The sequence below is a fragment of the Streptoverticillium reticulum genome (assembly GCF_047456005.1).
Lineage (GTDB): Bacteria > Actinomycetota > Actinomycetes > Streptomycetales > Streptomycetaceae > Streptomyces > Streptomyces reticulum.
The window spans coordinates 4,868,858-4,926,528 of the sequence record NZ_CP179755.1 but is presented as its reverse complement, the minus strand read 5'-3'; the positions used below and the strand labels follow the sequence as shown (position 1 = coordinate 4,926,528).

Here is a 57,671-nt window from a genome sequence, read left to right as displayed (position 1 = left end):
TGCAGCAGTGCCGTCGCGATCCTGGTGCACCACGGCCCGAGCAGGGCCAGTCCGATGACGCAGCACATCACGGTCGGCCCGGCCGTGCTCGCGGCGACGGGCCCGCGCAGGACGGTCGCAGTGACCAGCGCCAGCGCGACCGTACCGGCGAGGAACAGCAGGCCGAGCACGATCCGCACGGGGTGCAGCCGCGGCGGCGGCGCGGCCGCCTCCCCCAGCGCCTGGACGGGCTTCGTCCGCACCGCCCCCGCAGCGCCGAGGAGCGTGCCGAGCACGGCGGTCAGCAGCAGCGCGCCGTACGCGGGCAGGGCGGGGATCCAGCCCTGCCGGAACACGACGGTGTCCGCGATCAGGCCGCTGTCGACCAGCGTGCCGAAGAGCCGGCGCCCGGCCACCGGTCCCGCGGGCCAGGCGGCGGCCGCCGCGAGGGCCGTCACCAGGAGGGTCTCGCCGAGCAGCATCCGGCGCAGCAGGCGCGGGGTCGCCCCGACCGCCCGGAGGAGGGCGAGTTCGCGGCTGCGCTGCCGCGCGGACAGCGACACGGTGCCGGCCACGACGAACGCCGCGACCAGGACGACGAGTCCGCCGACGGCACCGGACAGCGCGACGAGGCCCTCGCCGCCCTGCACCGTCTCGGGGTGCTCGACGGTCCCCCGGTCGTCGCCGGTGAGGAGGGTGACGGGCTGCTGCCCGGCGAGCGCCCGGGCCACGTCCTTGCGCACCGTGCCGGGGTCCGCGCCGGGGGCGAGGGTGACGGCGATGTCGGCGACGGTGTCCGGGCGCCCGGAGAGGCGTACGGCCTCGGACTCCGCGAAGAACAGGGCGGGTTGGGGCACGGCGCGGGAGGCGGCGGCGATGCCCGTCACGCGGTACGCGGCCGATCCCCCGTGCGCGGCGATGCGGACGCGGTCGCCCGGCGCCGCGCCGGTGCGGCGGGCGAGCCCGGCGTCGAGGACGACCTCGCCGGGGTGCTGCGGGGCGCGGCCGGCGGCGAGGGCGTACGGGGTGAGGGCGGCCGAATCCCAGCCGTGCGCCTGGGCCTTGGCGCCGTCCGCCATCGCGGCCTCGAAGGTGCGCTCACCGACGACGTTGCGGACGCCGGGGACGGTCCGCACCCGCTCCGCCAACTCGGCCGGGAGCTCGACCCGTTCAGGGAGGGTCGTCTTCCGCTTGTGCTTCTTGCTCGTCGGCACCTCGTGCGTGCGGTCACCCGTGACGAGGAGCTGCGCGCCCGCGAGCCGCTGCGGCGGAACCTCGTTGCGGATGCCGGTCTCCATCAGCCCGCCGCAGGCCATGACGAGGGTGGCGCCGAGGAACAGGGCGAGGAAGGTGGCGACGAAGGCGCCGGGGCGGTGCCGCAGGGAGCGCGCGGCGAGTTTGGCCATCACGGGGGACGACGCTATGGCCGGGGCAGCACCCCGGCCCATGGGAACAGCAGGCCAGGCGGGAGTGGGGGTAGCCCCACCCCGAGGACCTCAGCCGACGACCGTCGCCCCCGGCACCGGACCCGAGGCCACCCGCACCGCGCGGCACGTGCCGGACGCGCGCAGGGCGTCGGCCACCTTCTCCGCCTCCTCCGGGCTCCCCGCGAGGAACGCCGTCGTCGGGCCCGAGCCCGAGACCATCGCCGCCAGGGCGCCCGCCTCCGCGCCCGCCGCGAGGGTGGCCTCCAGGGACGGGCGCAGCGAAACGGCCGCCGGCTGGAGGTCGTTGGAGACGGCTGCGGCCAGAGCAGCCGGGTCGCCTGCGCGCAGCGCGTCCAGCAGGGCCGGGGACGCCTCGGGGGCCGGAATCTCCGCATCGCCCCGCAGGCGGTCGCACTCGCGGTAGACCGCGGGGGTCGACAGGCCGCCGTCCGCCACGGCGAAGACCCAGTCGAAGGTGCCCCCGGTCTCCAGCGGGGTCAGCAGCTCGCCGCGGCCCCGGCCCAGCGCGGCGCCGCCCACCAGGCTGAACGGGACGTCGCTGCCCAACTCAGCGCAGATCTCCAGGAGTTCCTCGCGCGAGGCGCCCGTGCCCCAGAGCGCGTCGCAGGCCAGCAGGGCGCCCGCGCCGTCCGCGCTGCCGCCAGCCATGCCGCCGGCCACCGGGATGTCCTTGGCGATGTGAATGTGCACGTCCGCGGTGCGCCCGTACCGCCCGGCCAGCGCGAGGGCCGCGCGCGCCGCGAGGTTGGAGGCGTCCAGCGGCACCTGGGCCGCGTCCGGGCCGGAGCACGTGATGCGCAGCGACTCGGCCGGGGTCACCGTGACCTCGTCGTACAGGCCGACGGCGAGGAAGACGTTGGCCAGGTCGTGGAAGCCGTCGGGGCGCGGACCGCCCACGGCGAGCTGGACGTTGACCTTGGCGGGGACGCGGACGGTGACGGACTCGGCGGTCACGGGGACGGCTCCTCGGGGCGATCGGAAGGACGGGCGGAGGGGGCGGCCGGCAGGCGGCCGGGGCCTGCGCCTGCGGCCGATCGTACGGCCGACGCCCCGAAGGGGCGCGGGGAACTGCGCGAGCAACCACGACACGCCCGCAGTCGAGCTGCTCGGGGCTTCGCCCCGGACCCCTGGGTGGTGCGGCGGCTGCAGGCCGGCGGTGGCTGGTCGCGCAGTTCCCCGCGCCCCTTAGGGGCGCCGACGAACGTACGGCGCCGTAGCCGTGCCACCCGGCCGGCGGCGACCCGCCGTCAGGCGGGCCGGTGTTCCGCGATGGCCGCGAACTCGTGCACCGTCAGCGACTCGCCGCGCGCCTGCGGCGAGATCCCGGCCGCGACCAGCGCGGTCTCGGCCGCCGCGGCCGAGCCGGCCCAGCCGGCCAGCGCGGCGCGCAGCGTCTTGCGGCGCTGGGCGAAGGCGGCGTCGACGACGGCGAAGACCTCCGCCTTGCTCGCCGTGGTCTCGATCGGCTTCGTGCGGCGCACCAGCGAGACGAGGCCCGAGTCGACGTTGGGGGCGGGCCAGAAGACGTTGCGGCCGATCGCACCGGCCCGCTTGACCTCGGCGTACCAGTTGGCCTTGACCGAGGGCACGCCGTAGACCTTGTTGCCGGGCGCGGCGGCGAGCCGGTCGGCGACCTCGGCCTGGACCATCACCAGCGTGCGCTCGATGCTGGGGAAGCGGTCCAGCATGTGCAGCAGCACCGGCACGGCGACGTTGTAGGGCAGGTTGGCGACGAGCGCGGTGGGCGGCGGGCCCGGCAGCTCCTCCACCTGCATCGCGTCGCTGTGAACGAGCGCGAAGCGGTCGGCGCGGGCGGGCAGCCGGCCCGCGATGGTCGAGGGGAGGGCGGCGGCCAGCACGTCGTCGATCTCGACCGCGGTGACCCGGTCGGCGGCCTCCAGCAGGGCCAGGGTCAGCGACCCGAGGCCGGGGCCGACCTCGACGACCACGTCGTCGGGCCGCACCTCGGCGGTCCGCACGATGCGCCGGACCGTGTTCGCGTCGATCACGAAGTTCTGGCCGCGCTGCTTCGTGGGGCGGACCCCGAGGGCGGCGGCCAGTTCTCGGATGTCGGCCGGGCCGAGGAGGGCGCCGGATTCGTCAGTGCTGGGGCTGGAGCTCACCCGTGAAGTTTACGGCCGCACACCGGCCAGGGCGTCGACCCCCGGCTGACGTAGAGCTTCTTGGCCCGCATGGTCTGTTCCTCGGAGGTGGCGTCCTGCGGCCGGCCGGAGCCGCCGAGCGACTGCCAGGTGCGCACGTCGAACTGGTACAGCCCGCCGTACGTGCCCGAGGGGTCCACCGCGTTGGGCCGCCCGCCGGCCTCGCACTGGGCGAGCCCGGACCAGTTCAGCCCCTCCGCACCCTGCACGGTCGTGGGCCGCGGCTTGGTGCCGATCTTCACGATCTCGGTGCGGGGCTGCCGGGCGATCTCGGAGGAGATCTTCTTGGGCTTCTGCTTCACGCCGTTGACCGTGCGCAGCGCGTACATCACGCGCTCGGCACCCGGCTCGCCGCGCTGCACGACGGTCTCGGTGCCCTTGTAGAGCGAGGGGTCCTCGTGCCGCTCGGTCTGATAAGGAATCGGCTCCTCGCGGACCTCCTGGCTGCCGGTGATGCGCATGACGGAGATCGTCTGCCCGTCGCGCGGGAAGCTGCCGGGGTCGACGGAGGTGGTGTCCTGGCCGTGCAGGGCGATCCCGGCCTGGTCGAGGGCCTCGCGGACGGTGGCCGCGTTGGTGCGGATCGTGCGCTCGCGCCCGTCGGCCATGAACGTCACGGACCGCTCGGTGCGCACGTCCAGGTCCAGGCCCTTGCGCCCGATGGACGTGGAGCGGGAGGCGGACAGGTACGCGCCCTCGGCGCGCACGCCGAGCTGGCGCAGGGCGCCATCGACGGTCCGGGCCGTGGTCCACACCTGGCGGCGCTCCCCGTCGAGGGTGAGGGTGACGGGACGGCCGTAGCGGACGATCACGCGGTCGCCGGAGGCGAGGTCGTGGTGCGGGCCGGGGGCGACGATGTCGTGGTCGCCGACGTGCATGCCCTGGTCGGCCAGCAGCTCGTTCACGTCGTCCGCGAAGGTGTGCAGGGTGCGCGGCCTGCCGTCGACGCTGAGCTGGACGGCCTTGTCGCTGGCGATGAACGCCGAGGTGCCGCCGGCCAGGAAGGCGACCACGAGGGCCTGCGGCAGCAGGCGGCGCAGCGGTTCGGTGCGGTCGCCCGCGGGCCGTCTGCGGCGCGCGGCCCGGCGGCCCCGGCCGTCGGCCTCCGGCTCCCCGTCCGGGCCGTCCTCGCCCGCGACACCGGGCGCCGTGGCCTGCCGGGGCAGCAGGGGCTGCCCCGAGGGCTCGTGGGCCGGGGACGGCTGGTGCGGCTCGTACGACGGCGACGACACCGGCAACGAGGCCGCCGACGGGACCTCGTAGGTCCCGAACGGCTGCTCGTACGGCTCGTACGGCTCGTACCGCGGATACGCCCCGTACGGCTCGTGGGGCACGTACGGGTCGTAGCGCGGCGCTTCCGTGGTGGCGCGGGGGCTGCCCTGGGTATGACTCACGACACTCCACTGGTACGGCTGCACACGGCCTGGGCCCGGGACTGTAGCGGAGGCGCGGTCACGGACCAAAGTCGTACCGTCACACGGTGTCGCGGATTTGAGGGTCAGTACCCGAAGGCGCGTGCGGTATTGGCCGCGACGGCCGTGGCCAGGGCGTCCTCGTCGATCCCCCTCACTTCCGCCATCGCACGCAAAGTGACCGGAATGAGGTAAGGCGCATTCGGCCGTCCGCGATACGGCATCGGTGTGAGGAAAGGTGCGTCGGTCTCCACGAGCACCCGGTCGAGGGGGGCGACGGCGAGGGCGTCGCGCAGCGGCTGGGCGTTGCGGAAGGTGACGTTCCCGGCGAAGGACAGGTAGTAGCCGGCCTCGGCGCACAGCTTCGCCATGGCGGCGTCGCCGGAGAAGCAGTGGAAGACCACCGTCTCCGGCGCGCCCTCCTCCGTCAGGACGCGCAGCACGTCGTCGTGCGCCTCGCGGTCGTGGATGACCAGGGCCTTGCCGTGGCGCTTGGCGATGTCGATGTGGCGGCGGAAGGAGTACTCCTGGGCGGCCATGCCCTCGGGGCCGGTGCGGAAGAAGTCGAGACCGGTCTCGCCGACCCCCTTGACCTGCGGCAGGCCGGCCAGGCGGTCGATCTCGGCGAGGGCGGCGTCGAGCGCGGCCCGGCCCCCTGGCTCGCGGGCCCCCTGCCGGGACCAGCCGTCGGGATCACCGAGCTCGATGCGGGGTGCCTCGTTGGGGTGCAGGGCGACGGTCGCCCAGACCGCCTCGTGCGCGGCAGCGGTGTCGGCCGCCCACCGGGATCCGGCCAGGTCGCAGCCCACCTGGACGACGGTGGTGACGCCGACGGACGCGGCTGTGGCGAGGGCGTCCTCCACCGTCGCATGTTTCTGCATGTCCAGGTGGGTGTGGGAGTCGGCCACGGGCACCGCCAGCGGCGCCGGGAGGGGCGGGGGGACGTCCTTGTCGTCGTTCTTCTTCCGCTCGCCGCCGGCCGGGCCACTGTTCGATGCCATGCACGCGATTCTAAGGAGCGGGCGAGCTCACTTCCGGTGCAGGTGGAAGGGCTTGAGCAGGTCCGAGAGGTGCCAGTGGTGCTCGGCGTGGTGGTGCGGGCGCTCCTCGTGCGAGCCGCCGTTCATCAGCGGCCCCGCCGTCGAGGGGGCGGGCACGGTCGTGCGGGTGGGCAGGTGCAGGGCGTCGGCGATCACGGACACCTGGCCGGAGCGCATGATGCGCACCACGTGGTTGCCGCAGTTGACGCAGGTCGGGCGGGTCAGCGGAGACGGGACGCGCTGCCCGTCCGCGTAGTACGTGACGAACGGCTGGCCCTTGGCGTCGACGTGGTGCCGTATTTCGTACGACTGTTCCCAGCAGTGCCCGCATCGCATGCAGGCAAAGCTGTAGGACTCATGCGCCGCCTCGAAGGCCGTCGCACCCTGCTCGGCGGCAGTGCGCGGACGGGTCACGGGGTGGACACCGCTCGAGGTCTCTGCGGTCTCGCTCATGGCAGCTCCTCTTGTCCGTAGGACAAGTCTCTCCGGGATCGGACGTCCCACATCAAGGGAACGCCCTTCCCGTCGGCGGCGCAGCAGCCCGACCCCCGAATTGGGGCAAACTTGGCGGCTTCATGCCCGAAGGCGCTCACAGCCAGGTCCAAGCTTTGCTTTTCGGGTTGGCCCTTTACCCTACGGCGAGACCTGCTGTGCGGCATTTTTTGCCGCTACGACCGCATCGAACACGGCCCTCTTGGGCAGGCCCGTTTCGGCCGCCACGGCCGCAATGGCCTCCTTGCGGCGCTCGCCCGCTTCCTCCCTGATCCGCACCCGGCGGACCAGCTCGGCCTCGTCCAGTTCCTCGGGCCCGGTCTCGGGCGCGCCCTCGACGACGATCGTGATCTCGCCGCGGACGCCCTCGGCCGCCCACGCGGCGAGCTCCTTGAGCGGGCCGCGCTTGACCTCCTCGTACGTCTTCGTCAGCTCGCGGCAGACGGCCGCCCGGCGGTCCGCACCGAGCACCTCGGCCATGGCGGCCAGGGTGTCGTCCAGGCGGTGCGGGGCCTCGAAGTAGACCAGGGTGCGCCGCTCGCCGGCCACCTCCCGCAGCCGGCCCAGGCGCTCGCCGGCCTTGCGGGGCAGGAAGCCCTCGAAGCAGAACCGGTCGACGGGGAGGCCGGACACCGCCAGCGCGGTGAGCACGGCCGACGGGCCCGGCACGGCGGTGACCTTGATGCCGCGCTCGACGGCGGCGGCCACCAGCCGGTAGCCGGGGTCGGACACGGACGGCATCCCCGCGTCCGTGACCAGCAGCACCCGCGCCCCGCCGGCCAGCGCCTCGACCAGCTCGGGGGTGCGGGCCGCCTCGTTGCCCTCGAAGTAGGACACGACGCGGCCGGTGGTGTGCACCCCCAGCGCCTGCGTCAGGCGGCGCAGCCGCCGGGTGTCCTCGGCGGCGATCACCTCGGCCGCACCGAGCTCGGCGGCCAGGCGCGGGGGCGCGTCGGCGACGTCGCCGATGGGGGTTCCTGCGAGTACGAGCGTTCCAGTCACACCACCATCCTCGCAGGGCGCCCGCGCACCGCCGTCGGCTGCGGGCCGTCCGTGGCCGGTCGCGCAGTTCCCCGCGCCCCTTCGGGGCACGAACCCGTACCGCGCCCGAAGGGGCGCGGGGAACTGCGCGAGCAGCCAAAAGCCGGCCCGCACCCGGCGAACTACCTCCTCAGGAGCGTGACATCCTGCGTGCGCGCCGCCAGGAACGTCGGCAGCGGCAGCCCCATCGCCCCGCGCCGCATCCGCATCAGGGTCGCCTCCACCTTGGCGCCGCCGGGGCGCACGGCCGGGTCCTCGGGACGGCCGGTGTTGCGCCAGTGGTGCTCCTGCCCGTCGCACTCGGCCCTGGTGCCGCCGATGGCGTGCACGTACTGGCTGCTCTGCCGGACGTTGCTGGCCACGTACACCGGCTCGCCCGCGTTGCCGCCGCTGCACTGGTACGCGCCGGACAGGGTGACGGTGCCGTCGGGGGCGACGTAACCGAGGCGGTCGATGGAGAGCCTGTAGACCGGGGTGCCGATGGCATGGGCGGTGACGGGCGGCGGGACGGCGCCCAACAGGGCGGCGCCGAGAGAGATGACGAGAGCGCGACGGGTGCGCGGCATGGACGGTTCCTCTTCCGTTTCTCTGGCTACGAGCCGCCAGGGATACCCGAATTGTCCGTTCCGGCGCCCGAGGCGCGCCGTCAGCCGGCGTGCAGCATCAGGCCGATGCCGACCACCATCAGGCCTGCGGCCGCCACGCGGGGGCCACCGAACCGCTCCTTCATGAAGAGCGCGCCGATAGCCGCGCCCACGATGATGGACGACTCGCGCAGCGCGGCGATCGGCGCCAGCTCCGCCTGCGTCTGCGCCCACAGCACCAGTCCGTAGGCGAACACCGACAGCAGGCCGCCGAGCAGGCCGCGCACGGCGAACGGGCGGATCTCCGCGAGGAACCGGCCGCGCCGGGTGGCCAGCGCCCAGGCCGGGATCACCAGCCCTTCCAGGACCATCAGCCAGGCGATGAAGCCGAGGGGCGAGTGCGCGGCGCGCACGCCGAGGCCGTCGATGACGGTGTACGCGGCGATGGCCAGCCCCGTCGCGAGGGCGGCCCCGACCGCGGGCCACTGCGGCCGTCCACCGGCGCCACGACCACGGATGCCCCACAGGGCGAGCCCGACCAGCCCGGCGGAGGCCACGACCACGCCCGCGAGCTGCCACTGCCCGGGCAGCTCGCCCGCGAAGACGGCGGCGAGCACGGTGACCACGAGGGGCGCGGTGCCGCGGGCGATCGGGTACATCTGCCCGAAGTCGCCGAGGCTGAACGACCGCATGAGCAGGACCTGGTAGACGACGTGCACGACGGCGGAGGCCACCAGGTACGGCCAGGCGGCCGCTTCCGGGGTACGGACGAAGGGGAGCAGCACCAGTCCGCAGAGGGCGCCTCCGCCGCCGACGAGGGTGAAGGCCAATAGCTGATCACGGATGTTGTGGGCTATGGCGTTCCAACTGGCGTGGGTTATCGCGGCGATGAGGACCGCGACGGCGACGGTGGCAGTCATGGACGCGATCTTTCCGTAACCGGGGCTCCGCCCCGGACCAGGGCCCCGTCAGGAGCGCGGGGAACTGCGCGACCAGCCCCCACTGGCCCGCACTCGACGCACCACCCCAGGGGTCCGGGGCGAAAGCCCCAGGACTTCGGCTGCGGACGCGTCGTGGCTGGTCGCGCAGTTCCCCGCGCCCCTGACGGGGCGCTGCCGTCACCCCGCGCCCCTTACGGGGCGCCCCTCAGCACCGCCGCCACGATCGGCCCCGCCGAATCCCCGCCGTGTCCGCCCTGCGGCACCACCGCCGCGGCAGCGACATCCCCGCGGTACGCGGTGAACCAGCCGTTCGGCGACGTCTGGCCGTCCACCTCCGCGGAGCCGGTCTTGGCCCCGATGTCCCCGCCGAGGCCGGACATCGCCCCGGCCCCGGTCCCCGCCGTGGCGGTGAGCCGCATCATCGAGCGGAGGTCCGTGGCCACCCCGGACGGCAACGAGCGCGGGGCGCGGGCGAGTTCGCGGCCGTCCACCGACGGGTCCACCAGATACGGCTGCTTGAACGACCCGTTGCGGACCGTGGCCGCCACCGAGGCCATCGTCAGCGGGTTCATCTGCACCCGGCCCTGCCCGATCATCGCCGCCGCCTTGCCGGCCCCGGAGTCCGAGGGCACCTTGCCGTCGAACGTGGAGATGCCGGCCTTCCAGTCCAGCCCGATGCCGAAGACGTCGCGCGCCTCGTCCGCGAGCGCGGTGTCGGACAGCTGGCCGGCCAGGGAGACGAACGCCGTGTTACACGAGGCGGCGAAGTCCTGCGCGAACGTCGCGCCCGGATTCTCGCTCTTCTCCACGTTGTGGAACTGCATGCCGTACGTCGCGAACTTCGGGCACGGCAGCGGCTTGCCAGGCGCCGCCTTGCCCTGCTCCAGCAGCACCGCCGACGTCACGATCTTCATCGTGGAGCCGGGCGCGGTCGTCCCGCCGATCGCCGCGTTGAAACCGTTCTTCTGCGCGTTGGCGATGGCCAGGATCTCGCCCGTGCTCGGCTTGACCGACACCACCGAGGCATCGGCGCGCCGGGCGACCGCCGCCTCGGCCGCGCGCTGCGCGCCCGCGTCGATCGTCGTGCGCAACGTGCCCGGCTTGCCCTTGGAGACCACGAAGAGCGTCTTGCCCGGCGCGCCGCCGGCGCCCTGGCTGCGCACCTCCACACCCGGCTCGCCGCCTGCCTTCTCCCCGAACTTCTTGCGCAGTTCGGGCAGGAGGGGGGCGAGCGAGGGGTAGTCCTTGGGGTCCAGCTCCTTGCCGTCCCGGTCGACGGCGGTGACCTGCGGGGCCTCCGTGGCGGCCGTCTTCAGCGACTCGCCGGCCGCCAACTGCGGGTGCAGGACGGCGGGCTGCCATGCGACCAGGGCGCGGCCGCTGCCCCGGCCCCGCACCACGGCGAGCGAGGACTCGTACGTCCAGGTCGAGCGCTGCTTGTCCAGGGCCACCTCTGCGGTGACCGTGAAGGGCACCGTGGCGCCCGTGGCAGCTGCCTGACGGAACGTCACTTTTTCGATGCGGGCGGCGTCGCGGTAGCCGGTCAGTGCCGCCGTCGCCGCCTGGGTGTTGTCGGTCAGGCCCGCGGCCTTCTCCGTGTCGCCCGCCTCCCACGCCGCGAGGAAGTCGCGGGCGGTCGACTCCACTTCGCTCGCGCTCGGCGGCCCCGTCTCCACCGGAGCCGCTTCGGTGTGTACGGATCCGCCGTCGCCGCCCATGGCGTCGGCGAAGGTCCAGACCCCCAGGCCCGCGGCCCCCACCAGCGCGGCGGCGACCCCGCCGACGGCGTACTTCGCACCCTTGTGCATGCCGATCCCCCTCCTGGCCCCCACGGTTCCCCCCATGGCTCGGACCAGCTTTTAATCAGTCGATTAAAACTCCAGAGGGAACTCTACGGGACAGGAGTGACATACGACGCGAGGGTGGCCGGAACGTTTCCCGCCGGGGACCGGATCCGGCGTCAGATCCAGGTGTCGAACCACATGCGGTTGCGCCACGCGTCGATCGGGATCGCCTGGCCCGTGTAAAGGGGCCAGAAGTAGACGAAGTTCCACACGATCAGCAGGACCAGCGTCCCCGCGACGACCGCGCCGGCCACCCGGCGCCGTTCCGAGGAGCCGCGCGGCCCGAGGATCGCGCCGGTCATCATCGCCACGGCGAGGCACAGGAACGGCGCGAACACCACGGCGTAGAAGACGAAAATCGTGCGTTCCTGCCACATGAACCAGGGCAGATAGCCCGCGGCCACCCCGCACAGCACCGCACCCGCGCGCCAGTCGCGCCGGAACGCCCAGCGGTAGAGCAGGTACAGCACCGCGAAGCAGGCCGCCCACCACAGCAGCGGCGTGCCCAGCGCGAGCACCTCGCGCGCGCACTTGTCGACCGCGTCCGTGGGGCAGCCGTCCTGGCCGGGCTTCGGGGACTCGTAGAAGTACGAGACCGGGCGCGCCTGGACCAGCCAGCTCCATGGGTTCGACTGGTACGTGTGCGGCGAGGAGAGCGTGGTGTTGAAGTCCCACACCTGCTGCTCGTAATGCCACAGGCTGCGCAGCGGGTTGAGGATCCCGGCGAGGAACCCGTCCGGGCTGTGACCGCCCTCGGTCTCGGCGTAGTGCCGGTCGTAGCCGCTGTGCTGCCAGCCCAGCGAGGGGCTGAACGTGCCGCTCTTGGCGAACCAGCCCGTCCAGGAGGCGAGATAGACGCCGAGCGCCACCGGCACCGTCGACAGGAACGCCCACGGCACGTCGCGGCGCAGCGCCGAGCGCCACGGGCGCAGCGCCCCGGCGGTGCGCCGGGAGCCGGCATCCCAGAGCACGATCATCAGGCCGAACGCGGCCAGGAACACGGCACCGTTCCACTTCGTGGCACAGGCCAGGCCCAGCAGGACGCCGGCCGCGAGCCGCCAGGGGCGCAGGCCCAGGCGCAGCCGGTCGCCGACGGCGGGATCCGGATACGCCTCGCCGTCCTCGTCCTCGGGCAGGGCCGCCGCCAGGCGCGCCCGCGCGCGGTCGCGGTCGACGAGGATGCAGCCGAAGGCCCCCAGCACGAAGAACATCAGCACCGTGTCGAGCAGCGCGGTGCGGCTCATCACGAAGTGCAGCCCGTCCACCGCGAGCAGCCCGCCGGCCAGGCAGCCGAGGAACGTGGAGCGGAACAGGCGGCGGCCGATGCGGCACAGCATCAGCACGGAGAGCGTCCCGAGCAGCGCGACCATGAAGCGCCAGCCGAAGGGGTGCAGCCCGAAGAGCTGCTCGCCGATGCCGATGACCCACTTGCCCACCGGGGGGTGGACGACGTACGCCGCGGCGTCACCGACGTACGAATGCCCGGCGATGATCTTGTCGTTGGCGTCCTTGGGCCAGTCGACCTCGTAGCCGAACTTCCACAGCGCCCAGGCGTCCTTGGCGTAGTACGTCTCGTCGAATATCACCGCGTTCGGACTGCCCAGGTTCCAGAACCGGAGCACCCCCGCGAACAGGGCGACGAGCAGCGGGCCGGCCCAGCCGGTGGACCGGGCGAGCCGGTGCGCCAGGAGGGGGCCCGCGCCGAGCGCCCCCCACACCCGCGTCCCCGGCTCGGGGTACGGGGGCACGAGCCGCTCCCGCACTCCCGTGCCCGCCCGCTGCGCGTAGCCGAACCGGCGGAGGCGGTGCTGCCACGGGTGCGGGTTCCGTTCCTGGGTCGCGGTGTCAGTACTCACCGCGCCATCGTATGGAACGGGGCTGTGAGAGGTCCCGTCCTGTCAGCGCGGGTCGGCTTCGGTTGCTCGCGCAGTTCCTCGCGCCCCTTGCGGGGCGCCCCTCAGTGCCCCGCGCAAGGCCACGTTCCCGATCAGGATCCCGCCGTCCACCGGCAGCGTCACGCCCGTGATCCATGCCGCATCCTGCGATGCCAGGAACGCCACCGCCGCCGCGATGTCCTCCGGCCGCCCCACGCGCCCCAGCGGATACAGGGGTGCGGCCCGTTCCAAGGCGGCTTCGCGCCCGGTCCAGTTGGGCGTGTCCACCGTGCCCGGCGCGACCAGGTTGACCCGGACCCCGCGCGCGGCGCTCCCCCAGGCCCGCCAGGGTGCGGGTCAGGCTCGCGAGCCCGGCCTTGGCCGCGCTGTAGGCGTGGTTGCCGAAGTCCTGTTCCCCGTTGACCGAGCCGACGTTGACCACCGCGCCGCGGCCCCCGGCGGCGGCCAGGTGCGGCATGGCCGCCCGGACGCAGCGGAAGGCGCCGTTCAGCGTGATGTCGGGGTCGCGCTGCCAGGCCTCGTCCGTCTCGTCCTCGACGAGCGCCGGATCCGGATGGCAGGCGAAGGCGTTGTTGACGAGGACGTCCAGCCCGCCGAACCGCTCGACGGCCACCGCCACCGCCGCCTCGACGGCGGCCCGGTCGCCCACGTCGCAGGGTGCCGCCTCCGCCGGCGCCCGGTACCGGTGATCAGGACCGGCCGGCCGTCGAACCGTCTCAGCACACGGGGTGACTACCCGGCGAGCGACTTCGCAACCGCCCGCACCAGCGCCTGGGCCCGCGGGTCGGCGGTGACGTTCTTCTGCATGCCGTTGGTGACGTAGCCGAAGGAGATGCCCGACTCGGGGTCGGCGAAGGCGAGCGAGCCGCCGCGGCCCGGGTGGCCGAAGGAGCCGGGGCCCAGCAGCGGGCACGCCCCGCCGTGCAGCATGTAGCCCAGCCCGAAGCGGGTGCCCACCATCAGGACCCGGTCCGGGCCCGCCGACTCCTCGGTGCGGGCGAGGGTCAGGGTGGCGGGGGCGAAGAGCCGGTGGCCGCCGTCGACGACGCCGGTCAGGGAGGCGTAGAAGCGGGCCAGCGCGTCGGAGGTGGCGATGCCCGCGGAGGCGGGGAGCTCGCCGGCCCGGTAGGCCGGGTCGTTCTCGTCCGGGTGCGGGTCGATCGCCGCGAAGGCGCGGCGGGTGAGGGACTCCGGGTCGCGGTAGGCGTCCGTGACGGACTGCTTGGCGCGCACGCGCAGCCCGGCCGAGGCGGGCGCGGGCGGGGCCTCGACGTCGGCTATCCGGCCGACGCGGTCCCGCTCGGCGTCCGGCAGGCCTATCCACAGGTCGAGGCCCAGCGGACCGGCGATCTCCTCGGCGACCCAGGTGCCGAGCGTGCGCCCGGTGACGCGCAGGACCAGCTCGCCGAGCAGCCAGCTGTAGGTCTGGGCGTGGTAGCCGTGCTCGGTGCCGGGCTCCCAGGCGGGCGCCTGCGCGGCGAGCGCGCGCGGGCCGCTGACGCCGTCGACGGCCTCGGCCGGGGTGAGCGGGGTGTCGAGCACGGGCAGCCCGGCGCGGTGCGCGAGCAGGTGCCGGACGAGGACGCGCTCCTTGCCGGCCGCCTTGAACTCGGGCCAGTACGTGCCGACGGGCGCGTCCAGATCGACCTGGCCGCGCTGGTGCAGGAGCAGCAGGACGGCGGCGGCGACGCCCTTGGTGGCGGAGCGGACGACCTGGGCGGTGCCGTGCCGCCAGGGCTCGTCGCCCGGGTCGGCGTCGCGGGTGCCCGCGTAGAGGTCGACGACCTTGGTGCCGTCGCGGTAGACGGTGACGGCGGCGCCGCGCTCGCCGCGGAGGGCGAAGTTGTCTGCGAAGGCCGCGCGGACGGGTTCGAACCCGTCCGCCGTCGTGCCGTGGACGTCCACCACTGGTACTGCTCCTGCCGTGCCGATCGTTGCCAGTCCACCATGGTGCAACGCGCCCGATTCGCACTGTTGACCGGGGGTGGGCGGCCGGGGGCGCGGGTCAGGTCTCGGTGCGGTCGGCCAGGGCGGGGGCCGGGGCGGGGCGGACGTGGGCGGTCCACTTCTCCTCGACGCGGGCGGCCTTCCAGACCACCATCGCGAGCACCCACGTGACGAAGAACATGCCGACGATGACGAAGCCGACCGTGTTCAGGTCCAGTCCGCCGATCCAGTCCCAGAACGGGCCGTGCAGGTCCAGCTTGTCGGCGATCAGGCCCAGCAGTTCGACCGTGCCGATGACGAGCGCCACGGCGACGGACAGGCCGGTGATGACGAGGTTGTAGTAGACCTTGCGGACGGGCTTGGAGAAGGCCCAGCCGTAGGCGAAGTTCATGAACGAGCCGTCGATGGTGTCCAGCAGCGACATGCCCGCCGCGAAGAGCACGGGCAGGCAAAGGATCGCGTACCAGGGCAGGCCCGAGGCCGCGCCGGAGCCGGCCAGCACCAGCAGGGCCACCTCGGTGGCGGTGTCGAAGCCCAGGCCGAAGAGCAGGCCCAGCGGGTACATCTGCCACGGCTTGGAGATCGACTTCATGACGCGGCCGAGCAGCCGGTTCATGAGCCCGCGGTTGTTCAGCTGCTCCTCCAGCGCCTCCTCGTCGAAGTGGCCGGCGCGCATCTGCCGGAAGACCTTCCAGATCCCGGCCAGGATCACCACGTTGAAGATCGCGATGAGATAGAGGAAGGCGCCGGAGACGGTGGTGCCGATCCAGCCGGTGATCTGGTGGAGGGAGGAGTTCTCGTCCTGGACGGGCCCGGCCAGGGCCTTGACGCCGAGGGCGAGCAGGAAGGTCAGGCCGAAGACGACGCTGGAGTGGCCGAGCGAGAACCAGAAGCCCACGGACAGCGGGCGCTTGCCCTCGTGCATCAGCTTGCGCGTGGTGTTGTCGATGGCCGCGATGTGGTCGGCGTCGAAGGCGTGCCGCATGCCGAGCGTGTAGGCGGTGACGCCGATGCCGACGCCGAAGGTCTTCGTGCCCACGGTGTGGTGCTCGGGGGCCACGACGGCCACGAGCGTGAACCACCCGATGACGTGCAGGGCCAGGATGAAGGCGGCCATGCCGCCCATGCGGCGCCACTCGGCGCCCGTCATCACCGCTGCTATGCGGCGCAGGCCCGACGGACGCGCGTCCGGGGCGGAGGAGACGGAGCTGGCCACGGCAGGACCTTCCTACGGGTGTGCAAATGACGGCACACCGTAGGCGCGTTCCTGCCGTAGCTGCAAGCCATGCGCATCTGCGCGCCCCGGGGGTGCGCGCTACTGCGCCGCCCGGCTCCCCGTGTCCACCGGCACCGTCGCCCTGGCCCCGCGGGCCGCGTCCGCCGCGACCTGCTCGGCGGTCAGCACATAGCCGGTCTCCGCATTGGCCGTGGAGCGGGCGAAGACCACGCCGTAGACCTTCCCGGAGGGGCTCAGCAGCGGGCCGCCGGAGTTGCCGGGACGGACCGTGGAGCGTACGGAGAAGACCTCGCGGGTGGTGATGCCGTCGCCGTAGATGTCCTGGCCCTTGGCCCGGAGCTCGTTGGCGACGGCCGCGGCGCGCAGGTCCAGGCCGCCGTTCTCCGGGTAGCCGGCGACGACCGCCGCGTCCCCGCGCTTGGCGCTCTTGTCGAAGGGCAGGACGGGCGCGTCCAGGCCCGGCACGTCCAGGACGGCGACGTCGGTCTTCGGGTCGAAGAGGACGACCTTCGCCCGGTACGTCCGCCCGACGCCGCCCACGCGGACGGTCGGGTCGCTGACCCCGGCCACCACGTGCGCGTTGGTCATCACGTGCTCGTCGGCGTAGACGAAGCCGCTGCCCTCCTGGCCGCGGCGGCCGCTGCCGACGTCCGCCACGCCCTCGATCTTGACGACGCTGTCGCGCGCCGCCTGGGTGGCGGCGGTGGTGACCGCGTCGCCCGAGGCCTTGGGCACGCTGGTGGCGGGCTCGCTCTCGAAGGGGTTGAACACCTGCGGGAAGCCGGCGCCCGCCAGGGCGTCGGTGGTGCGGCTGAACCAGGTGGGCGCCTGCTCGGGCATCGCCTTCTGCACGGCGTTGAGCAGCGAGGAGTCCTTGATCTCCTGGGTGAGCAGGGTGGAGTTCGCCGAGACCAGCACGCTGGCGGCGACCCAGGCGACCAGGAGGGCCGCCAGCGAGTTGACGGCGGCGCCGCCGGCGCCGTCCAGACCGCGGACGGGGGCCCAGGTCAGGCTGCGGCGCAGCCGCCAGGCGAGCCGGCCGGCCAGGGCGTGGCCGATGCCGGCCGGGATCAGGACGACGAGCACGGCGACGACGGCGGCCGTCGCGGTGCCGGGCTCGAAGGGGCGCAGGGCGTACGGGAGCGCCCACACGCCGAGGACGGCTCCGCCGAGGAAGCCGGCGAGCAGGACGGCGCTCGCCACCAGGCCGCGGCGGTAGCCGGAGACGGCATAGCCGATGACGACCAGCAACAGGAGCAGATCGAGCAGGTTCACACGCGGGCCCTTTCCTTGTCGCGCGCCCCCGATCGCGCCACTGGGGAAAACGTGGTTTGCCGTACCGGCGGTTCCATGGGGTGGCCTTTGCCACGTTTCCGGCGCCCCGTAAGGGGCGCGGGGAACTGCGCGATCAGCCACGACGGACCCGCAGTCGGCGTCCCGGGGCTTCGCCCCGGACCCCTGGGGTGGTGCGTCGGCTGCAGGCAGGTGGGGGCTGGTCGCGCAGTTCCCCGCGCCCCTTACGGGGCGCTACGGCCCGCCCTCGTGGGAGGACGGGCCGCCGTCGGACAGGTACCTCAGACGCGCGTCAGGCGCGGGTCCTCGTCAGGATCGGCCGAGGCCACCGGAGCCGCAGCCGCCGGCACGGCAAGGGCCTCGCCCTCGACGTCCACGTTCGGGAGCAGCTTGCCCAGCCACGCGGGGAGCCACCACGCCGCCTTGCCCAGCAGGGCCAGCACCGCCGGGACGATCGCCATGCGCACGATGAACGCGTCGAAGAAGACCGCGATCGCGAGGCCGAAGCCCATCATCTTGATCATCGATTCGGACGAGCCGATGAAGCCGGCGAAGACGCTGATCATGATGACCGCCGCGGCGGACACCACCCGCGCCCCGTGCCGGAAGCCCGTCACGATGGCCTCGCCCGGCCGCTCGCCGTGCACGAACGCCTCCCGCATGCGGGTCACGAGGAACACCTCGTAGTCCATCGCGAGGCCGAACACCACGCCGACCATGAAGATCGGCATCATGCTCATGATCGGGCCGGTCTCCTCGACCCCGAGGATCCCGCTGAGCCAGCCCCACTGGAAGACCGCGACGACGGCGCCCAGCGCGGCGACGACGGAGAGCAGGAAGCCCAGCGCCGCCTTGAGCGGCACCAGCACCGAGCGGAAGACGACCATCAGCAGCAGGAAGGCCAGGCCGACGACCAGCGCCAGGTAGGGCAGCAGCGCGTCGTTCAGCTTCTGCGAGACGTCGATGTTCATCGCCGTCTGGCCCGTGACGAGCACCTGGGCGCCCGTGTCGTCCTTGATGGACGCGCCCTTGTCGCGGATCGCGTGGACCAGGTCCTCGGTCTCCTTGCCGCTGGGCTTGGACTTGGGGATGACGGTGATCGTCGCGGTGTCGCCGTCGTGGTTGAAGCGGGCCGGCGTGACCATGGCGACGTCGTCCAGGCCCTTGACCGTCTTCTCCACGGACTGCGCGGCGGCCTTCGGGTTGTCGCTCCCGCCCGCGTCGACGACCAGCATCAGCGGCCCGTTGAAGCCCGCGCCGAAGCCGTCCGACAGCAGGTCGTACGCCTTGCGCTGGGTCGTCTTCACCGGCTGCGAGCCGTCGTCCGGCAGGCCCAGCTCCAGCGAGGCGGCCGGGACGGCGACCGCGCCGAGGCCGATCACACCGGCCAGCAGCACCATCACCGGGCGGCGCAGCACGAAGCGGGCCCAGCGCGTGCCCATGTTGGGCTTGCCGCTGTCGGCGGCAGTGCCCTTGCGGACCTTCCGCGAGAGCACCTGGCGGCCCCAGAAGCCCAGCAGCGCCGGGATCAGGGTGAGGGCGATCAGCACCGCGATGGCGACCGTGCCGGCCGCGGCGAGGCCCATCTGGGTCAGGACCGGGATGTTGACGACGGCCAGGCCGGCCAGCGCGATGACGACCGTGAGGCCGGCGAAGACCACGGCGGAACCGGCCGTGCCGACGGCCCGTCCGGCGGCCTCCTCGCGCTCGCGGCCCTCGGCGACCTCGGCCCGGTAGCGGGAGACGATGAAGAGCGCGTAGTCGATGCCGACCGCGAGGCCGATCATCATCGCGAGCGTCGAGGTGTTGCTGGAGAGGCCCAGCGTGGCGGAGAGCGCGGTGATCGAGGAGATGCCGATGCCGACGCCGATGATCGCGGTCAGCAGCGGCAGCCCCGCCGCGACCAGCGAGCCGAAGGTGACCAGCAGCACGACGGCGGAGATCGCCATGCCGAAGACCTCGGTGTTGCCGCCCTCGGGCATCGACTGCAGCGCGCTGCCGCCGGTCTCGACGGTCAGCCCGGCGTCACGCCCGTGCTCGGCCGCGTCCTTGAGGTTGGTGCGCGAGTCCTCGGTGAGCTCGTTGGACTTCACCTTGTAGGTGACGGACGCGTACGCGGTGGTCCCGTCCCGGCTGACGGCCTTGGCCTGGAACGGGTCGGCGACCGACTCGACCTGGGAGCCCCCGCCCTTCAGCTCGGTGACGACCTTCTCGACCTTGGCCGTGTTCTTCGGGTCGGTGATCTTCTGGCCCTCGGGGGCCTTGAACACCAGGCGCGCGCTCGCGCCGTCGGCACGCTGGCCGGGGAAGCGCTTCTCCAGCAGGTCGAAGGCGTGCTGCGCCTCGGTGCCGGGGATGGAGAAGCTGTCGTTGGTGGCTTTGGAGGCGGTGGCGGCGCCGGCTCCGGCGAGCGCCAGCAGCGTCACCCATATCAGGGCGACGTACCAGCGGCGCCGGAAGGCGAGCCGGCCGAGTTTGTAGAGGAACGTGGCCACGAGGCGGGTGCTCCCGTCGGGTCGGTGCGAAGGAATGCGGGCGTGGGAGTCCAGCCCGACGACGAGAGCGGCGTGTCAGGTGACTCGGTTGGGTTGTGGTTCTAGAGGCCGAGAGCGGGGAGGATCACGGCGTCGATGTAGCGGCTGAGGTACTCCGAGTCCGCGGTGCGGTCCTCGATCAGCGGACGGGCGATGAAGCCGCCGAGCACCATGTGCCCGACGAACGGCAGCGCCGGATTGCCCGCCTCGATCTCCCCCCGGTCGACGGCCCGCCGGAACATGGCGTCCAGCGCGTCCATCTCGGGTTGGATCAGCAGCTCGCGCAGTGCCTGTTTCAGGTCCGGATCCCGGTGGATCGCATGCTGGAGCCCTCGCATGAGGGCCGCGTCCTTGTCCATCCGGTCCTGGTCGGCGCTGCACACCATGAACTGGAGGTCACCGCGCACCGTACCGGTGTCGATGTCCGCCAGGCTCATCGGCTTGTCGTGCCGCAGCGCGCTCGCGACCAGTTCGGGCTTGCCCTTCCACTGGCGGTAGAGGGTGGCCTTGCTGGCGCGGGTCCGGGCGGCGACGGCGTCCATCGTGAGGGCGTCGTAACCGACCTCGCGCAGAAGTGCGAGGACCGCCTCGTAGAGCTCGGCCTCGCGTTCGGGCGTCAGCCGGGTGCGGCGCACCGCCGGCTTGGGTGTGTCCGTAGGCATTCCGCCTCCTTCCCGGCCGAAGCTGTCGTACGAAACGGTTTCGTACCGTACGAGCGTAAGCCGGGCGGAGAGCGAAACGGGACCGTTTCGATGGTGTTCTCGGTCACTGACGGACGCGGACCGAGTTGCCGGGCCGCTGCCCCGTCGAAACGATGGTGGGGTGAGAGAGGACTCTGGTTCGTATCTACGGTTCCCCCACATCCACGGCGATCTGGTCTGTTTCGTCGCCGAGGACGACCTCTGGCTCGCCTCCCTGGCCCCCGAGGGGGAGCGGCCGTGGCGGCTCACCGTCGACCGCACCCGCTGCGGGCACCCGCGGTTCTCCCCCGACGGGGAGTCGATCGCGTTCACCACCTGGCGCAGCCTCGATCCCGAGGTCCATCTGGTGCCCGTCTCCGGCGGGCCCGCCCGCCGGCTCAGCCACTGGGGCAGCAGCGACGCCCGGGTCTGCGGCTGGGCGCCGTCCGACCGCGGCAGCGGGTACGACATCCTCGCCGTCTCCTCGCACGGCCAGCCCTTCTCCTACTTCTCCTGGGCCTACCGGCTGCCCACCGACGGCAGTCCGGGCCTGCGGCTGCCCTGGGGCCCGGTGTCCGACATCGCGATGGGCGACGTCGACGGCGAGCACCGCACCCTGCTGCTCGCGGGCAAGCCGCCGCACGAGCCCGCCTCCTGGAAGCGCTACCGGGGCGGCGCCATGGGCAGGCTGTGGCTGCACGGGCAGCGGCTGGTGCCGGACCTGAACGGCCACCTGGACTCGGTGATGTTCGTGGGCGGCCGGATCGCCTTCCTCTCCGACCACGAGGGCACCGGCAACCTCTACTCCGTCCTCCCCGACGGATCCGATCTGCGCCGGCACACCGACCACGCCGACTTCTACGCCCGGCACGCCTCGACCGACGGCTCGCGCGTGGTCTACCAGTGCGCGGGCGCGCTGTGGCTGGTGGAGGACTTCGGCCCGGACGCCGTCCCGCGCCGGCTGGACGTCCGCCTCGGCGGCCCGCGCGCCGGGCGCCGCACGTACCAGGTGCAGGCCTCGAACCACGTCGACGCCCTGGCCGTCGACACCACCGGCCGGGCCAGCGCCGTCCAGGTGCGCGGCAGCCTCTACTGGCTCACCCACCGCGACGGCCCCGCCCGGGCCATCTCCGACACCCCGGGCGTACGGGTGCGGCTGCCGGAGATGCTCGGCTCGACCGGCCGGATCGCGTATGTGACGGACGCGGAGGGCGAGGACGCCATCGAGATCGCCCAACTGCCGCGCGCCGCCGGGCCGTCCGCGCCGCGCCGGGTGGCGGCCGGGCGGATCGGGCGGGTGCACGAGACGCTCGGTTCGCCGGACGGGGCGCGGCTGGCCGTCGCCGCGCACGACGGGCGGCTGCTGCTGGTGGACACCTCGGCCGAGGGCGCGGGCGAGGTCACCGAGCTGGTCCGGTCCGTCAACGGGCCCGTGCGCGACCTGTCGTTCTCCCCCGACTCGGCCTGGCTGACCTGGTCCCATCCCCGCGTCGGCCGCTCGCTGCGGCAGATCAGGATCGCCAGACTGGCGGACGGGACGGTCGTGGACGTCACCAACGGCCGCTTCGAGGACGAGCAGCCGGTGTTCACCCGCGACGGCCGCTACCTCGCCTTCCTCTCCTGGCGCGGCTTCGACCCGGTCTACGACGTGCACACCGGCGACCTGTCCTTCCCGCTGGGCTGCCGCCCCTACCTCGTCCCGCTGTCCTCGGCGACGCCCTCGCCCTTCGCCCTGACCATCGAGGGCCGCCCGGCGGGCGGCGGGCTCGACCAGGACGAGGGCGGCGGCGAGGAGGGCGCGACCCTGGTCGAGGCCGAAGGTCTGGAGAGCCGGGTGACGCCCTTCCCCGTCGCCGCCTCCAAGTACTCGCACCTCTACCCCGTCAGCGGCGGCGGGCTGGTGTGGCTGCGCTGGCCGATCTCCGGCGCGCTCGGCGAGACCTTCGCCAATCCCGCCGACACCTCCGGCCGCCCCACCCTGGAGCACTTCGACCTGGCCAAGGCCAAGCGCTCCGAACTCACCTCGTCCATCGACTGGTTCGCGGTCAGCGGCGACGGCACCCGGCTCGTCGTCAACGACGAGGGCGACCTGCGGGCCGTGCCCTCGACCGAGTCCGGCGACCCCGAGTCGACCGTCTTCATCGACATGCGCCGCATCCTGCACGAGGTCGACCCGGCCGCGGAGTGGCGGCAGGCGTACGAGGAGGCGGGCCGGATCATCCGGGCGTACTTCTGGGAGCCGGGCATGTGCGGCATCGACTGGGACGCGGTGCTGGAGCAGTACCGGCCGCTGGTCGAACGGGTCGCCTCCCCCGACGACTTCGCCGACCTGCTGCGCGAGGTCCTCGGCGAACTCGGCACCTCCCACGCCTACGTCACCCCCGCCCGCCGCAACGAGGGCCCGCCGCACTACCAGCGCGCCATCGGCCTGCTCGGCGCGAACCTGACGCACCTGAAGGACGGCAGCTGGGCGGTGCGGCGCATCCTGCCCGGCGACTCCTCCGACTCCAAGGCCCGTTCCCCGCTGGCCGGTTCGGGCATCCGCGAGGGCGCGATCCTCACCCACGTCGACGGCCGCCCGGTCGACCCGGTCGCCGGCCCGTACCCGCTGCTGGCGGCGGCCGGCGGCACCACGGTCGAGCTGGCCTTCCACCCGCCCGAGGCCGACGGGCACGCGCGCCGCGTGGCCGTCGTCCCGCTCGTCGACGAACGGCCGCTGCGCTACCAGGACTGGGTGGCCAAGCGCCGCGCGGTCGTCCGCGAGCTCAGCAACGGCAAGTGCGGCTACCTGCACATCCCCGACATGGGCGGCTCCGGCTGGGCGCAGTTCAACCGCGACCTGCGGATGGAGATGTCGCTCCCGGCCCTGATCGTCGACGTGCGCGGCAACGCGGGCGGCAACATCAGCGAGCTGGTGGTGGAGAAGCTCACCCGCACCATCATCGGCTGGGACCTCACCCGCGACGCCCAGCCCGTCTCGTACGCGAGCACCGCGCCGCGCGGCCCGATCGTCGCCATCGCCGACGAAATGACCTCCTCCGACGGCGACATGATCACCGCGGCCTTCAAACTCCAGGGCATCGGCCCGGTCGTGGGCCTGCGCACCTGGGGCGGCGTGGTCGGCATGACCGGGCGGCACCGGCTGGGCGACGGCACCTCGATCACGGTGCCGATGAACGCGGCCTGGTTCGACGCCTACCGGTGGGGCGTGGAGAACCACGGGGTCGAGCCCGACATCGAGGTCGACCGTACGCCGCTGGACTGGGCGGAGGGGCGGCACAAGCAGCTGGACGATGCGGTGGCGCTGGCGCTGGACCTTTTGGAGCGGCACGGTGCGGCTACGCCGCCGGACTATTCGGGGGTGCCGGATCTGCGGCGGCCGGTGCTGCCGCCGCGGGGCAGCGCCCCGTAACCGGGGCTTCGCCCCGGGCCCCTGGGGTGGTGCGTCGACTGCGGGCCGGCGGTGGCTGAGCGCGCAGTTCCCCGCGCCCCTTACGGGGCGCGGGGAACCGGATGGCGCCGCTCAGCTGAGGTCGTCGTCCTGGATGTCGTCCAGGGACTGCTGCCGGCCCTGCTGTTGCTGCTGGCGCTGTTGCTGCTGCTGGCGCACCTTGTCCTGGGTCTGCTGGCCCTTCTGCTGGGCCTGCTGCTTGGCCTGTTGGGCCTTTTCCTTGGCCTGCTGGGCCTTCTTCTGCATGTCGTCCTTCATGCCCATGCTGTGCTCACTCCTCAGGGGTGATGGTGGTCGGGCACGGCCAGCCTCACATGCAGGAATGAAAGCCGCATTTCGATCAGTTACGCTCCGTGCGCTCCTTGGTGTCGGCCAGGCCGCCCGCGCCCACCAGCCCGCCGGGCAGGGCCGTCAGCCGGGGCTCCGCGCGCCGCATCTCGCGCGGCCCGGCCAGGGCGATCAGCCCCGGCAGCGCCCAGCGCACCGGCTGCATGCCGCGCAGCCACCACTGGGCGTACACGTGCGACGAGCGGCGCTCGATGCCCGCCACGAGCCGGTCGACGGCGGGGCCGAGCGGGTAGGTGCGGTTGGCGGGCCACGGCAGCCGCTGCCGCAGCTCGCGCATCACGTCGTTCTCGTCGGCGCCGCGCACCATGTCGGTGTCGGTCCAGCTGAGGTACGCCACCCCGACCCGTACGCCCTTGTGCCCGACCTCGGCGCGCAGGCAGTGCGCGTACGCCTCCACGCCCGCCTTCGAGGCGCAGTACGCGGTCATCATCGGCGCGGGCGCGAGGGCGGCGAGCGAGGCGACCTGCAGCAGATAGCCACGGCTCTCGGCCAGGACGGGCAGGAAGGCCCGCCCGGTGACGGCGCTGCCGACCAGGTTGACCTCGACGACGCGGCGCCACGCCTCCGGGTCGGAGTCGGCCAGCGGACCGCCCGCGGCCACACCGGCGTTGGCGACGACGACGTCGACCTTGCCGAAGCAGGCCTTGACCTCGCGGGCCACCTGGTCCATGGCCTCGTGGTCGGTGACGTCGGCGTGCCAGTGGGCGGAGTCGGTGCGCAAGGTCTCGGCGACGCGCCGCAGTCCGTCCGGCTCCAGGCCCACCAGGGCCACGTGCGCCCCGCGCGCGGCCAGCTTGCGGGAGAGCAGCTCCCCCACGCCGCGGGCCGCCCCGGTGACGACGGCGACCTGGCCGGTCAGGCTCGTACGGGCGCTCATCGGGCCGCCTCCGCCGGGATCCGGGCCGGGCGCAGCAGTTGGTACTCGGCGAGGTCGACGCGGCGGGTGACCCGGCGGAACTCGCCCGTACTCCCGGGCCAGACCACGGTGTTGCGGCCTTCCGCGTCGAGATACCAGCTGTCGCAGCCACCGCTGTTCCACACCGTGCGCTCCAGCCGCTGCTGGAGGCTCCGGTTCCAGGCGCGGACGGCGGAGGGGCGGGCGTCGAGCGCGGCGCGCCCGCCGAGGACGTCCAACTGCCGGAGGAAATCGGCGAGATAGTTCAGCTGGGCCTCGATGATGAGGATCATCGAGCTGTTCCCGAGGCCGGTGTTGGGCCCGATGACGGTGAGGAAGTTGGGGAAGCCGGCGGCGGTGGTGCCGCGCAGGGCGGCCATGCCGTCCTTCCACTCCTCGGCGAGCGTGGTCCCGGCGGCGCCGGTGACGCGCTCGGCGATCGGCATGTCGGTCACCCGGAAGCCGGTGCCGAAGACGATGGCGTCGGCCTCGGCCTCCGTGCCGTCGGCGGCGACGAGCGTGGAGCCGCGGACCGCGGCGAGCCCGGAGGGGACGAGGTCGACGTTGGGTTGTGCCAGGGCCGGGTAGTAGTCGTTGGACAGCAGGATGCGCTTGCAGCCGATGCGGTAGTCCGGGGTGAGCAGGGCGCGCATCCCCGGATCCTTGATCGCCTTCGCCATGTGGGCCGTGGCGAGGCCTTCTATCCAGCCCAGCTGGTCCGGCCACTTGGTGAACAGGTTGACCTGCATCTCCCTGATGCCCCACAGCACTCCGCGGCGCAGGGCGCGGGTGGCGGGCACCCGAGTGTGCAGCCAGCGCTCGGCCGCGGTGATCCGCCGGTCGGCGCGCGGCAGCACCCAGGGCGGGGTGCGCTGGAAGAGCGTGAGCCGCCGGACGTCCGGCTGGACGCCGGGCACGAGCTGGATGGCGGAGGCGCCGGTGCCGATGACGGCGACGCGCTTGCCGCGCAGGTCGTAGGAGTGGTCCCAGCGGGAGGAGTGGAAGACCTTGCCGGGGAAGCCGTCGAGCCCGGGAACGTCCGGCACCTTGGGGTCGGCGAGCGGCCCGGTGGCGGAGACGACGACGTCGGCGGTGAGGGCACCGCCACCGGCGTCGATCTCCCAGAGCAGCCGCTCGGTGTCCCACCGCAGGGCTCTCACCTCGGAGTTGAAGCGGATGTGGGACCGCAGCCCGAAGACGTCGGTGACCCGCTCCAGGTAGGCGCGGATGTGCTCCTGGCCGGAGAAGTTGCGCGGCCACTCGGGGTTGGGGGCGAAGGAGAAGGAGTAGAGGTGGGAGGGGACGTCGCAGGCGCAGCCCGGATAGGTGTTGTCCCGCCAGGTGCCCCCGACGGCTCCGGCGCGCTCCAGGACCACGAAGTCGGTGACCCCTTCCCGACGCAGCCGCACGGCCGCCCCCAGCCCACCGAACCCGGCCCCGATCACCGCCACCCGTACGTGCTCGGTCATGACTGCCGCAGCCTCCCGGATCGCTCCGACTGTGCCAGCGATTGCTGGCACAGTCGGGAGCGTAAGTCAGGTGGTGGGGGCTGCGATAGGGGCCCGGAGCAAGGGAGTTACCGAGGGTCACACCTGTCGCGGCGCGCGAATAATCGCGAATCACGCCGGACAGCGGCCGCGGACGGCGCCATCCTGGATGCCACCTGCCCGGCGAGAGGGGAAACGGCGATGGCCCGACGACTGCGCTTCATCGGCACGAACTCCGGAAACAATGGCTGCCCGACGCTGTACGAGGACCTGGATACGGGAGAAGTCCTGGTCCAGGGGGAGGCAGTGACCGACCCCGAGGACGTGGCGCAACTCCGGAACGTGAAGGAGGGGGAGGGATTCGTGGTGGTCCCCCGCGTACTGCTGACCGACTTCGCTCCGCGGGATGCCGCCAGGGTCGCCACGATGATCGGCTTTGAAGAGTTCGACGACATGTTCGAAAGCTTCGAGCACACGGCATGGCGCCTCGAGTCCAGGCGCCGCTACAGGTCGGACGAGGAGACGGAGACGTACCGGCGATTCACGCGCGGCGAGGATGCGGGCTGGGATCCGGACGACCCGTGGTGCACCTCCCGCCGCGCGCAGGCCGCACTGGGCAAGCGATTCGAGCGGGTGCGGATCGTGGACAACCCGCCCACTCCCGGCCAGCGTTACCTGCTCGACAATGCACGCCGCAACGCCGCCGTCGGCGAGGACATCCGGAACCTCTGGAGGAGCGATGCCGCCCGACTGAGGCTTCCCGACGACGACTTCTGGCTCTTCGACTCCCGCGTGATCGCCCGTCTTCGCTTCGACGACGCCGACGGGATCACGGGGGTCGAGCTGATCACGAACCCGGTGGAGGTTGGGCGCGCCTGCCAGGTCCGGGACGCAGCCTGGCACTACGCCGTGCCCCATGACGTCTTCGCGGCTCGGGTACCGTCCATCGAGTGACCACGGACTTCCAGCAAGCCAGGCTCTCCCTCGGTGCGCGACTCCGCGAGCTGCGCACCGAAGGAGGGCTTACCGGAAGGGGGTTGGCGGATCGGCTGGGGTGGTCCCAGTCCAAGGTCAGCAAACTGGAGACCGGCAGGCAGACGGCCACCGCGGACGACCTGCGGGCCTGGGCGGAGGGAACCGGCCGGCCCGAGACGGCGGAGGAGCTGACGACGCGCCTCCGCAGCCTGGAGTCGCGCTCCCGGTCCTGGCGCAGACAACTCGCCGCTGGGCACAAGCCCGTGCAGGACGCTCTCACCGCCGCATACGAACGGTCCTCCGTGTTCCATGCATGGGAAGGGTCGATGGTCGTCGGCATGCTTCAGACGGCGGAGTACGCCAGGCACGTGTTCTCGCGGTACGTGGACCTCCACCGGTCGATGCGGGACGTCGAGGAGGCTGTGCGCGCACGCATCAAGCGCCAGGAGCTGCTCTATCTGCCGGGGAAGACCTACCGCATCCTCATGTGGGAAGCGGCGCTGCGCTCCCTCGTCTGCCCGCCCGCGGTACTTGCCGCGCAGCTCGACCGCCTGAACGGCGTTCTCGGTCTGGACACCGTGGTCCTGGGCATCGTCCCGTTCGAGGCTCCGCTCGCGATCCCGCCGGCCAACGGGTTCTGGGTGTACGACGAACGGCTGGTGATCGCGGAGGACTGGCACGCGGAGCTGTGGCTCGACGACTCGGAGAGCGTCGGCGTACACCTCCGGGTGTGGCAGACCTTGTCGGATGCGGCCGTCTACGGAGCGGATGCGCATCGCATCATCACACGGGCCCAACGCGCCCTCAGAGTCCCGTGAGCATCACGCAGACATGCCGCTGTCCGAACTCGAATATTCGCGAATCGAAGCCTCCAGCCCCAACACCGCTTCTCTAACGTGCCGTTCATGGAGAACACAACACAAGGCGGAAGCGGTCACCGAGGCCACCGGCCTGAAGCCCGGAACCCCCGCCCTCGACACCCGAACCGGCCGCCTCGGCATCGTCATGGGCACCGAAGGCCCGTACATCCAGCTCCGCCCGCAGGGCGGCGGCCGCGAGTGGGACTGCCCGCCCGCGAACGTCCGGCCCGTCGGGACGACGAAGCGCTGCGTGGAGTGCTCCACGATCAAAGCCGAGCACGCGGAGGCCGTTGCCGCAGGCGACGTGAGCAGGGCGACCGACTGCACCGTCCTCATGGGGCGCCATCAGCGCGCAGCGCACACCTGAGCCGGAGCCGCCACCCGTCCCGGGCAGCCTGCACCGCTATGTGGTCGCCATCGGCTTCAAGGCCGAACACGCCAAGATATTGAAGAAGCGATGAACCGGACCGTCCCGTCTCATCCCGTCCCCGGTAAAAATGCGGCTGCGGAATACGGCATTACTCTGGGAAATGACCCCCCTGTCTGGGAGCTTGGTCCTCACCCTGCACCTCCCACGCCTGGTGGACGGAGTGACGAGAATGATCCGTGTCTCAGGAAAATTCGGCAAGCTGCGCCCGCAGTTCCCGGTAGCGCTCAAGGAGTTCACCGCTTATGCTACGGCCCCGCTGCCCGCGCCACCGGCGGCGGTGGACTGGGCGAAGAACGTCGCGAACTGGCCGATGGACGGCAACGACCGCTACGGCGACTGCACCATGGCCGCCGCAGCCCACACGATCCAGTCCTGGAACGCCCAGACCGGGTCCAAGGACACGGTGCCGACCGAGCAGCAGGTGATCGACCAGTACCTGAAGCTGTCCGGAGGAAAGGACACCGGGCTCGTGGAGTCCCAGGTCCTCAAGTCCTGGCAGAACGGCGGCCTCTGGGGCAACAAGGTCATGGCCTACGCGCCCGTCAACGTCCACGACCTGACCGCGATCAAGCAGACCATCAACCTCTTCGGCGGCGTCTACGCCGGCATCCAGGTCCCGTCCAACGCCCAGGACCAGTTCCGCGCGGGCAAGCCGTGGACCCTGGACCCCGGCTGGCAGGAGCAGCAGATCGAGGGCGGCCACGCGATCCCGCTGCTCGGCTACGACGCGGACTGGCTGTACTGCATCACCTGGGGCGCGGTCCAGCCGATCGCGTGGGACTGGTGGTCCACCTACTCCGACGAGGCGTGGGCGATCCTCTCGCAGGAGTACAAGGAGGTCGGCAAGGTCAACGGCATCGACCTGGCAACGCTCCAGGCGGACTTGCAGCGGGTGTGAGGAACCCGCGCCCCGCTGGCCGCGCCCCGTAAGGGGCGCGGGGCCCCATTCGATATGCGGCTCCGCCGCGTGGGCGCGAGCAGCCGCTCACTGCCAGAAGATCTCTTCCACAACGATCTGCGGGTCCTCGGTCCGCCGTACGAACGCGTACTTCAACCAGCCGTGCCCGTTGTCGAAGTACAGGATGCGAGGGCCCTTCGGGTCGCTGGACCTGGCGGGCTCGACACGCATGGCTTCGGACAGGTCGGCATCCGCGTCGATCCCGCGAAAGTACGGGTCGTTCGCCGTGACCAGCTCTGCGCGGGCTGCGTCGGTCATCTTCCGCACGTGCTCGGGCAGCGCATCACGTGCGGCTTGGGCCTTGAGGGTCCAGTCCATCTGTCAGGGCGGGCCCATGAACCCGTTGGTCACTGACCGGGCTCCGTGCGGGCTGCCATGTGACGGATGTTGGACGCTTCTTCCAGAAGTGCCTTGGCTTCGGCGGAATCCGTGCACTCGTAGGCAGCGCGGTGCTCAAGGCCGGTGACGTGGGCGTCGAGCTGCGGGTCGCGGGCGATCGCGTACTCGCCCCACCAACGGGCCATGAAGGCGGGCACGGTGCTGATGTCGTACGCGTCGGCGACGTACCGCTTCCAGTGCGCGTCGAAGTCGGGCAGGAGCTGGGGGGCGTGCTGGGCGATGGCTTCGCGGAGGGCCTTCGGGGTTCTCTCCGGCATGGGCGGGATACCCGGCGCGCCCGCGGCAGCGGTGGTCATCGTGCCCCTCCTCCGTCCGTCCGGTACCGACTCCGTGCAGCCTATCGCCGCGCAGGGCGCACGCGAGGGCGTACAGGGCACGCAGCCGAACCGTGCCCGTACGCCCCCTCGCCGGGCTACAGCTCGTAGACGGCGGTCACGGGCGCGTGGTCCGACCACCGCTGGTCATGACTGGCCGCCCGCTCCACCAGCGCCTTCGCCGCGCGCTGCGCGAGCCCGGCCGTCGCCACCTGGTAGTCGATCCGCCACCCCGAGTCGTTGTCGAAGGCCCGCCCCCGGTACGACCACCACGAGTACGGCCCCGCCACATCCGGATGCAGAGCCCGCATCACGTCCGTGTACTGCTCGAACACCTCGGACAGCCACGCCCGCTCCTCCGGGAGGAACCCGGCGCTCCTGCGGTTGGCCTTCCAGTTCTTCAGGTCCGCCTCGGTGTGCGCGATGTTCCAGTCGCCGCACACCAGCGCCTCACGGCCGTCCGCCCCCGCCCGGGCGCGCAGCCCGGTCAGGTACGGCAGGAACTCCGCCATGAAGCGTTCCTTCTCGTCCTGGCGCTCGGTGCCGACCTCGCCCGAGGGCAGGTAGAGGCTGGCCACCGTCACGCCCGGCAGGTCGATCTCCGCGTAGCGGCCGCTGCCGTCGAACTCGGCCGAGCCGAAGCCGATGCGCACCGCGTCCGGCTCGCGCCGGGAGTAGAGGGAGACGCCGGCGCGGCCCTTGGCCGTCGCCGGGGCGTGCACCACGTGCCAGCCCTCCGGTTCGCGCACCTCGTCGGGCAGCTGGTGCGGCTCGGCGCGCACCTCCTGGAGGCAGACGACGTCCGCCTCGGTCCGTGCCAGCCACTCCACGAAGCCCTTTTTGGCCGCAGCGCGCAGGCCGTTCACGTTCACGGTCGTCACGGTGAGCATTCCGGTACGGTACCCGTTTCCGTACGATCGGCGAATGCGGATCTTGCCGAGGGCGTACGACCATCCCGACGCCGTGAAACTCCAGGACCAGGTCCAACTCGAGTACGTGGAGCGGTACGGGGACCCGGACTTCACGGCCATGGACCCCGCCCAGTTCGTCCCGCCCTGTGGGCTGTATCTCATCGCGTACGAGGACGACGGGACGCCCGTCGCCACCGGCGGCTGGCGGGCGCAGGACCGCAACGACGAGGGGTACGCGGACGGCGACGCCGAGATCAAGCGGATGTACGTCGTCCCGCAGGCGCGCGGGCGCGGGCTGGCCCGCCGGATCCTGGCCGCGCTGGAGGACGACGCCCGGGCCGCGGGACGAATACGGATGGTGCTGGAGACCGGGATCATGCAGCCGGAGGCGATCGAGCTCTACGCCTCGTCCGGCTACGCGCCGGTCCCCGCGCAGCTCAAGTTCGGCCACTACCGCGCGTACGACAGCAGCCGCTGCTTCACCAAGCCGCTCAGCGGCCCGGTTCCGCCCCGCTCGCCGAGCTCGCCTTGATCGCCGCCTCGACCTCCGCCCGCACCTGCTCAGCCGGGTAGCGCCGCGCCTCGCCGAACGGCTCCAGCAGCCGGTCCACCGGCTCCGGGCTCTCCTCCTGGACCTCGGCCATCAGCACCGTGGCGCCCGGCGGCACCTCCGCGGCCAGCATCTCCAGTGCCGCGTTCGAGGCCGTGGCCTCCCGGGCGTCGTGCAGGCCGCCGATCAGCCCGCCCGCACCAAAGCCGATCATGACGCCGAGCGGTCCGCCGAGAATGCCCAGCAGCCCGCCGAGCAGGCCGCCCATGGCGAAGGCGTGGGCGGTGCCGGTGTTGTCGACGGCGTCGGGGAAGTCCAGGGACCCCTCCGCGTCCCGGGCGATGACGGCGCCCTCGCGCAGGGTGAGGTCGCCGTCGGCGTGCGCCTGGCGCAGGGCCTCCAGCGCGCGGTGCCCGCGATCGCGGGAGGGCACGGTCATGAAGAGGACGTTGTCGTTCATGGCTCCCACTCTCGGGGCCGCCTTCCTGCTGCGCACGCCAGGGCTCGTCCGATGGGGCGCCCCGTAAGGGGCGCGGGGAACTGCGCGATCAGCCCCCACCGGCCCGCAGTCGACGCACCACCCCAGTTCCCCCCTTACGGGGCACCGCCCCGCACGGCGTCCCGCAGGTCCAGCACCGCCTCCGCGCCCCCGCCCGCGGGGTTGGCGAAGGTCAGCCGGGCGCCCAGCACCCGGGCCTGGCCCGCGGCGATGGTCAGGCCCAGGCCGAGGCCGGAGCGCGAGCCGGTGCGGAAGCGCTGGGGGCCGCGCGTGAGCAGGTGCTCGGGGAAGCCGGGCCCGCCGTCGCGGACCCTGATGACGCCGCCGTCCACCTCCGCGACGACCGGGGCCGCGCCATGCCGGAAGGCGTTGGTGACGAGGTTGGCCAGTATCCGCTCCACCCGCCGAGCGTCCGTCTCCACCAGGCACTCGCGCACCACCGTGACCGCGACGTCCTCCTGCCCGGGCGCGGCCGCCGCCCGCACCGCCCGCCGCGTCAGCTCGCCCAGCGCCCGTACGTCCGTCTCGGCCTGCTCGGCGTCGCCGTCCAGCCGGGCCACCTCCAGGACGTCCTCCATCAGCGACCGCACCCGCTGCGCCCGTTCCCGGACCAGCTCCGTGGGCCGGCCCGGCGGCAGCAGCCCGGCCGCCGCGACCAACCCGGCCACCGGGGTCCGCAGCTCGTGGGCGATGTTGGCGGTCACCTCGCGCTCGGCCTGCAGACGGGCGGCGAGGGCGTCGGCCATGGTGTTGACGGAGTGGATGAGCCGGGCGATCTCGTCCTTGCCGCCCCGCGGCTTCAGCCGGGCGGTCAGGTCGCCGTCGGCGATGCGCTCGGCGGTGCGCGCCGAGGCGTTGAGGCGGCGCCCGACGATGGTGGCCAGGGCCACGCCGACGGCGGCGGCGAGGGCGGTGCCGAGGCCGCCGGCCAGCCAGAGGTCCTCGTCGAGGGAGGCGAGGTTGCGGTCCTGGCGGGTGTAGGCGTGCTTGATGACGATGATGTCGTCGCCGAGCCGGGTCGCGGCCCACAGCGCGGACTCGGGGCCGCTGCGGTCGAGATAGGTGGCGCGCTTGCCCTGTTCGACGGCGCGGCGCAGCGGGCCGGGCATCCGGTAGGGGTTGAGGATCGTCCGCGGCCGGTCGAACCCGGCCGCGTGGTCCTCGACGGCGGTCAGCAGCCGCTGGTCGATCTCGCTGCGTGCGGTGTCCAACTGGTTGACGGCGGTGCGGTGATGGACGACGAGCCCGATGAGGACGGCGACCAGGGCGGAGACCGCCGTGATCGCCACGGCGGTCTTGATGCGCAGTCCCAACGGACGCCCCCTCTGACCCTCTAATCCTTGGGCACGAAGAGCCGCAGGTCGCGCAGCTCCTTCTGCTGCGCGGGCGGCAGCCCGGCGGCCTCGACCACGGCCCGGCTGTAGAAGCCGGAGCCGCCCTGCCGGACCAGGCCGCCCAGGGTGACGCCGACCCGGTACGGCTCGTCGCGGCAGGCCGGCGCGCACCAGCCGCCCGACACCTCGCCGGTCGCCTCGGCGGTCGCGCCGCCCCAGGACTTCCAGCGCAGCCCGGTCAGCCGGACCGAGTCACTGATCACGAAGGACGCCGGACGGCGCACCGGGGGTTGACCGGCGCCCTCGCTGATCCAGACCGGGCCCGCCACGGAGGCGGCCGGGCTCGACGCCGGGCCGGTGACCTTCAGCCCGCCGGGGTCGGCACAGCCGCACAGCGTCGCGCCGAGCAGCACGGCCGCGAGGGACACGGAGCCGACGGTCGCGATGAGTGGTCGCACGGGGTTCCTCATGCCGGACGGACGGGACGGATACGACGGGGCGGATACGACAGGACGGATACGACGGGGCGGAGACGGGTGTTCGATGGGGCCATTCGTGCCAAATGTAACCGGCGTGGCTGGTTCGACGCCCGTGCCCTTGACCCATTCCCGGCGTCGGCTCATAGGATCACCGCGCTCAAGTGGTCCGGTCCAGAGGCCGTCGCGCCACATGGAGGTCACTCATGCACATCGCCCGCCGCACTCTGCTCGGCGCCGTGGCCGGGTCGGCCGCCCTCGGAGCGGTCGCCGGAGCCTCCCCGGCCCCGGCCGACGCCGCCGAAGTGAGCGCCGCCGCGGCCGCGCTGGCCCGGCTGCTCCCCCGGCACCGGCAGCAGGTCGACTTCCGCACCGTGGCCCGAAAGGGCGGGGCGGACGCCTACCGGGTGACCGGCCGGACCGGCCGGATCACGGTGGAGGGCACCACTCCGGCCGTCCAACTCGCCGGATTCCACCGCTATCTGAGGCGGACCGCGCACGCCCACTTCTCCTGGAACGGCGAGCAGACCGCCCTCCCCGACCGCCTCCCGGCCCCCGCCGCCCCGGTCACCGGCACGGCGAACGCCGTCCACCGCTTCGTGCTCAACGACACCAGCGACGGCTACACCGGCCCGTACCGCGACTGGGCCGCCTGGGAGCGGGAGATCGACGTCCTGGCCCTGCACGGCTTCAACGAGGTGCTGGTGTACGCGGGCGCCGACGCCGTCTACCACCGCACCTTCCTCGAACACGGCTACGGCGACGCCGAGTTGCGGGACTGGATCCCGGGGCCCGCGCACCAGCCCTGGTGGCTGCTGCAGAACATGGCCTCCTTCGGCGGGCCCGTCTCCGGCGGACTCCTCGCCCGGCGCACGGCGTTGGCGCAGCGCATCGTGGACCGGCTGCGCGAACTGGGCATGACGCCCGTGCTGCCCGGCTGGTTCGGCACCGTGCCCCCGGACTTCGCCCTGCGCAACCCGGGCGCCCGCGTCGTCCCGCAGGGCGACTGGGGAGGCGGCTTCCGGCGCCCCGACTGGCTCGACCCGCGCACCCCGCACTTCGCCCGGGTCGCCCGCACCTTCTACCGGGTGCAGGAGGAGCTCCTCGGGGCCGCCCCGATGTACAAGATGGACCTGCTGCACGAGGGCGGCACCCCCGGCGACGTCCCCGTCTCCGACGCCGCGCGCGCCGTGGAGGAGGCGCTGCAGTCGGCCCGCCCGGGCGCGGTCTGGGCCATCCTCGGCTGGCAGGAGAACCCTCGGCGCGAGATCCTCGACGCCGTCGACCGCTCGAAGATGCTCGTCCTGGACGGCCTGTCCGACCGCTTCCCCAAGGTCACCGACCGCGAGGCCGACTGGGGCGGCACGCCCTACGCCTTCGGCTCCATCTGGAACTTCGGCGGCCACACCGCGATGGGCGCCAACACCCCCGACTGGGCGGCGCTGTACGACCGTTGGCGCACCAAGCCGGGCAGCGCCCTGCGCGGCATCGCCCTGATGCCCGAGGCCACCGGCAACAACCCCGCCGCCCTCACCCTCTTCTCCGACCTGGCCTGGACGGACGGCCCCACCGACCTCGCCGCCTGGTTCCGGCAGTGGTCCGTCACGCGCTACGGCGCCGCCGACCCGCACGCCGCCCGCGCCTGGGACGTCCTGCGCCGCACCGCCTACGGCACCACCCGCGCCGACAGCTGGAGCGAGGCCGCCGACGGCCTCTTCGGCGCCCGCCCGGACCTGGCCGTCACCCACGCGGGCACCTGGTCGCCGCGCCGACTGCGCTACGACGCCGCCGAGTTCGAGAAGGCCCTGCTGGCCCTGCTGGCCGTCGCCACCGGCCTGCGCGGCAGTTCCGCCTACCGCTACGACCTGATGGACGTGGCCCGCCAGTGCATCGCCAACCGCAGCCGTCTGCTGCTGCCCCGCATCAAGGCGGCGCACGACGCGGGCGACCGCGCCCGCTTCGACGGCCTCACCCGCCAGTGGCTGGACTGGATGACCCTGCTGGACCAGGTGACGGCCACCGACGCACACCACCTGCTGGGCCGCTGGGCCGCCGACGCCCGCGCCTGGGGGGCCACCCCGGCCGAGCGCGACGCCCTGGAGTACGACGCGGTCTCCCTGCTGACGATATGGGGCCCGCGCGCCGCGGCGGACGGCGGAGAGCTGCACGACTACGCCAACCGCGAGTGGGCCGGCCTGATCGGCGGCCTCTACCGGCTGCGCTGGAAGACGTACTTCACGGAACTCTCCGACGCCCTGGCGGCGGGCCGCAGCCCGAAGCCGGTCGACTGGTTCGCCCTGGAGGAACGTTGGACGCGAGAACGGCCGCCGTTCCCGTCCAGCCCGCGGGGCGACATCGTAAGAATCGCCCGCACGGTGGCGTCGAGGCTGTAGGGGCCTTAGCTGTGCGCCCCGTCAGGGGCGCGGGGAACTGCGCGACAAGCCACAACGGACCCGCACATACCCCGCACCCCAAGCGGAGCTACCGGCGCACCGCACCTTCGCCGCCGCCGAGCTTCCACTCACGGTTGAGCGGCCCGAGCGGAATGCTCCGCTCGAACACCGGCGTACCGAAGATGTCCAGGTGCGCCCGCAGCGCCCCGGACAGGTCGACGCCGCCGTACGCCGCCCACTTGCCGACGAGCGAGCCGGTGCCGTCGGAGGAGCCGCTGGCCGTGCCCTCCACCTCGGCGCGCAGGTACGGCGCCACGTTGCCGGTGACGCCGACGCTGCCGAAGAGGCCGACACTGGCCTCGGCGCCGAGCGCGGCCTTCACCTTGCCGGCGGCGGTCGCGGTCGCCGTCACCGGCGTGCCGCTCATGTTCGCCTTGGCGACCGGCGCCCAGCCCTTGGCCCTGCTGTACGAACCGCCGACCTTGAAGTCGCCCTTGACGTCCTGCTTGACGTCGACGCTCACCTTTCCGTCGGCGTCGACCTGGAGGTAGCAGGTGAGGTCGAGGTTGACCACGACCGGCACCACGCCGACGGTGATGACGGGGTCGGCGTGCAGCTTGGCGAACGGCACCCGCAGCGGCTTGCCGTCCGCCGTGGTGGCGGCCGCCTGGCCCTTGAGCTCCCACTGCGAGGCCCAGTCGCCGGACAGGCTCAGGGACGCGGTCCCCGGCGTGCCGGTGGCGGTGCCCTTGCCGTCGTAGGCGAAGTCGACCTCGGGAGAGAGCTGGACGAAGCCGTTGGCGGAGGCGTCGACGGACCCCTGGGCGGGGCCGGCCTTGCCGGTCACCGTGGGCAGCGCCGCGCTGACGTCGACCCGCAGGCTGCCCAGCGGCAACTGCGCGCCCTCGGGCCCGAAGTGCAGGCCGCCGGTCTTCGCCCAGGAGACCTTCACCTTCGGGGCGAGCGGCTCGACCTTCACCGCGGACGGGTCGACGGGCACCTGCCCCTTGGCCGTGGAGCCGCCCAGCAGGGCGCCCAGCGTGGCCGGAGCGGTCTTGACCTCGGTGCCCTGCTTGGTGGTGCCCACCACCTCGGTGACCTTCGCCAGCACGCCCTGGGGCGCGCCGGGGGCCGGGGCGCTGGCGATGACGTCGCCGACGGCAACGGGGGCCGCGGGCTTGGGCGTTCCGCCCTTGCCCTTGTCCTTGTCGCCGCCCTTGCCGCCGTCCTTCTCCTTGCCGGAGATGACGGCGCGTCCGCTGCTCTTGTCGAACTCGGCCACCTTCAGCGAGGACTTGGCCGCGGGCTTCCCGCCGGACTGCGGCGTCGCCACGGCACTGGGCGCCCCGCCACCGGCGGGCGCCGCGGCCACCGCGAGCTGCGGGTGCGCATCAGCGGCCCCGGCAGCGGCCACCGGCTCCGTGCGGTCGGTCTTCCCGGCCGCGGAGGTGCCGGACGACCCCGAACACCCGGTGACGACGAGCAGGGAGGCGGCAGTCAGTGCCGGTAAAACGGCATACCTGATGGTATTGCGCAAAGTTGGTCCCTCAAGGGCGTGATGTGGGGGCGACCGGAGGAAGTCGGCACTCCGGCCGGGCCGTTACCCACGGGTAACGATTGGCATGATCGTGCCACGGTCCACACGTCCGCAGAACCGATTCACCGGCCGGGCAGAGATGATCTAGATCACACCGGCAAGGGAGGGGAAGGGCGACAGCGAAAAGGTCCCGCCCGAGTGAACTCGGACGGGACCTTTCCCTGTGCGGTGGGGTGTTCACGAGTAGTCGTGACGTGCAGCGATGAAGTGTGATGAAGATCGCTTCCCGGCAGGCAGGTGATCGTTTCCCGACGCGGTGGCGCCAATCTCATCAGAATGTGCAGCTGCGGCGGTGATCTTCCGGTGCACGCGGCCAGCGCAGGGGCGGGCTTCGGGCTGACTGAACATGGAGGGATCGGCGCCCGAAGGAGCCGATCCCCATCACATGTCCTACTGCCTTGAGACCAGATGATGCTCTACGGCTGTCAGTGCTACAGGTTGTTGTCCCACACCTTGCCCGGGTCGTCGAAGGTGGCGCCCTTGCTGGTGAAGGTCCACAGTGCGGTCTGGTTACGGCCGTCCGGCCCCTGGCCGTAGTTGTAGGTGATGCTGATGTCGGTCTTGCCGTCGCCGTTGAAGTCGCCGGCGGTCAGCTCGCTGGAGTCCCAGTTCCAGCTTTCCTTGCCGTTGCCCCACTTGGCGCTGTCCCAGACCATGTGCGGTGCGTCGAAGCCGTTCTTGCTGCCGTCGAACACCCACAGGCCGGTCCGGTTGCGGCCATCGGAGGTCTTGTCGTAGCGGTACAGGACGGCGAGATCGGTCTTGCCGTCACCGTTGAAGTCACCGGCGACAATCTTGCTGGCACTCCAGTCCCAGCTACCCTTGCCGTTGTCCCACTTGGTGCTGTCCCACACCTTCTGCGGGTCGTTGAAACCGTCGCCGTTGGCGGTGAACCAGAGGGCCGTTTCATTGCGGCCATCGGAAGTCTTGCCGGAGCCGTACAGGACGGCGAGATCGGTCTTGCCGTCACCGTTGAAGTCACCGGCGACAATCTTGCTGGCACTCCAGTCCCAGCTACCCTTGCCGTTGTCCCACTTGGTGCTGTCCCACACCTTCTGGGGCTCATTGAAACCGTTGCCGGTGCTGGTGAGGGTGAAGAGCCCGGTCTCGTTGCGGTTGTCGGACGTCTTGCCGTAGCCGTACAGGACGGCGAGATCGGCCTTGCCGTCACCGTTGAAATCACCGGCCACCAGCTTGCTGGCGTCCCAGTTCCAGCTGGACCAGCTGCCCTTGCCGCTCTCCCAGACCTTCCGGGGCGCCTCGAAGCCGTCGTTACCCTTGCTGGCGAAGGTGAACAGGGCAGTCTCGTTGCGGCCGTCGGCGTTCTTCCCATAGCCGTACAGGACGGCGAGGTCAGTCTTGCCGTCACCGTTGAAATCACCTGCCGCCAGCTTGCTGGACTCCCAGCTCCAGCTGTCCGAGCCGCTCTCCCACACGGTGCGCGGCTCGCTGAAACCGCCCTTGCCGTCGGCGGTGTAGACCCACAGCGCGGCCTGGTTGCGGCCGTCCTGCGACTTGCCCTGATCGGCCAGCACGGCGAGGTCGGCCCTGCCGTCACCGTTGAAGTCGCCGGTGGCCGTCAAGAATCGCTTGGGCAAGGAGCGGACCTGCTGAATCCAGGGGCCGATGTCGTCGACCCGGCTGGAGACGGCCCCGGTCCGGGTCTCGTTGGCATCAGCGCCCAGACAGCCACCCTGCCAGGAGCGGGAATTGAGGCCAATCAGCTCAACGTTGCCGCCCTGCTCACGCAGGACAGGACCGCCGGTGTCGCCCTTACACACCGCAGGGACACCGGCCGCCCTACTGTCCACCGTCAGCGACGTGGAGTCCACAGCCTGTACACCAATGTCCGCACTGTGCAGGCGATCGGGCACCCATTCCGTCTGGGTACGCCCGAAACCATTCGTCCGCAGAGCTTCCCCGCGGGCCGGAGCCGTCGCGGCGAGCCTGACCGGGGCAATGCCCGTGACGGGCTGGGCAAGCTTGACCATCACTACGTCACGGTCGGCCCGCGGCACCAGACTTACCGCCTCCACTACCTCGCCGGACGTCTGCGTCAGGTCGGCACGGCCCACTGTGACCGTAGTCTTGAGCGCAGGTTTGCCGGCCTGCACCGCCTGACCGGGGGTGTTGGCAAAGCAACTGGCCGCGGTAATGACCCACTGCGCATCGACCAGCGCGCCGGTGCATGCCCGCTCGCTGTCACCGATGTTCAGTTTGGCGGTGAAGGCGTAATCGCCGTTCTTCACCTCACTGCCCGCCGCAGCGGCGGCGGGCGTGGTAGTGAGCAGGCTGGCTGCCGAGGCGGCGGTGATCAGATATGTGCTCCATGCAATGCGCGCATTCGGCCCAGACATACGTGTCCTTTGGATTTTTTGGGGAGAGTGGTGACCGTCCGCATGCGGGATGAGGGTGCGGCGTGGGAGGACGGCTTCGGCGCTCTGGGGTCTTCGGCAGGCGCCGGTGATAGCGAGATGCTCTGTGACCTTGGCCAGGCCAGCCCCGTTGCGGGCTCAGCTCTTGTGTACCAAAACAGGGACAGGGACGGCTCGTTGAACGTGGGGTTCGCACCTCATCCCTGCGGACACCGTGGGCCCTCCAGTACCGATACCGTCCTGGCAGCCTGCCCATACCAGGGCAAGCCCGGCAGTCTGCGCGGGAGTATCGCTGGCCTACTTCTTCTGTGCCATGGCCCCGAGGTCACGTCGGGGAATGATGCCCCATAGTGAGACGGACGGTCAGCCGGTGACGCGGAGTTCGACGAGAACGGAGCGCTTGCCTCCGGAGAGGATATCTCCCTCGCCCACACTCTTGAAGTCGTCCTTGGACAGGTCGACGGTCTTCTTCTGGCCGTCGGCTGAAAGGTCGGCGCTGATGGGGTGGTCTGCGGTCTGCAGGTAAAAGACTCGCGGGACTTCCAGGGTGAGATATCCGGTCTTGGCGGTGGCCTGGAAGCAGTACTGTCCCGCGCGGCCGACGGAGGCGTCCGCCTTGGTCATCACCTTGATCTGGGGCTTGTTGTCGTTGCAGTCGGCCAGCAGGAGGTGGCCGTCTCCCCTTACCAGCTTGATGCCCTTGTCCCGGAGGATCTGCGTGGCACCCGGGTAGGCGAAGTCTTCGACGGCGGAGGGCGGCCCCGAGTCCGGGGCAGCCGCTGCCGCCCCGGGCGTGGGAGGGGAAGCCAAGGCGGGCACGGCTACTGCGGTGGAGAGTGTGCCGAAGATTCCGGCAGCGATTATCAGTCTGCGGGCGCGAGCGGGCACCGGGGTCCTTCCGGGAGAGGGCTCGACGGAGCCATGAGGGGACGCGGCACAGAGAGGCAGTGCGCCCTCGTGGTTAAGCGCCGCGTAAAGAAGCGACCGTAAGTTATCACTCGCTGAGTCGCGGACACTCAGGCGGGGTGTTCGGCGTGTAAAGCCGCCCCCCGGCCGGGTACATGCCACCGGTCAGGTATGGTCCCGATAAAGCACAGGTCAAGCACAAGGTCATGTGAGTGACCTGACTTTGCACCCCGATGACGGCTATCGCCCCGGGGGTATTTTTGATGCCGGTGCGGGATGTGGCCCTCGACCTTGAAGGTTGTCATCGTGAACAACTGGCGGAGGCGGCGTCCCTGTTCGGCATTTCGGTATCCGGCAACGAGGGTTGCCGGCCAGCGAGATGAGATCCGTGAATCGAAGAGTGCGCCGGGGCTGCATACCCGGCCGATCGGTGAATGCCCTGCGCGTTTTCGGACTGACCCTATTGCCTCTGGCGCTCACGGTCGGGTTGCTCGACGCGCCCCCCGCCAAAGCGGCCGAGACCGCCACGGGCAAGGGGAATGCCAGCGAGATCCCTGCGACCGACCGCGGGCGGGTGGTGGCGTATTGGAAGAACGGCGGGCCGGGGGTCAAGGGCGCAGCAGAGGTCGCCCTGACTGGCAGCGACGCCGATGTCAAGCATTTCCTGGACATCGCGGCGGATGAGACAGCCGAGGATGACCGTGTCTCCGCCGCGCAGGTCGCCAGCGTGGGCGGCCGAGGGGTGCAGGAAGCAGCCGCCAAGGCGCTGGCTGGTACCCCGCAGGAACTGGCCTCCTTCCTCAAGGACGGCTGGAAGGCCCCGCTGGAGCAGGACCAGCGAGTCCGCGTCGCCCAGATCATCTCCACCGGCGGCCCCGGTGTGAAGGAGTCCGGCAATGCCGCTCTTAACGGCGGTGCTGCGGACATCAGGGCATTCCTTGAGCGGGGACAGTACGACGAGCAAGTCCAGGACGACCGGATCCAGCTGGCGCAGATCCTGAGCACCGGCGGTCCCAATGTGCGGGCGGCCGGGAAAATCGCACTGAACGGCAGCGTCGATGACATCCGCGAGTTCCTGAACGTGGGCCAGTACGTGGCCCGTTCACGCGACCAGGAACATGCAACCGTTGCCGAGCTCGCCGCGCAGGCCCAGGAGGCAGGACGCCAGGCCGAAGCCGAGACAAAGGCATCCCAGGACGCCTCGGCGCGTGCGGCCAAGGCAGCCGAACTCGCCAAGCAGGCAGCCCAGAAGGCGGCTAAGGAGACCGCGGCTGCCAAGAGTGACGCTCAGCGCGCAGCAAGCGCGGCCGGGCGGGCGGCCTCGGCGGCCCGGCAGGCGGCCACCGCCGCCCAAGAGGCCATCGAAGCGGCCCGCGCGGCCAACAACTCCGCCCGCATCGCGGCCAATGCGGCGACCCAGGCCGCCTCCGCCGCCATCGGTGCTGCTGATGCCGCCTCCCGGGCCGAAAACGCGGCCTCTGCGGCCGCCACCGACAAGAACCAGGCCGCTGCCTCCAGGAAGGCAGCCGAGGACGCCCGTGCCGCGGCCAAGGGCGCGCGCCTGGCCGCGGATGCGGCCAACCAGGCCGGTATCGCCGCGAGTGCCGCCGGCGATGCGGCACGGGCTGCCGCTGGCGCCGGTGCGAACGCCAACACGGCCGCCGACGCAGCCGACGAAGCCAACGACTACGCGGACAAGGCCGGCCGCCACTCCGCCGAGGCATCCGCCGCGGCCGACTCCGCTCGCCGTCACGCTCGGGAAGCCACCCGCGCCGCCAACGCCGCAGAATCCCTCGCGCGCAGGGCCGCCAACGCCGCGGGCGAGTCCCGTGACGCCGCGAACTCCGCTGCCGACCACGCAGAGAAGGCGGCCAAGGCCGCTGACGAGGCAGCCGACCATGCGGGCGAGGCCGCCCAAGCGGCCGACGAGGCGAGCGCGCATGCGGGCAAGGCCAAGCAGTACGCCGACGTGGCCACCGCCGCGGTCGCCAAGGCCAAGTCCACCTTCGAACTGGCCCGCCAGGTCGAGGCCGAGGGGCTCAGCACCCGCACCAACGAGGCCATCGAGAAGGCCCGGGACCTCAAGGCCCGGGAGGACCAGCGCACCGCCGCCCAAGCCAAGGCCGCCCAGCAGGCCAAGGACCTCGAGGCCAGGGCCCGGCAACTGGGCGCGCAGGCTAACAAGCCCGGAGGTGATACCAAGGAGCTCGTTGCCGCAGGCCGCAAGGTGGCGCTCGAGGCGATGAAGACACGGCGCCCGTGGAGCCGTGTCGCCTCCGAAGTCGCACTGGCCGGTACTGACGCCGACATCATGACCTACCTGCGCACGGGCTGGACCCAGGCTGCTGAACAGGACGACCGCTCCCGAGTAGAGGACCTCGCCCTGGAAGCCGGATCGGACAAGGTCCGCGCCGCAGCGGAAGAGGCCCTCAAGGGCGACGCCAAAAGGATCAGCGCTTTCCTGGAGACCGGCCAGTACCAGGCCGTCGGCGAGGACCTGCGGGTCTACATCGCCCAGGTCATCTCCACCGGGGGGCCGGGGGTGAAGGAAGCCGGCAACGCAGCGCTCAAGTCCGGTAACACCGACACATACCGTGAGTTCATCACCGCCGGCCAGTACACGGCCCGCCACGAAGACGAACGCGTTCGCGCGGCCCAGCTGATCAGCAGCGGCGGCGACGAGGTCAAGGCGGCAGCCCGTATCGCCCTCGAAGGCCCCAGCCCCCAGCTTCACTACTTCATCCAGGCCGGCCAGTACAAGGCGCAGCGCAAGGACCAGCTCGCGGCCACCCATCTTGCGCAGGTCACGCAGCTGATCTCACAGGCCGACAAGATCGCGGCCACGGCCCAGGAGAACGCCGCACTCGCCAACAAGGCCGCCGCCGACGCTCACAACAGCGCCGCGGAGGCAGCCGACTGGGCCCGCAAGGCCGACGAGTCTGCTGCACAAGCCGACGAATACAAGAAGCAGGCCGCGAAGTCAGCGGCGGAAGCCGAGACCTCTGCCGCGAATGCTGCCGCCTCGGCCAAGACCGCCCGCCGGGCCGAAGCCGACGCCAACGCCGCAGCAACCCGGGCCGTCAACTCCGCAACGCGAGCTCAGCGCTCAGCCAACTGGGCCCGTAGCTCGGCTGAAAGCGCGTGGACTGCCGCGAATTCGGCTCGGGCAGATGCAGTCTCAGCAGGTCAGGATGCTGCTGCCGCTAGCAAGGCGGCAGCAGATGCATTCGAGACGGCTGTCGCAAAGAAGCGGCAGGAGGAGGCCGAGCGGAGGACCAGGGAGTGGGAATGGAAGAAGAGAGTTCTCCAGGCAGATAAGGACGACAGTTGGATTCCTGGCTGGCTGGGTAGCGTTGGCGACGCTGTCGGCAACGCTACCGACACTGTTGCCAACTACGGACAGGCCATCCTCACCAACTCCGACATCTGGGCAGGACTGCTCGAATCAGCCATCGGAGTGGGAGCCATCGGATTCGGGGCAAGCGGTGACATCGCTGGTGGCGCGCTCTGCATGACCGGCATCGGCTGCCTCGCCGGAGCTCCGGCTATCGTCGCAAGCACGGGCCTGATCGCCGGGGGCGCATTGGGCATTGGCGACGGCGTAGGACGCTTCAGCGATGGCCTCAATTCCGCACTTCGAGAAGCAGAATCTACCGGACGAACGAGCGCCGGGGGAAGAAACGAACAGCGCGCCATGGACCTTGTCAGGGAATATCCTGAATATGGTGACGAGCTTCCGACCGTCATGAAGGATCCGCGTTGGCCAGCAGGGGACGGCTGGGTCAAGATGGAGCAGAGGGTGGACGACGTAGAGATCCACTACGTATACAACAAAAGGACACGAGAGTCCGCCGACTTCAAGTTCAAGGATAGGGATAAATAGTGAGCAAGGGAATGGACAGAGAGGCCCAGAATCACTATTCTGATGAACCTTCATCGGGAGTCCTGCCAGTTGGGGCGCGCGTCACTGTCATCCGCGATACTTCGTGGGACGGGCCTTGGAGAGACGAGTTTCAGGGCACGATTGATGACCTTCCCCCTGAGCCAGTGCAGCATAAAAGTGCACATGAAGGGGAGATGGCGTACTGGGTATCCTTCGATGAGCCGCAATATGAAAGCAGCGGCGATGGGCCTTACAGGAAGGCCCTCATCTGGGACCGCTACCTGAAACCAGCTGTGGAGCAAGAGTAGTGAGCTGAGCCTGCATGCCCCAGCTTTGGGGCATGCAGGCTCCTGTTGAGCCAATCACGGACTCTTCGAGCACCTACCACCCCGAAGCAGGAGGTGTTCTGGGGGCCGAATACCACCCTCCGCCGCGCTCGTCCGCAGCGCAGTCACCTACCTCGAACGGCGAGTGCTGTCTGCGCCTCACGCAGGCCTCTGCTTCGCACTTGGTTCGATCAACTCGCGCCCGCCGAGATCGCCGCCGGGCGGGAAGCAGCAGCTGTCGCTGAACGTTGCTATTCGTGCTGGCCAACCTGGTGACCAGCACTGCGGTGACCCGCTACGCTTCGGCGGCCGACCAGACCCTGTCGAAGGACGGCGTGGACTTCACCGCCTACTCCAACACGCAGACGATCTGGGTGCTGCCCCAGGCGGTCATCACCGCCCTGCTGCCCCGGATGAGCCGGGCCGTCGCCGAACGGCGCCTGGACGACGTCCACAGCGACCTCTCCCGCGCGCTGCGCATCAGCGGCGTGGTCATCGTCCCGGCCTCGTTCTTCTTCCTCGCCTTCGGGCCCGAGATCGCACAGCTGCTGTTCGCCCACGGCGCGGCCGACCCCGCATCCGCCCGGCCGCTGGGCCACATGCTCCAGGCACTCGGGCTCGGCCTGATCCCCTTCTCCGCGCAGTACCTGCTCCTTCGCGGCTTCTACGCCTTCGAGGACACCCGCACCCCATTCGTGATGGCGGTGTGGATCGGCACCGTGAACATCGCCCTGGCCACCGCATGCCACCTGCTGCTGCCCGCGCGCTGGGCGGTCACGGGCATGGCCGCGGCCTACGCCGCCTCCTACGCCATCGGCCTGCTCATCACCGCGCTGCGGCTGCGGCGCCGTCTCGAAGGCCGCCTGGACGGCAAGCGGTTGTGCCGCACCTACGGCAAGCTGGTTGTCTCTGCAGTTTCCGCGGGTGGGCTCGGCTGGCTCGCAGCCCGCTCCTGCTCCGCAAACTTGTCGTCTGCGACGTGGGCTCCAGCCCTGGCCCTGGCTGCGGGAGGCGCCACGATGGCAGTGCTGTTCCTGCTGCTCGCGCGCGTACTGAAAGTGGGTGAGCTACGGAGGCTGCCAGGACTGCGGTAACTACGGCCCTGGCCAAGTCTGTGACCGGCCAGAGTCCGTTTGATGCGCCGCGGCCAGCCTGGCAGATCGATCTTCGCTGATCGCCTGGTGGCCGCTATCTGGCCTGAGCCAGACGGTAGTTGTCGTTTGGGATCTTTGGCGGTCACCTTCTGCGATCTTGGGCAGGCTCCCCTACGGTGTGGGCGGGGTTCTGGCTGTTCTGGGGCGGGGCCTCAAGGGCGCTGAGGACGATTCGAAGGCGAGCGATGACGTCACTGTTCAACCGGCTGGACGAGGAAGAGGCCATCGTTCGGGGCGAGTTGACTGCTCTGCGCGAGAAGGTCGCCCAGACAGAGGAGCGGTTGGCGCGACTGACGATCACGCGGGAGACCGCGGCGTTGTTGCTCGGCGTCAAGGAGGCTGCGAAAGGCGGGACGACAGCAGGACCGTCCGCGTCTTCTCGGGGTGGGGCTGATCCCGAGACGGGAGGACCCGGCAATGAGCAACCAGCCGGCGCTACCGCCTCCCAGGAGGAGTCCTCGGGGCCAGAGCTTGAGGAACTCCCTCTTGAAGTGGCCCGCGAGCGCATTCTGACGGTGCTCGCACAGAAGGGGGATGCGGTGAAGCTCAAGGATCTCTGCCTGTCCATTGGCGAGAAGCGGGTGGAGACGACCCGCTCCCGCCTCAAGGCCATGGTCAAGCAGGGGCTGGCGGTTGAAAGTCCCGTGGGCTGGTTTTCCCTGGCACACAAGACCCGGGCTGTCGACGAGGAGGCATGGGCGGCCTGATGAGACGTCCGCCGGATAAGGCTTCGGCCTGCTCCAGTGGATGAGCTGGCACCGCCGAGATGCGACCTCGGCGGTGCCGGTTGCTCGAGTCCCCACCAAGGTGGCTCTCGCATGTCCTGACACTAGTGGAGATCATCCCGGTGTTGGGTGCGGAGCCGCGAAATCGTCATGCCCAGTCGCAGTCATGCGATTCCGGGTGCGAATCGAGGCTCATTGCTTACTTCTTCGAACGCGAACGGGCCCGTCCGGCCACAGCCGCACACCGGTGAAGGCGGCCAGCCGGGCAACGGTCGCCACGTCCGGCCAGGAATTCCCGGCGAGCAGGTCGGCGATGGCCTGCCGGTTGACCCCGGAGCCGGCCGCGGTCACGCGCAGGCTCAGCCCCCGGTCCTGCATCGCCCGCGTGAGACGGCGGGCGATCTGACGCACGGCCTCGGCTCCGGCATCCGGGCTGGGCGCCTCGGGCCAGGCTTCAGGGTCGTGGGTCATCTGCCGCGGGGGGCGTGCGCGGGCGCGTCCGCCGACCATGCGCGCACCGTCCTCTCTGTCGAAGTCGATCAATCCCCGGACGGCTGCTTGTCCAGCCGCTATTCGTGGACCGTGATCCTTGATCCCCAGACCTCGGCGAAGATCGCCCGCTACCGGCCACGCGAGGCCCCGCCCGTCTGGGCGGAGGTTGCGCCGCTGGTGAGATCGGTGGTGGCGGCCACGGTGAGCGCGGTCCCCTATGACGTGGAACGGCTGTTGCATGTCACCGCGTCCCTGGCCGTCTGGGCCGTGCAGGCCGGGCATCCTCTGGACCCGGACGCCTGGCTGCGGAACGAGGTCATCGACGCCTACGTGCTCTCGCGTGCTGCTGGTCTTGAGCCGTCGTCGGTGCGGACCTACCGCACGTGGCTGCTGCGGGTGCGCGATGCGCTGGCCTGGAGCGAGCGAGGAGAGACCACACCTGCACGTCTGCACGCCGATCCGGCACCCCATCTGCCCTATTCGCGGGCCGACTTGGCGGGCCTGAAGGACTGGGCACGGCACCTGCGCGGCCAGCAACGCAACGATGCCCAGGCCCTGCTGGGTCTCGGGGCGGGATTCGGGCTGCAGCCCAGGGAGGTCGCAGCCAGCCTGGGAAGTCACCTTCAGCGCCGTGGCGGCAAGGACGGCCCCCTGGTGCACACCGGCGTCACGCGTGAGCACCCGCTGGCTGCCCGGTCCGACTGGGAGGAGGTCCTTGGAGAGCTTGCCGCACGGGCCGGCCGCGGATACCTGTTCCGTCCTGGCCGCACGGTCGAGTACGCCAAGAACCTCATCGGCTCCTGGTCGCTTGTGCACCAGCCCCCGGAGGGTCTGCCGCGAGTGTCGGTGGGGCGGCTGCGGGCCACGTGGATCGTGCGGCTGATGGCCACCGGGCTCGGGCACGATCTGATCGCCAAGGCCGCAGGTCTGGCCTCGGCCGCTTCCCTGGCCCGCTTCCAGCATCACGTGCCGCCCCTTGACGACGACACCGCAACCCGGCTCCTGCGAGGCGTCAGGGCATGACCGTCCCCCGCTCCTGGCGGGACAGCAAGAAGATCAGGAACTGCCGGCCACGTCCGGCCACCGACGCTCCGTCCGCGATACCCGACTCCAAGGTCGGCCAGCTCGACACGCTGCTGCACCACAGCGGAGTGCTCGGCCTCATCGATGCCGAGCTGGCCGGCCGCCCCGGGCCGGACGGACTGCCGGTGAGGACCGTGCTGGTGGGCCTGATGCTGTCCCTGCACTACCACCAGAGCGCCACGCTGGCCGATGCCTGCCGCGTCCTGCTCGACGAACTCACCCCCACTGCCCGGAAATGGCTCCACCTCGCCAGCACGGACCGGCACGACCCGCACGCCAGGATCGCCTTCTCCCGCCGCGTCTACCGCGCTTACGACCGGCTGACCACCGCCGTGGACCCTCACCGGTGCGACAGGCGCCGCCGCCTGCCCACCGACGAAGCCGCCACGCACGCCGCAGCGTGGGAGGACGAGGACGCCGGACACCTCAGGCGCCGCCGGCTTCTGCAGGAGATCAGCGACCGCCTGATCCTGGTCACCGTCCGCCTGGCCCGCAAGCGCGGCCTGTTCAAGGGCTGGAAGGGCGACATCGGCGTCGACACCACGCCGCTGCCCGCCTGGCACCACCCGCCGCGGCCCCGCAAAGCCCTGGCCTCCGTCGAGGTCACCGCCGGATGGCACTACTGCGCAGGCGCCACCGAGGGGATCTTCGGGCACAGCGCGACCCTGCTCGTCGCCGGAAGCCGCCGCCATCCAGCCGGCCATCCACGCGCGGGCCAACGGGTCAGCGAGCATCCTCAACTCGCCCTGGGGCTGGTGGTGGACACCCCGGGCAAACGCATCGGCCCCAACGCTATCCACGCTCTCAAGACCCTGACCCCGCTCGGGTTCCCGGCCGGGATTCTGGCCGTCGACCGCGCCTACACCGACCAGATCACTGCCCACTTCGCCGAGCCCGCCCGCCGCCTCGGCTACCAGCTCGTCCTCGACTACAAACAAGAACACCGCGGCGTCCAGGGCAGCACGTCCTCCGGAGCCCTCCTCGTCGACGGCTCCCTCGCCTGCCCGGCCATGCCGACCCGCGTCGCGCACGCGACCACGAGCCTGGACGACGACGCCGTGCGCACCATGGACGACCAGCTCGCCAAGCTCATCGCCCAGCGCGGCCCCTTCTTCCTCAAACTCAAGCAAGCCGCCGACGCACGCGGCACCATCCGCCTCCAGTGCCCCGCCGCCGGCCCCTCGCCCGCAGTCAACTGCCCCCGCTTCCACCACGTCCACGGCACCGCCAACGCCCGGCCGAGGACCGTGGACCTCACCAATCTCCGTGCAACCGCCGCTCACGCCGCGGCCAAACCCACCGTTCCCATCGCCACAGCCGAACGTCTTCATCCGCCGCCGAGCGGTGAACTGCCCCGGATCTGCCAGAAGCCGACCCTCACCCTCCACCCGGGAGGCCTCGGCCAACGCGACAAGTTCCGGCAGGACTTCCCCTACCTCGGCCCCGCCTGGCACGACGCCTACAAGCCCATCCGGGCCAACAACGAAGGACTCAACGGCCGCGCGAAGGGCCACCGCATCGATATCGGCGACCCCAAGAAACGCCTCGCCCACGGACGCGCTGCCCAGACCATCCTCGTCGCCCTGATGATCTGCACCCTCAACCTGCAGATCCTCCACGACTGGCACCTGACCACCGGCACCACGCCCACACCGGAAACCGCCAGCAGCGCCCCCGACAACGACAACCCCGCCATGACGGCCACACCCGCCAGCACCGGGATCCCACCACCGTGACGAGCGCCACACCACAACATCCGTGAAGAACACCCCGCAGGGCCGCGGCGGTCCACCCGCCCAGCGGCGACACCGGCACACCCTCCGCACCCGGAATCACCCCCGAACTCGCCTCACAGCCAGCCCAGCCACCACCCACCAGAGCCGCCGAGTTCGCAAACCACCTCGAACAAACCCCAGAAACGCCAAGATCCCGCCCGATCAATCAGATCAGACGGGATCTCGTCAGCTTTCCCCGAGCTAACTCGAGAACAGTCGTGCGGTGGACCTGAGGGGATTCGAACCCCTGACCCCCTCGATGCGAACGAGGTGCGCTACCGGACTGCGCCACAGGCCCTTGCAACGAGTGAAACCCTAGCACCCCGATCGGGGTACTCGGAAATCCGCTCCCCTTCCGCCCCGCTGGTCAGCGCCCAGGACCGGTCCACGGCTCACTCGTTGGCCGCGCGCGGCCGGTCCTCGTCGGCGTACTGGTCGAACAGCGGCGTGCGGCCGCGCTCGCGAGGACGGCGGCGGAGCGGACGCGAGCCACGCCGCTCCTCGGTGACGGGCTTGCGGTCGGGGGCCGGCTCGGCGGTGCTGGAGCGGGCCGAGCTCCAGGTGTCCGGGGCACCCAGGTCGACGGGGCCGCCCGCGCGGGGGGCGACCGGCGCCGACACATACGTCGGCAGCGGCACCGGCACGGGCTCCCAGCCGTCGCCGGTGTCCCGCTCGCGCTGCTGGTCCACCCACTCGGCGTGGTCGGTCTGTTCGACGAGCGCCCGCCGGTCCGCGCTGCGCGAGGACGCCGCGGGCTGCGCTGCCGGGGCCGCACGGACCACGGTGTCAGCGGCGTCGGACGCGCTCTCCGGCGCCGCCTGCTGAGGGCGCGTGCGGCCCTCGCGCAGCCGCTGGGCGGCCAGTTCGGCCCGGCGGCGGTCCATGGTGAAGGCGAAGCGGCGCCGCTCGTGGATCCGCAGGTAGCCGATGTACGCGCTCAGCAGGGCCGCCGGCACGGCGGGGGCCCACAGGAACGCCAGGCCGCCCACGCCCGCGACGATCGCGCCGACGGTGAAGGCGAGGAAGAGCAGCACGGTCGTGCGCCGGCGGCGGGCCAGCGCCTTGGTGCGGCGGGCCCGCTCGGCGGGCGTCGGCACCGACGGGCCGGGCGCGGGCGCGCCGGAGGGCCGGACGGCGACCGTCTCGGTCACGGCGTCCGGCTCGGGGGCGCGCTCCTCCGGCTCCACGGGGTCCGCCGGGACCGCCGCCGGAGCGGGGGTGCGCCCTTCGAGGTCCTTGGCGTAACGGCGCTCCATGCCCGCCCGTCCGGACAGAAGCCGGATGGCTGTGCTGAAGCGTTCCGTCGGACGGGCTTCATTGAGCTCGTCCTGCCTACGGAGCCACATCGGCACCAAGTAGGCGGCCCAGGCCCCGACGATGACTGCGTAGATCAGGCCGCTGCTGCTCACCCTTCACACGGTAGAGGGGTCCGGACAGCGGATTCCGCCAATTGGCGCGGTGTGTCGCACGATCCGGCTGATATCTCGAACTTTTTTTGTGATTGTTGGCAACGGAAGCCGACGGAAGCCAACGAATACCGTCAATTGACAGTCAATATCGAACGTTTATTTTATTTCTGCGAGCGCGTGCGGTGCCAGCGGTCCAGCAGCCCGTCCGCCGCCTCGTCGGCGGTCAGCGCATAGACCAGGTGGTCGCGCCAGGCGCCGTCGATGTGCAGGTAGCGGGGGCGCAGGCCCTCCTCGCGGAAGCCGAGCTTCTCCACGACGCGGCGGCTGGGCAGGTTCTCGGGACGGATGCACACCTCCACCCGGTGCAGGCCGAGCGTGCGGAAGCAGTGGTCGGTGACCAGCGCGACGGCGGTGGGCATCACGCCGCGGCCCGCCACGGCCTCGTCCACCCAGTAGCCGACGTGCGCCGAGCACATCGAGCCCCAGGTGATCCCGGCGACCGTCAGCTGGCCGACCAGGCGGCCGCGGTACTCGATCACGAACGGCAGCATCCGCCCGGCGTGGGCCTCGGCGCGCAGGTGCCGGACCATCTGCCGGAAGGTGGGCCGGCGGCCGGCCGGGCCGCCGGGCGGGGGCGGCGGGACGGTCGCCTCCCAGGGGCGCAGCCAGTCGCGGTTGCGCTGGTTGACCTCGCGCCAGGCGCGCTGGTCGCGCTGCCGTATGGGGCGCAGGACGATCTCGCCGTCCGCCAGCTCGACCGGCCACATGCCGCTCACCCGTCGGAGCCCTCTGCCGGTCTGGGGTGGTCGCCGCCCCCGAGCTGGTCCACTGCGTGCACCAGCAGCCGTTCCAGGACGGCGAGGCCGTCCCGTACCCCGCCCGTCGAGCCGGGCAGGTTCACGATCAGCGTGCGGCCGCCGGCGACCCCCGCGAGCCCGCGGGAGAGGGCGGCCGTGGGCACCTTGGCGAGGCCCTCGGCGCGGATGGCCTCGGGGATGCCGGGGATGTCCTGGTCGAGGACGCGGCGGGTGGCCTCGGGGGTGCGGTCGGTGGGCGCGATGCCGGTGCCGCCCGTGGTGACGACCGCGTCGTAGCCGGCCGCGACCGCGTCGCGGAGGGCGGCCTCGACCGGGTCCCCGTCGGGGACCACGAGGGGGCCGTCGACCGTGAAGCCGAGGGAGTGCAGCGCGGCCGCGATCAGGGGGCCGCCCTTGTCCTCGTACACGCCTGCGGCGGCGCGGTTGGAGGCCGTGACCACCAGGGCGCGGTAGGGCCGCCGGTTCACCGGAGCCAGTCCCCGGACTTGCCGCCCGTCTTCTCCTCGACCCGGATGTCCGTGATCACCGCCGCCTTGTCGACCGCCTTGACCATGTCCACCACCGTCAGCGCCGCCACCGACACCGCCGTCAGGGCCTCCATCTCCACGCCCGTGCGGTCCGTCGTCTTCACGGTCGCGGTGATCTCGACCGCGTCGTCCGCGACCGCCAGGTCGACCTTGACGCCGGAGACGGCGAGCGGGTGGCACAGGGGGACGAGGTCCGGGGTGCGCTTGGCACCCATGATCCCGGCGATGCGGGCCGTGGCGAGGGCGTCGCCCTTGGGGACCCCCTCGCCGCGCAGGAGTTCCACGACGCGCGGGGAGACCAGCACCCGGCCGCTCGCGCGGGCGGTGCGCGCGGTGACGTCCTTGGCGGAGACGTCGACCATGCGGGCCGCGCCGGCGGCGTCGAGGTGGGTCAGCTGCTCTTGCCGATGGTCCTGGGCGCTGCTCATCGTTCTCCCGGTCCGGGTCCTGTGGGGAGCCACCGTACCGGCAGCGCCGCGGCGTCAGTCGAGAAGGACCGCGTCCAGCTCGGCGCCGGGGGCGACGGAGGTGGCGTCCTCGGGGACGACGATCAGCGCATTGGCCCCGGCAAGGGCCTTGACCAGGTGCGATCCGGCCCCGCCGAGCACGGTGACCTCGCCGGTGGCCGGATCGTGGCGGCCGCGCAGGTACTGCCGGCGGCCCTTCGGCGAGGAGGCGACGCCCTCGGGGCACACCGCGCGCACGACCTTCCGGTCCGCGGGCGCGAGGCCCATCAGGGCGCGCAGGGCGGGCCGGACGAAGAGCTCGAAGGAGACGTAGGAGCTGACGGGGTTGCCCGGGAGGGCGAACAGCGGCGTGCGGTCGGGGCCGATCCGGCCGAAGCCCTGCGGCTTGCCGGGCTGCATGGCCAGCCGGCGGAAGTCGACCCTGCCCTCCTCGGCCGGGAGCCCGGAGAGCGCCTCCTTGACCACGTCGTACGCGCCGACGCTGACGCCTCCGCTGGTGACCACGGCGTCGGCCCGGACGAGCTGGTCCTCCAGGGCGGCGCGCAGCGTCGCGGGGTCGTCGTCGACGGCGCCGACGCGGTAGGCGAGGGCACCGGCGGCGCGGGCGCAGGCGGTGAGCATGAAGCTGTTGGAATCGTGGATCTGCCCGTGCGCGAGGCTCTCGCCGGGCGGGACGAGCTCGCTGCCGGTCGACACGACGACCACGCGGGGGCGCGGGCGCACGGAGACGGTGCCGCGGCCGATCGCCGCCAGCAGGCCGATCTGGGCCGGGCCGAGCAGCGTGCCCGCGGCGAGGACGAGCTCCCCGGCCGTGACGTCGCTCCCGCGGGCGCGGACGTGGGCCCGGGCGTCGACGGAGCGGTGCACCCGGACCTCGGCCGAGCCGCTGCCGGCCATCGTGGTGGCCGGGCCGCCGCCCGTGCCGCCGTCGGTCCACTCGACGGGGACGACGGCCTCGGCACCGGGCGGCAGCGGGGCCCCGGTCATGATGCGGGCGGCCTCGCCGGGGCCGACGGAGGGCGGCTCGCCGCTGCCCGCCGCGACGTCGCCGACGACGGCGAGCACCGCCGGGAACTCCTCGCTCGCGCCCTCGACATCGGCGACCCGGACCGCGTAGCCGTCCATGGAGCTGTTGTCGAAGGGGGGCAGCGCGGCGGGTGCGGTGACGTCCTCGACCAGCACGCAGCCCTGGGCGTCCAGGAGTTGGAGCGCGATGGGCTCCAACGGGCGGATCCTGCCGAGGATGTCGTCGAGGTGCTCGTCCACGGACCAGAGGCGGTCCGGCGCGGCGGATGCACCTGCGGTGCTGCTCAAAGACGGCAAAGTGCTACATCTCCTCGGTGACGTACCGGCGAAGCCAGGCCCTGAAGTCCGGTCCCAGGTCTTCACGTTCGCATGCCAGTCTGACAATGGCACGCAGATAGTCGCCACGGTCCCCGGTGTCGTAGCGGCGCCCGGTGAACACCACGCCGTGCACCGGCCCGCCGCGGCCGGGTTCGGCGGCGAGGACCTGCAGGGCGTCGGTGAGCTGGATCTCGCCGCCGCGGCCGGGCGGGGTCTCGCGCAGGACGTCGAAGACGGCCGGATCCAGCACGTAGCGGCCGATGACCGCGTAGTTGCTGGGCGCCTCGGCGGCGTCCGGCTTCTCGACGAGGCCGGTGACCTCGACGACGTCCTCGGTGTCGGTGGGTTTGACGGCCGCGCAGCCGTAGAGGTGGACCTGCCCGGGGTCGACCTCCATGAGCGCGATCACGCTGCCGCCGTGCCGGGCCTGGATCTCGACCATGCGCGAGAGCAGCGGGTCGCGGGAGTCGATCAGGTCGTCGCCGAGCAGCACGGCGAAGGGCTCGTCGCCCACGTGCGGGGCGGCGCAGAGGACGGCGTGGCCCAGGCCCCGGGGGTCGCCCTGGCGCACGTAGTGCATGGTGGCCAGGTCGCTGGACTCCTGGACGCGGGCCAGGCGGGACTCGTCGCCCTTGCGGCGCAGGGCCTCCTCGAGCTCGTAATTGCGGTCGAAGTGGTCCTCCAGGGGACGCTTGTTGCGCCCCGTGATCATCAGGACGTCCGACAGCCCCGCGGCCACCGCCTCCTCCACCACGTACTGGATGGCCGGCTTGTCGACGACCGGCAGCATCTCCTTCGGGGTGGCCTTGGTAGCCGGAAGGAAGCGGGTTCCGAGCCCGGCGGCAGGGATGACAGCCTTGCTGATCCGAGGGCGCGAGAGAGTCATGGGCCGAACACTATCCACTGGGATGGGGCGAGGATACGGGGCAGAGTATGCCCCGAGCCGAGGAGTTTGTACGAACAATGATCCACTCCGACAGCACCGGCAAGGCCGGGCTGCGGCGGGCCCTGCTGGCCACGCGCGCGGCACTGACGGCCCAGGACATCGAGGGGGCGCAGGCCGCCCTCGGACGGCGGGCGCTGGAACTGCCCGAGCTCGCGCGGGCGCGCACCGTGGCAGCCTACGTCTCGGTGGGCACCGAGCCGGGCACCCGCGCGCTGCTCGACGCCCTGCGCGCCCGCGGGATCCGGGTGCTGCTGCCGGTGCTGCTGCCCGACAACGATCTCGACTGGGCCCTCTACCGCGGCGCCGCGCACCTGGCCCCCGCCCGCCGGGGCCTGCTGGAGCCGGACGGCGAGCGGCTCGGCCCGGAGGCCGTGACGCAGGCGGACGCGGTGCTGCTGCCGGGCCTGGCGGTGGACGGCCGCGGGATGCGGCTGGGCCGCGGCGGGGGCTCGTACGACCGCGTCCTGTCCCGCCTGGCCCGCGCGGGCGCGACCCCGGCACGGATCGTGCTCCTCTACGACGACGAGGTGGTCGCACGGGTCCCGGAGGAACCGCACGACCACCCCGTGGAGGCAGTGGTCACCCCTGGAGGGGTGCGCCGTTTCGGCTGAACCCCGTGCCCCGAAGGGGCGCGGGGAACTGCGCGACAAGCCACGACCGGCCCGCGGATTCCCACGGGCCGGCCCGGCAGGGCCTACGGCTTGAGCGTCAGCTCGTCGTCCCCGGCCTTCTTGACCGCATCCGGGCTGAAAGCCCACGGCAGCAGCTCGCCCTTGGCCCACTTGTCCGTCTGGTCGTAGTAGTGCGCGTTGTACGCGTGCCCCGACGCACCGGTCAGGTTGATCCACCGCGACTTGTCGAGGTCGTCGAGGTTGACGACCATCCGCATCGACGGCACCCAGATCACGTCGTACCCGCCAGCCGCGTTCCAGCCCGCGGCGTTGACCGCGGCCTCGCCGCCCGCCAGGTTCCAGGGACCGCGGTTGAGCACCCACCGGACGATGCCGGGGCCGTCCTTGCCGAGGGTCTGGTTCT

At 71.8% G+C, this 57,671-nt stretch carries 48 protein-coding genes, 1 tRNA gene and 2 pseudogenes (2 of these 51 running past the window's edge); 13 read left to right on the top strand and 38 right to left on the bottom strand.

The features are described from left to right. The 17 genes and pseudogenes from ACMATS_RS22545 to ACMATS_RS22465 form a co-directional block, all read right to left on the bottom strand. Nucleotides 1-1,385: the 5' portion of an ABC transporter permease gene (locus ACMATS_RS22545; protein ID WP_414170767.1), read on the bottom strand. The gene continues 1,117 nt to the left of window position 1, outside the view; only the first 1,385 of its 2,502 coding nucleotides appear in the window; its start codon is at nt 1,383-1,385; its stop codon lies beyond the left edge, outside the window. 90 nt (nt 1,386-1,475) lie between these two features. After that, nucleotides 1,476-2,381, bottom strand: a complete 906-nt coding sequence (locus ACMATS_RS22540) for a 4-(cytidine 5'-diphospho)-2-C-methyl-D-erythritol kinase (RefSeq protein WP_414168844.1) — start codon at nt 2,379-2,381, stop codon at nt 1,476-1,478. Nucleotides 2,382-2,674: 293 nt separating this feature from the next. Then, complete coding sequence (rsmA, locus tag ACMATS_RS22535; RefSeq protein ID WP_390780062.1) at nt 2,675-3,550, bottom strand: 16S rRNA (adenine(1518)-N(6)/adenine(1519)-N(6))-dimethyltransferase RsmA; 876 nt, start codon at nt 3,548-3,550, stop codon at nt 2,675-2,677. Then, a complete protein-coding gene (locus ACMATS_RS22530; RefSeq protein WP_414168843.1) occupies nt 3,547-4,983 on the bottom strand; it encodes a ubiquitin-like domain-containing protein in 1,437 nt (478 codons plus the stop codon). The genes rsmA and ACMATS_RS22530 overlap by 4 nt, the downstream gene beginning before the upstream one ends. A 104-nt stretch (nt 4,984-5,087) precedes the next feature. Further along, nucleotides 5,088-6,002: a TatD family hydrolase gene (locus ACMATS_RS22525; protein WP_414168842.1), complete on the bottom strand. Its 915-nt coding sequence runs from the start codon at nt 6,000-6,002 to the stop codon at nt 5,088-5,090. Nucleotides 6,003-6,029: 27 nt separating this feature from the next. Further along, on the bottom strand, nt 6,030-6,494 hold the full coding sequence (locus tag ACMATS_RS22520; RefSeq protein WP_414168841.1) for a hypothetical protein: 465 nt from the start codon (nt 6,492-6,494) through the stop codon (nt 6,030-6,032). Between the two features lie 180 nt (nt 6,495-6,674). Then, a complete protein-coding gene (gene rsmI, locus ACMATS_RS22515; protein WP_336416443.1) occupies nt 6,675-7,535 on the bottom strand; it encodes a 16S rRNA (cytidine(1402)-2'-O)-methyltransferase in 861 nt (286 codons plus the stop codon). Between the two features lie 161 nt (nt 7,536-7,696). Next, nucleotides 7,697-8,140 (bottom strand): DUF6299 family protein, encoded by a 444-nt coding sequence (locus ACMATS_RS22510; protein WP_390780057.1) that lies wholly within the window; start codon nt 8,138-8,140, stop codon nt 7,697-7,699. A gap of 80 nt (nt 8,141-8,220) precedes the next feature. Beyond that, nucleotides 8,221-9,078: an EamA family transporter gene (locus ACMATS_RS22505; RefSeq protein WP_414168840.1), complete on the bottom strand. Its 858-nt coding sequence runs from the start codon at nt 9,076-9,078 to the stop codon at nt 8,221-8,223. Nucleotides 9,079-9,290: 212 nt separating this feature from the next. Then, a complete protein-coding gene (locus ACMATS_RS22500; protein WP_414168839.1) occupies nt 9,291-10,907 on the bottom strand; it encodes a penicillin-binding transpeptidase domain-containing protein in 1,617 nt (538 codons plus the stop codon). A gap of 152 nt (nt 10,908-11,059) precedes the next feature. Continuing rightward, a complete protein-coding gene (locus ACMATS_RS22495) occupies nt 11,060-12,799 on the bottom strand; it encodes a dolichyl-phosphate-mannose--protein mannosyltransferase (protein WP_414168838.1) in 1,740 nt (579 codons plus the stop codon). Between the two features lie 42 nt (nt 12,800-12,841). Continuing rightward, a pseudogene (locus ACMATS_RS22490) lies at nt 12,842-13,610 on the bottom strand (SDR family NAD(P)-dependent oxidoreductase); the annotation flags it as partial. Further along, the gene (locus tag ACMATS_RS22485; RefSeq protein WP_390780011.1) at nt 13,571-14,746 is read right to left on the bottom strand and encodes a serine hydrolase domain-containing protein; all 1,176 of its coding nucleotides are present in this window, start codon (nt 14,744-14,746) and stop codon (nt 13,571-13,573) included. The pseudogene ACMATS_RS22490 and the gene ACMATS_RS22485, both read right to left, overlap by 40 nt. Before the next feature lie 97 nt (nt 14,747-14,843). Then, nucleotides 14,844-15,935, bottom strand: coding sequence for a HoxN/HupN/NixA family nickel/cobalt transporter (locus ACMATS_RS22480; protein ID WP_414170766.1), 1,092 nt, complete (start codon nt 15,933-15,935; stop codon nt 14,844-14,846). 165 nt (nt 15,936-16,100) lie between these two features. Further along, nucleotides 16,101-17,297, bottom strand: coding sequence for a MarP family serine protease (locus ACMATS_RS22475; RefSeq protein ID WP_390780010.1), 1,197 nt, complete (start codon nt 17,295-17,297; stop codon nt 16,101-16,103). A 299-nt stretch (nt 17,298-17,596) separates the two neighbouring features. Next, nucleotides 17,597-19,810, bottom strand: coding sequence for an MMPL family transporter (locus tag ACMATS_RS22470; protein ID WP_414168837.1), 2,214 nt, complete (start codon nt 19,808-19,810; stop codon nt 17,597-17,599). 101 nt (nt 19,811-19,911) lie between these two features. After that, nucleotides 19,912-20,484: a TetR/AcrR family transcriptional regulator gene (locus tag ACMATS_RS22465; protein ID WP_390780174.1), complete on the bottom strand. Its 573-nt coding sequence runs from the start codon at nt 20,482-20,484 to the stop codon at nt 19,912-19,914. A 187-nt stretch (nt 20,485-20,671) separates the two neighbouring features. On the opposite strand from ACMATS_RS22465, the gene ACMATS_RS22460 reads away from it, so the two are divergent. Then, nucleotides 20,672-23,941, top strand: coding sequence for a S41 family peptidase (locus tag ACMATS_RS22460; RefSeq protein ID WP_414168836.1), 3,270 nt, complete (start codon nt 20,672-20,674; stop codon nt 23,939-23,941). Between the two features lie 111 nt (nt 23,942-24,052). Here ACMATS_RS22460 and ACMATS_RS22455 read toward each other — a convergent pair whose 3' ends face one another. From ACMATS_RS22455 to ACMATS_RS22445, 3 genes are all read right to left on the bottom strand, one after another. Next, nucleotides 24,053-24,244: a hypothetical protein gene (locus ACMATS_RS22455; protein ID WP_414168835.1), complete on the bottom strand. Its 192-nt coding sequence runs from the start codon at nt 24,242-24,244 to the stop codon at nt 24,053-24,055. Between the two features lie 76 nt (nt 24,245-24,320). Continuing rightward, nucleotides 24,321-25,205, bottom strand: coding sequence for an SDR family oxidoreductase (locus ACMATS_RS22450; RefSeq protein ID WP_414168834.1), 885 nt, complete (start codon nt 25,203-25,205; stop codon nt 24,321-24,323). Further along, nucleotides 25,202-26,692 carry a flavin-containing monooxygenase gene (locus ACMATS_RS22445; RefSeq protein WP_414168833.1) on the bottom strand — a complete coding sequence of 497 codons (1,491 nt, stop codon included), beginning with the start codon at nt 26,690-26,692 and terminating at the stop codon, nt 25,202-25,204. The genes ACMATS_RS22450 and ACMATS_RS22445 overlap by 4 nt, the downstream gene beginning before the upstream one ends. Nucleotides 26,693-26,911: 219 nt before the next feature. Between ACMATS_RS22445 and ACMATS_RS22440 the strand changes: the two genes are divergently transcribed. The 4 genes from ACMATS_RS22440 (at nt 26,912) to ACMATS_RS22425 (ending at nt 29,873) form a co-directional block, all read left to right on the top strand. Beyond that, nucleotides 26,912-27,664: a DUF6879 family protein gene (locus tag ACMATS_RS22440; protein WP_414168832.1), complete on the top strand. Its 753-nt coding sequence runs from the start codon at nt 26,912-26,914 to the stop codon at nt 27,662-27,664. Further along, a complete protein-coding gene (locus ACMATS_RS22435) occupies nt 27,661-28,503 on the top strand; it encodes a helix-turn-helix transcriptional regulator (RefSeq protein ID WP_336416431.1) in 843 nt (280 codons plus the stop codon). The genes ACMATS_RS22440 and ACMATS_RS22435 overlap by 4 nt, the downstream gene beginning before the upstream one ends. Before the next feature lie 187 nt (nt 28,504-28,690). After that, nucleotides 28,691-28,912: a hypothetical protein gene (locus ACMATS_RS22430; protein ID WP_414170765.1), complete on the top strand. Its 222-nt coding sequence runs from the start codon at nt 28,691-28,693 to the stop codon at nt 28,910-28,912. A 232-nt stretch (nt 28,913-29,144) separates the two neighbouring features. After that, nucleotides 29,145-29,873, top strand: coding sequence for a hypothetical protein (locus ACMATS_RS22425; protein ID WP_414168831.1), 729 nt, complete (start codon nt 29,145-29,147; stop codon nt 29,871-29,873). 87 nt (nt 29,874-29,960) lie between these two features. Here ACMATS_RS22425 and ACMATS_RS22420 read toward each other — a convergent pair whose 3' ends face one another. From ACMATS_RS22420 to ACMATS_RS22410, 3 genes are all read right to left on the bottom strand, one after another. Further along, nucleotides 29,961-30,251, bottom strand: coding sequence for a hypothetical protein (locus ACMATS_RS22420; protein ID WP_414168830.1), 291 nt, complete (start codon nt 30,249-30,251; stop codon nt 29,961-29,963). Between the two features lie 29 nt (nt 30,252-30,280). Continuing rightward, nucleotides 30,281-30,628 carry a hypothetical protein gene (locus tag ACMATS_RS22415; protein WP_390780000.1) on the bottom strand — a complete coding sequence of 116 codons (348 nt, stop codon included), beginning with the start codon at nt 30,626-30,628 and terminating at the stop codon, nt 30,281-30,283. Between the two features lie 116 nt (nt 30,629-30,744). Then, the gene (locus ACMATS_RS22410; protein WP_414168829.1) at nt 30,745-31,536 is read right to left on the bottom strand and encodes an exodeoxyribonuclease III; all 792 of its coding nucleotides are present in this window, start codon (nt 31,534-31,536) and stop codon (nt 30,745-30,747) included. A 34-nt stretch (nt 31,537-31,570) separates the two neighbouring features. Here ACMATS_RS22410 and ACMATS_RS22405 point away from each other — a divergent pair, with 34 nt between their 5' ends. After that, entirely contained in the window at nt 31,571-32,089 is a 519-nt protein-coding gene (locus ACMATS_RS22405) for a GNAT family N-acetyltransferase (protein WP_414168828.1), read from the top strand. Here ACMATS_RS22405 and ACMATS_RS22400 read toward each other — a convergent pair. From ACMATS_RS22400 to ACMATS_RS22390, 3 genes are all read right to left on the bottom strand, one after another. Beyond that, the gene (locus tag ACMATS_RS22400) at nt 32,049-32,567 is read right to left on the bottom strand and encodes a DUF1269 domain-containing protein (RefSeq protein WP_414168827.1); all 519 of its coding nucleotides are present in this window, start codon (nt 32,565-32,567) and stop codon (nt 32,049-32,051) included. The two genes, ACMATS_RS22405 and ACMATS_RS22400, sit on opposite strands and share 41 nt — an antisense overlap. Before the next feature lie 134 nt (nt 32,568-32,701). Then, on the bottom strand, nt 32,702-33,919 hold the full coding sequence (locus tag ACMATS_RS22395; protein ID WP_414168826.1) for an ATP-binding protein: 1,218 nt from the start codon (nt 33,917-33,919) through the stop codon (nt 32,702-32,704). A 20-nt stretch (nt 33,920-33,939) separates the two neighbouring features. Continuing rightward, nucleotides 33,940-34,398: a hypothetical protein gene (locus ACMATS_RS22390; RefSeq protein WP_414168825.1), complete on the bottom strand. Its 459-nt coding sequence runs from the start codon at nt 34,396-34,398 to the stop codon at nt 33,940-33,942. Between the two features lie 224 nt (nt 34,399-34,622). Between ACMATS_RS22390 and ACMATS_RS22385 the strand changes: the two genes are divergently transcribed. Further along, entirely contained in the window at nt 34,623-36,809 is a 2,187-nt protein-coding gene (locus ACMATS_RS22385; protein WP_414168824.1) for an alpha-N-acetylglucosaminidase, read from the top strand. 88 nt (nt 36,810-36,897) lie between these two features. On the opposite strand, the gene ACMATS_RS22380 is transcribed toward ACMATS_RS22385, so the two are convergent. The 3 genes from ACMATS_RS22380 to ACMATS_RS22370 all read right to left on the bottom strand — a co-directional run bounded on the left by ACMATS_RS22380 (nt 36,898) and on the right by ACMATS_RS22370 (nt 41,600). Next, on the bottom strand, nt 36,898-38,346 hold the full coding sequence (locus ACMATS_RS22380; protein WP_414168823.1) for a hypothetical protein: 1,449 nt from the start codon (nt 38,344-38,346) through the stop codon (nt 36,898-36,900). Between the two features lie 491 nt (nt 38,347-38,837). After that, nucleotides 38,838-40,763, bottom strand: a complete 1,926-nt coding sequence (locus ACMATS_RS22375; RefSeq protein WP_414168822.1) for an FG-GAP-like repeat-containing protein — start codon at nt 40,761-40,763, stop codon at nt 38,838-38,840. A 381-nt stretch (nt 40,764-41,144) separates the two neighbouring features. Then, nucleotides 41,145-41,600: a hypothetical protein gene (locus ACMATS_RS22370; RefSeq protein ID WP_414168821.1), complete on the bottom strand. Its 456-nt coding sequence runs from the start codon at nt 41,598-41,600 to the stop codon at nt 41,145-41,147. A 517-nt stretch (nt 41,601-42,117) separates the two neighbouring features. On the opposite strand from ACMATS_RS22370, the gene ACMATS_RS22365 reads away from it, so the two are divergent. The 3 genes and pseudogenes from ACMATS_RS22365 (at nt 42,118) to ACMATS_RS22355 (ending at nt 47,757) form a co-directional block, all read left to right on the top strand. Further along, entirely contained in the window at nt 42,118-45,570 is a 3,453-nt protein-coding gene (locus ACMATS_RS22365; RefSeq protein WP_414168820.1) for an ALF repeat-containing protein, read from the top strand. A gap of 571 nt (nt 45,571-46,141) precedes the next feature. Next, nucleotides 46,142-46,990: pseudogene (locus ACMATS_RS22360) on the top strand (lipid II flippase MurJ); the annotation flags it as partial. Between the two features lie 245 nt (nt 46,991-47,235). Further along, nucleotides 47,236-47,757 carry a hypothetical protein gene (locus tag ACMATS_RS22355; protein ID WP_414168819.1) on the top strand — a complete coding sequence of 174 codons (522 nt, stop codon included), beginning with the start codon at nt 47,236-47,238 and terminating at the stop codon, nt 47,755-47,757. A gap of 210 nt (nt 47,758-47,967) precedes the next feature. Here ACMATS_RS22355 and ACMATS_RS22350 read toward each other — a convergent pair whose 3' ends face one another. Next, a complete protein-coding gene (locus ACMATS_RS22350) occupies nt 47,968-48,318 on the bottom strand; it encodes a helix-turn-helix domain-containing protein (protein ID WP_414168818.1) in 351 nt (116 codons plus the stop codon). Between the two features lie 39 nt (nt 48,319-48,357). On the opposite strand from ACMATS_RS22350, the gene ACMATS_RS22345 reads away from it, so the two are divergent. Together ACMATS_RS22345 and ACMATS_RS22340 are read left to right on the top strand one after the other, a co-directional pair. Further along, nucleotides 48,358-49,290, top strand: a complete 933-nt coding sequence (locus ACMATS_RS22345; protein ID WP_414168817.1) for a hypothetical protein — start codon at nt 48,358-48,360, stop codon at nt 49,288-49,290. Next, nucleotides 49,287-51,086, top strand: coding sequence for a hypothetical protein (locus tag ACMATS_RS22340; RefSeq protein WP_414168816.1), 1,800 nt, complete (start codon nt 49,287-49,289; stop codon nt 51,084-51,086). Before ACMATS_RS22345 ends, ACMATS_RS22340 begins: the two co-directional genes overlap by 4 nt. A gap of 263 nt (nt 51,087-51,349) precedes the next feature. Here the strand turns inward: ACMATS_RS22340 and ACMATS_RS22335 are convergent. From ACMATS_RS22335 to galU, 7 genes are all read right to left on the bottom strand, one after another. Beyond that, a tRNA-Ala gene (locus ACMATS_RS22335) sits at nt 51,350-51,423 on the bottom strand. Between the two features lie 94 nt (nt 51,424-51,517). Further along, nucleotides 51,518-52,534, bottom strand: coding sequence for a hypothetical protein (locus ACMATS_RS22330; RefSeq protein ID WP_414168815.1), 1,017 nt, complete (start codon nt 52,532-52,534; stop codon nt 51,518-51,520). Between the two features lie 161 nt (nt 52,535-52,695). Beyond that, nucleotides 52,696-53,301: a GNAT family N-acetyltransferase gene (locus tag ACMATS_RS22325; protein ID WP_390780172.1), complete on the bottom strand. Its 606-nt coding sequence runs from the start codon at nt 53,299-53,301 to the stop codon at nt 52,696-52,698. Nucleotides 53,302-53,306: 5 nt separating this feature from the next. Next, nucleotides 53,307-53,819, bottom strand: coding sequence for a molybdenum cofactor biosynthesis protein B (locus tag ACMATS_RS22320; RefSeq protein WP_391149815.1), 513 nt, complete (start codon nt 53,817-53,819; stop codon nt 53,307-53,309). Next, complete coding sequence (gene moaC / locus ACMATS_RS22315) at nt 53,816-54,307, bottom strand: cyclic pyranopterin monophosphate synthase MoaC (protein ID WP_390779990.1); 492 nt, start codon at nt 54,305-54,307, stop codon at nt 53,816-53,818. Before moaC ends, ACMATS_RS22320 begins: the two co-directional genes overlap by 4 nt. A 54-nt stretch (nt 54,308-54,361) precedes the next feature. After that, on the bottom strand, nt 54,362-55,660 hold the full coding sequence (gene glp / locus ACMATS_RS22310; protein WP_414168814.1) for a gephyrin-like molybdotransferase Glp: 1,299 nt from the start codon (nt 55,658-55,660) through the stop codon (nt 54,362-54,364). Between the two features lie 13 nt (nt 55,661-55,673). Beyond that, nucleotides 55,674-56,576 (bottom strand): UTP--glucose-1-phosphate uridylyltransferase GalU, encoded by a 903-nt coding sequence (galU, locus tag ACMATS_RS22305; RefSeq protein ID WP_390779988.1) that lies wholly within the window; start codon nt 56,574-56,576, stop codon nt 55,674-55,676. 77 nt (nt 56,577-56,653) lie between these two features. Here galU and ACMATS_RS22300 point away from each other — a divergent pair, with 77 nt between their 5' ends. Then, nucleotides 56,654-57,247, top strand: coding sequence for a 5-formyltetrahydrofolate cyclo-ligase (locus ACMATS_RS22300; RefSeq protein WP_390779987.1), 594 nt, complete (start codon nt 56,654-56,656; stop codon nt 57,245-57,247). Nucleotides 57,248-57,330: 83 nt separating this feature from the next. Here the strand turns inward: ACMATS_RS22300 and ACMATS_RS22295 are convergent, their stop codons facing one another. Next, nucleotides 57,331-57,671, bottom strand: partial view of a penicillin acylase family protein gene (locus ACMATS_RS22295; RefSeq protein WP_414168813.1) — the 3' end only. Its footprint extends 2,419 nt past the window's final position; the window shows 341 of its 2,760 coding nt (coding positions 2,420-2,760); its start codon lies off the right edge, out of view — the gene reads right to left on this strand; the stop codon is at nt 57,331-57,333.

What these genes read in the sequence shown, in the direction of transcription:
- ACMATS_RS22415 (WP_390780000.1), bottom strand. Translation starts at nt 30,628, where the DNA reads ATGACCACCGCTGCCGCGGGCGCGCCGGGTATCCCGCCCATGCCGGAG.
- ACMATS_RS22425 (WP_414168831.1), top strand. Translation starts at nt 29,145, where the DNA reads ATGATCCGTGTCTCAGGAAAATTCGGCAAGCTGCGCCCGCAGTTCCCG.
- ACMATS_RS22430 (WP_414170765.1), top strand. Translation starts at nt 28,691, where the DNA reads ATGGGCACCGAAGGCCCGTACATCCAGCTCCGCCCGCAGGGCGGCGGC.
- ACMATS_RS22340 (WP_414168816.1), top strand. Translation starts at nt 49,287, where the DNA reads ATGACCGTCCCCCGCTCCTGGCGGGACAGCAAGAAGATCAGGAACTGC.
- ACMATS_RS22400 (WP_414168827.1), bottom strand. Translation starts at nt 32,567, where the DNA reads ATGAACGACAACGTCCTCTTCATGACCGTGCCCTCCCGCGATCGCGGG.
- ACMATS_RS22325 (WP_390780172.1), bottom strand. Translation starts at nt 53,301, where the DNA reads ATGTGGCCGGTCGAGCTGGCGGACGGCGAGATCGTCCTGCGCCCCATA.
- ACMATS_RS22300 (WP_390779987.1), top strand. Translation starts at nt 56,654, where the DNA reads ATGATCCACTCCGACAGCACCGGCAAGGCCGGGCTGCGGCGGGCCCTG.
- ACMATS_RS22505 (WP_414168840.1), bottom strand. Translation starts at nt 9,078, where the DNA reads ATGACTGCCACCGTCGCCGTCGCGGTCCTCATCGCCGCGATAACCCAC.
- ACMATS_RS22525 (WP_414168842.1), bottom strand. Translation starts at nt 6,002, where the DNA reads ATGGCATCGAACAGTGGCCCGGCCGGCGGCGAGCGGAAGAAGAACGAC.
- ACMATS_RS22355 (WP_414168819.1), top strand. Translation starts at nt 47,236, where the DNA reads ATGACGTCACTGTTCAACCGGCTGGACGAGGAAGAGGCCATCGTTCGG.
- galU (WP_390779988.1), bottom strand. Translation starts at nt 56,576, where the DNA reads ATGACTCTCTCGCGCCCTCGGATCAGCAAGGCTGTCATCCCTGCCGCC.
- ACMATS_RS22445 (WP_414168833.1), bottom strand. Translation starts at nt 26,692, where the DNA reads ATGACCGAGCACGTACGGGTGGCGGTGATCGGGGCCGGGTTCGGTGGG.
- ACMATS_RS22455 (WP_414168835.1), bottom strand. Translation starts at nt 24,244, where the DNA reads ATGGGCATGAAGGACGACATGCAGAAGAAGGCCCAGCAGGCCAAGGAA.
- ACMATS_RS22420 (WP_414168830.1), bottom strand. Translation starts at nt 30,251, where the DNA reads ATGGACTGGACCCTCAAGGCCCAAGCCGCACGTGATGCGCTGCCCGAG.
- ACMATS_RS22405 (WP_414168828.1), top strand. Translation starts at nt 31,571, where the DNA reads ATGCGGATCTTGCCGAGGGCGTACGACCATCCCGACGCCGTGAAACTC.
- ACMATS_RS22375 (WP_414168822.1), bottom strand. Translation starts at nt 40,763, where the DNA reads ATGTCTGGGCCGAATGCGCGCATTGCATGGAGCACATATCTGATCACC.
- ACMATS_RS22510 (WP_390780057.1), bottom strand. Translation starts at nt 8,140, where the DNA reads ATGCCGCGCACCCGTCGCGCTCTCGTCATCTCTCTCGGCGCCGCCCTG.
- ACMATS_RS22520 (WP_414168841.1), bottom strand. Translation starts at nt 6,494, where the DNA reads ATGAGCGAGACCGCAGAGACCTCGAGCGGTGTCCACCCCGTGACCCGT.
- ACMATS_RS22410 (WP_414168829.1), bottom strand. Translation starts at nt 31,536, where the DNA reads ATGCTCACCGTGACGACCGTGAACGTGAACGGCCTGCGCGCTGCGGCC.
- ACMATS_RS22480 (WP_414170766.1), bottom strand. Translation starts at nt 15,935, where the DNA reads ATGACGGGCGCCGAGTGGCGCCGCATGGGCGGCATGGCCGCCTTCATC.
- ACMATS_RS22500 (WP_414168839.1), bottom strand. Translation starts at nt 10,907, where the DNA reads ATGCACAAGGGTGCGAAGTACGCCGTCGGCGGGGTCGCCGCCGCGCTG.
- ACMATS_RS22440 (WP_414168832.1), top strand. Translation starts at nt 26,912, where the DNA reads ATGGCCCGACGACTGCGCTTCATCGGCACGAACTCCGGAAACAATGGC.
- moaC (WP_390779990.1), bottom strand. Translation starts at nt 54,307, where the DNA reads ATGAGCAGCGCCCAGGACCATCGGCAAGAGCAGCTGACCCACCTCGAC.
- ACMATS_RS22385 (WP_414168824.1), top strand. Translation starts at nt 34,623, where the DNA reads ATGCACATCGCCCGCCGCACTCTGCTCGGCGCCGTGGCCGGGTCGGCC.
- ACMATS_RS22450 (WP_414168834.1), bottom strand. Translation starts at nt 25,205, where the DNA reads ATGAGCGCCCGTACGAGCCTGACCGGCCAGGTCGCCGTCGTCACCGGG.